This is a genomic window from Acetonema longum DSM 6540, from assembly GCF_000219125.1.
In the GTDB taxonomy this organism is placed as follows: Bacteria; Bacillota; Negativicutes; order Sporomusales; family Acetonemataceae; genus Acetonema; species Acetonema longum.
Genome location: NZ_AFGF01000269.1, coordinates 1 through 57,671 on the forward strand (window position 1 = coordinate 1; position 57,671 = coordinate 57,671).

The 57,671-nt window shown below is 50.7% G+C and carries 54 protein-coding genes, 2 pseudogenes and 10 riboswitches (1 of these 66 running past the window's edge); of the genes and pseudogenes, 50 read left to right on the forward strand and 6 right to left on the reverse strand.

Translation table 11 applies throughout. From position 1 onward, the window contains the following. Positions 1 to 91 precede the first annotated feature (91 nt). Positions 92 to 796, forward strand: coding sequence for an RNA polymerase sporulation sigma factor SigK (sigK, locus tag ALO_RS19290; protein WP_004099585.1), 705 nt, complete (start codon positions 92 to 94; stop codon positions 794 to 796). 103 nt (positions 797 to 899) lie between these two features. On the opposite strand, the gene ALO_RS19295 is transcribed toward sigK, so the two are convergent. Then, the gene (locus tag ALO_RS19295; protein ID WP_139025457.1) at positions 900 to 1,508 is read right to left on the reverse strand and encodes an acetate uptake transporter; all 609 of its coding nucleotides are present in this window, start codon (positions 1,506 to 1,508) and stop codon (positions 900 to 902) included. An 858-nt stretch (positions 1,509 to 2,366) separates the two neighbouring features. On the opposite strand from ALO_RS19295, the gene serA reads away from it, so the two are divergent. The 23 genes from serA to folE2 all read left to right on the forward strand — a co-directional run bounded on the left by serA (position 2,367) and on the right by folE2 (position 21,304). Next, positions 2,367 to 3,947: a phosphoglycerate dehydrogenase gene (gene serA, locus ALO_RS19300; RefSeq protein ID WP_004099587.1), complete on the forward strand. Its 1,581-nt coding sequence runs from the start codon at positions 2,367 to 2,369 to the stop codon at positions 3,945 to 3,947. Between the two features lie 368 nt (positions 3,948 to 4,315). Continuing rightward, positions 4,316 to 5,629 carry an ammonium transporter gene (locus tag ALO_RS19305; protein WP_004099588.1) on the forward strand — a complete coding sequence of 438 codons (1,314 nt, stop codon included), beginning with the start codon at positions 4,316 to 4,318 and terminating at the stop codon, positions 5,627 to 5,629. 123 nt (positions 5,630 to 5,752) lie between these two features. Further along, positions 5,753 to 6,121, forward strand: coding sequence for a P-II family nitrogen regulator (locus ALO_RS19310; protein ID WP_004099589.1), 369 nt, complete (start codon positions 5,753 to 5,755; stop codon positions 6,119 to 6,121). A 128-nt stretch (positions 6,122 to 6,249) separates the two neighbouring features. Then, complete coding sequence (locus ALO_RS19315; protein WP_004099592.1) at positions 6,250 to 6,753, forward strand: YqeG family HAD IIIA-type phosphatase; 504 nt, start codon at positions 6,250 to 6,252, stop codon at positions 6,751 to 6,753. An 11-nt stretch (positions 6,754 to 6,764) separates the two neighbouring features. Beyond that, positions 6,765 to 7,556: a carbon-nitrogen family hydrolase gene (locus ALO_RS19320; RefSeq protein WP_413788512.1), complete on the forward strand. Its 792-nt coding sequence runs from the start codon at positions 6,765 to 6,767 to the stop codon at positions 7,554 to 7,556. A gap of 161 nt (positions 7,557 to 7,717) precedes the next feature. Further along, on the forward strand, positions 7,718 to 8,947 hold the full coding sequence (locus tag ALO_RS19325; RefSeq protein ID WP_083821156.1) for a GspE/PulE family protein: 1,230 nt from the start codon (positions 7,718 to 7,720) through the stop codon (positions 8,945 to 8,947). Between the two features lie 40 nt (positions 8,948 to 8,987). Next, positions 8,988 to 10,211: a type II secretion system F family protein gene (locus ALO_RS19330; protein ID WP_004099595.1), complete on the forward strand. Its 1,224-nt coding sequence runs from the start codon at positions 8,988 to 8,990 to the stop codon at positions 10,209 to 10,211. Positions 10,212 to 10,213: 2 nt separating this feature from the next. Next, complete coding sequence (locus ALO_RS19335) at positions 10,214 to 11,719, forward strand: type II secretion system protein GspD (protein ID WP_004099596.1); 1,506 nt, start codon at positions 10,214 to 10,216, stop codon at positions 11,717 to 11,719. Continuing rightward, on the forward strand, positions 11,691 to 12,065 hold the full coding sequence (locus tag ALO_RS21135; protein ID WP_004099597.1) for a type II secretion system protein: 375 nt from the start codon (positions 11,691 to 11,693) through the stop codon (positions 12,063 to 12,065). The genes ALO_RS19335 and ALO_RS21135 overlap by 29 nt, the downstream gene beginning before the upstream one ends. Positions 12,066 to 12,089: 24 nt before the next feature. Next, on the forward strand, positions 12,090 to 12,563 hold the full coding sequence (locus tag ALO_RS19345) for a prepilin peptidase (protein WP_004099601.1): 474 nt from the start codon (positions 12,090 to 12,092) through the stop codon (positions 12,561 to 12,563). A 22-nt stretch (positions 12,564 to 12,585) separates the two neighbouring features. Next, entirely contained in the window at positions 12,586 to 13,047 is a 462-nt protein-coding gene (locus ALO_RS19350) for a pilus assembly FimT family protein (protein ID WP_004099603.1), read from the forward strand. Further along, a complete protein-coding gene (locus ALO_RS19355) occupies positions 13,022 to 13,405 on the forward strand; it encodes a PulJ/GspJ family protein (RefSeq protein WP_004099605.1) in 384 nt (127 codons plus the stop codon). The genes ALO_RS19350 and ALO_RS19355 overlap by 26 nt, the downstream gene beginning before the upstream one ends. 20 nt (positions 13,406 to 13,425) lie before the next feature. Then, positions 13,426 to 13,917 (forward strand): PilW family protein, encoded by a 492-nt coding sequence (locus ALO_RS19360; RefSeq protein WP_004099607.1) that lies wholly within the window; start codon positions 13,426 to 13,428, stop codon positions 13,915 to 13,917. Positions 13,918 to 13,937: 20 nt separating this feature from the next. After that, a complete protein-coding gene (locus tag ALO_RS19365; RefSeq protein ID WP_004099609.1) occupies positions 13,938 to 14,345 on the forward strand; it encodes a hypothetical protein in 408 nt (135 codons plus the stop codon). 29 nt (positions 14,346 to 14,374) lie between these two features. After that, positions 14,375 to 14,647: a late competence development ComFB family protein gene (locus ALO_RS19370; RefSeq protein WP_004099611.1), complete on the forward strand. Its 273-nt coding sequence runs from the start codon at positions 14,375 to 14,377 to the stop codon at positions 14,645 to 14,647. 64 nt (positions 14,648 to 14,711) lie between these two features. After that, entirely contained in the window at positions 14,712 to 15,578 is an 867-nt protein-coding gene (pilM, locus tag ALO_RS19375; RefSeq protein ID WP_040293990.1) for a type IV pilus biogenesis protein PilM, read from the forward strand. 111 nt (positions 15,579 to 15,689) lie between these two features. Then, positions 15,690 to 16,142, forward strand: a complete 453-nt coding sequence (locus ALO_RS19380; protein WP_169313160.1) for a PilN domain-containing protein — start codon at positions 15,690 to 15,692, stop codon at positions 16,140 to 16,142. 2 nt (positions 16,143 to 16,144) lie between these two features. After that, a complete protein-coding gene (locus ALO_RS19385) occupies positions 16,145 to 16,678 on the forward strand; it encodes a type IV pilus inner membrane component PilO (protein WP_004099617.1) in 534 nt (177 codons plus the stop codon). 154 nt (positions 16,679 to 16,832) lie between these two features. Then, complete coding sequence (locus ALO_RS19390; protein ID WP_004099618.1) at positions 16,833 to 17,315, forward strand: hypothetical protein; 483 nt, start codon at positions 16,833 to 16,835, stop codon at positions 17,313 to 17,315. Positions 17,316 to 17,499: 184 nt separating this feature from the next. Next, positions 17,500 to 18,252: a nickel pincer cofactor biosynthesis protein LarB gene (gene larB / locus ALO_RS19395; protein ID WP_004099619.1), complete on the forward strand. Its 753-nt coding sequence runs from the start codon at positions 17,500 to 17,502 to the stop codon at positions 18,250 to 18,252. Positions 18,253 to 18,256: 4 nt separating this feature from the next. Further along, on the forward strand, positions 18,257 to 19,441 hold the full coding sequence (larC, locus tag ALO_RS19400; protein WP_004099620.1) for a nickel pincer cofactor biosynthesis protein LarC: 1,185 nt from the start codon (positions 18,257 to 18,259) through the stop codon (positions 19,439 to 19,441). Positions 19,442 to 19,475: 34 nt separating this feature from the next. Then, the gene (gene rnhC, locus ALO_RS19405; protein WP_004099621.1) at positions 19,476 to 20,435 is read left to right on the forward strand and encodes a ribonuclease HIII; all 960 of its coding nucleotides are present in this window, start codon (positions 19,476 to 19,478) and stop codon (positions 20,433 to 20,435) included. Between the two features lie 83 nt (positions 20,436 to 20,518). Then, positions 20,519 to 21,304 (forward strand): GTP cyclohydrolase FolE2, encoded by a 786-nt coding sequence (folE2, locus tag ALO_RS19410; protein WP_004099622.1) that lies wholly within the window; start codon positions 20,519 to 20,521, stop codon positions 21,302 to 21,304. A gap of 7 nt (positions 21,305 to 21,311) precedes the next feature. On the opposite strand, the gene ALO_RS19415 is transcribed toward folE2, so the two are convergent. Beyond that, positions 21,312 to 21,683, reverse strand: a complete 372-nt coding sequence (locus tag ALO_RS19415; protein ID WP_004099624.1) for a hypothetical protein — start codon at positions 21,681 to 21,683, stop codon at positions 21,312 to 21,314. A 203-nt stretch (positions 21,684 to 21,886) separates the two neighbouring features. Next, positions 21,887 to 22,067: riboswitch (cobalamin riboswitch) on the forward strand. 276 nt (positions 22,068 to 22,343) lie between these two features. Here ALO_RS19415 and ALO_RS23645 point away from each other — a divergent pair. From ALO_RS23645 to ALO_RS19465, 9 genes and pseudogenes are all read left to right on the forward strand, one after another. Next, positions 22,344 to 22,406 (forward strand): annotated as a pseudogene (locus ALO_RS23645) (hypothetical protein); the annotation flags it as partial. A 34-nt stretch (positions 22,407 to 22,440) separates the two neighbouring features. Then, a complete protein-coding gene (gene cobI / locus ALO_RS19420) occupies positions 22,441 to 23,052 on the forward strand; it encodes a precorrin-2 C(20)-methyltransferase (protein ID WP_274428314.1) in 612 nt (203 codons plus the stop codon). 48 nt (positions 23,053 to 23,100) lie between these two features. After that, a complete protein-coding gene (locus ALO_RS19425; RefSeq protein ID WP_413788513.1) occupies positions 23,101 to 23,991 on the forward strand; it encodes a sirohydrochlorin cobaltochelatase in 891 nt (296 codons plus the stop codon). A 203-nt stretch (positions 23,992 to 24,194) separates the two neighbouring features. Then, entirely contained in the window at positions 24,195 to 25,175 is a 981-nt protein-coding gene (locus tag ALO_RS19430) for an ABC transporter substrate-binding protein (protein ID WP_040293994.1), read from the forward strand. Continuing rightward, complete coding sequence (locus ALO_RS19435) at positions 25,165 to 26,190, forward strand: FecCD family ABC transporter permease (protein ID WP_004099630.1); 1,026 nt, start codon at positions 25,165 to 25,167, stop codon at positions 26,188 to 26,190. Before ALO_RS19430 ends, ALO_RS19435 begins: the two co-directional genes overlap by 11 nt. A 1-nt stretch (position 26,191) precedes the next feature. Then, positions 26,192 to 27,103 carry an ABC transporter ATP-binding protein gene (locus ALO_RS19440; RefSeq protein ID WP_004099632.1) on the forward strand — a complete coding sequence of 304 codons (912 nt, stop codon included), beginning with the start codon at positions 26,192 to 26,194 and terminating at the stop codon, positions 27,101 to 27,103. Between the two features lie 46 nt (positions 27,104 to 27,149). Continuing rightward, a riboswitch (cobalamin riboswitch) is annotated at positions 27,150 to 27,332 on the forward strand. Between the two features lie 418 nt (positions 27,333 to 27,750). Next, positions 27,751 to 27,929, forward strand: a riboswitch (cobalamin riboswitch). 579 nt (positions 27,930 to 28,508) lie between these two features. Then, positions 28,509 to 28,940 carry a hypothetical protein gene (locus tag ALO_RS22235; protein ID WP_139025458.1) on the forward strand — a complete coding sequence of 144 codons (432 nt, stop codon included), beginning with the start codon at positions 28,509 to 28,511 and terminating at the stop codon, positions 28,938 to 28,940. Positions 28,941 to 28,951: 11 nt separating this feature from the next. Continuing rightward, positions 28,952 to 29,056: pseudogene (locus ALO_RS23870) on the forward strand (hypothetical protein); the annotation flags it as partial. Positions 29,057 to 29,085: 29 nt separating this feature from the next. Continuing rightward, entirely contained in the window at positions 29,086 to 29,589 is a 504-nt protein-coding gene (locus tag ALO_RS19465; protein ID WP_083821159.1) for a cobaltochelatase subunit CobN, read from the forward strand. Positions 29,590 to 29,610: 21 nt separating this feature from the next. Here the strand turns inward: ALO_RS19465 and ALO_RS19470 are convergent, their stop codons facing one another. Continuing rightward, positions 29,611 to 29,820, reverse strand: coding sequence for a hypothetical protein (locus tag ALO_RS19470; RefSeq protein WP_004099647.1), 210 nt, complete (start codon positions 29,818 to 29,820; stop codon positions 29,611 to 29,613). 197 nt (positions 29,821 to 30,017) lie between these two features. Continuing rightward, positions 30,018 to 30,200: riboswitch (cobalamin riboswitch) on the forward strand. 120 nt (positions 30,201 to 30,320) lie between these two features. On the opposite strand from ALO_RS19470, the gene ALO_RS19475 reads away from it, so the two are divergent. The 6 genes from ALO_RS19475 (at position 30,321) to ALO_RS19500 (ending at position 39,958) form a co-directional block, all read left to right on the forward strand. Further along, positions 30,321 to 31,199, forward strand: coding sequence for a LysR family transcriptional regulator (locus ALO_RS19475; protein ID WP_004099649.1), 879 nt, complete (start codon positions 30,321 to 30,323; stop codon positions 31,197 to 31,199). Positions 31,200 to 31,302: 103 nt separating this feature from the next. After that, positions 31,303 to 31,483, forward strand: a riboswitch (cobalamin riboswitch). A 139-nt stretch (positions 31,484 to 31,622) separates the two neighbouring features. Next, a riboswitch (cobalamin riboswitch) is annotated at positions 31,623 to 31,804 on the forward strand. A 259-nt stretch (positions 31,805 to 32,063) separates the two neighbouring features. Then, on the forward strand, positions 32,064 to 32,405 hold the full coding sequence (locus tag ALO_RS19480) for a hypothetical protein (RefSeq protein WP_004099651.1): 342 nt from the start codon (positions 32,064 to 32,066) through the stop codon (positions 32,403 to 32,405). A gap of 11 nt (positions 32,406 to 32,416) precedes the next feature. Further along, positions 32,417 to 34,594 (forward strand): methylmalonyl-CoA mutase family protein, encoded by a 2,178-nt coding sequence (locus ALO_RS19485; protein WP_004099652.1) that lies wholly within the window; start codon positions 32,417 to 32,419, stop codon positions 34,592 to 34,594. Beyond that, positions 34,578 to 36,764 (forward strand): methylmalonyl-CoA mutase, encoded by a 2,187-nt coding sequence (gene scpA, locus ALO_RS19490; RefSeq protein WP_004099654.1) that lies wholly within the window; start codon positions 34,578 to 34,580, stop codon positions 36,762 to 36,764. The genes ALO_RS19485 and scpA overlap by 17 nt, the downstream gene beginning before the upstream one ends. Further along, the gene (gene meaB, locus ALO_RS19495; protein ID WP_004099656.1) at positions 36,764 to 37,903 is read left to right on the forward strand and encodes a methylmalonyl Co-A mutase-associated GTPase MeaB; all 1,140 of its coding nucleotides are present in this window, start codon (positions 36,764 to 36,766) and stop codon (positions 37,901 to 37,903) included. Before scpA ends, meaB begins: the two co-directional genes overlap by 1 nt. 198 nt (positions 37,904 to 38,101) lie before the next feature. After that, on the forward strand, positions 38,102 to 39,958 hold the full coding sequence (locus tag ALO_RS19500; RefSeq protein ID WP_004099658.1) for a TonB-dependent receptor plug domain-containing protein: 1,857 nt from the start codon (positions 38,102 to 38,104) through the stop codon (positions 39,956 to 39,958). A 123-nt stretch (positions 39,959 to 40,081) separates the two neighbouring features. Here the strand turns inward: ALO_RS19500 and ALO_RS19505 are convergent, their stop codons facing one another. After that, entirely contained in the window at positions 40,082 to 40,888 is an 807-nt protein-coding gene (locus tag ALO_RS19505) for a TIGR03943 family putative permease subunit (protein ID WP_004099660.1), read from the reverse strand. Next, positions 40,881 to 41,936 (reverse strand): permease, encoded by a 1,056-nt coding sequence (locus ALO_RS19510; RefSeq protein ID WP_004099662.1) that lies wholly within the window; start codon positions 41,934 to 41,936, stop codon positions 40,881 to 40,883. The genes ALO_RS19505 and ALO_RS19510 overlap by 8 nt, the downstream gene beginning before the upstream one ends. Positions 41,937 to 42,132: 196 nt before the next feature. On the opposite strand from ALO_RS19510, the gene ALO_RS19515 reads away from it, so the two are divergent. From ALO_RS19515 to ALO_RS19545, 7 genes are all read left to right on the forward strand, one after another. Continuing rightward, positions 42,133 to 43,119 (forward strand): sugar phosphate isomerase/epimerase family protein, encoded by a 987-nt coding sequence (locus ALO_RS19515; protein WP_238528344.1) that lies wholly within the window; start codon positions 42,133 to 42,135, stop codon positions 43,117 to 43,119. After that, on the forward strand, positions 43,112 to 43,918 hold the full coding sequence (locus ALO_RS19520; RefSeq protein WP_004099664.1) for a hypothetical protein: 807 nt from the start codon (positions 43,112 to 43,114) through the stop codon (positions 43,916 to 43,918). The genes ALO_RS19515 and ALO_RS19520 overlap by 8 nt, the downstream gene beginning before the upstream one ends. 53 nt (positions 43,919 to 43,971) lie before the next feature. Beyond that, positions 43,972 to 44,153, forward strand: a riboswitch (cobalamin riboswitch). Positions 44,154 to 44,251: 98 nt separating this feature from the next. Next, entirely contained in the window at positions 44,252 to 45,190 is a 939-nt protein-coding gene (locus ALO_RS19525) for an ABC transporter substrate-binding protein (RefSeq protein WP_004099665.1), read from the forward strand. After that, positions 45,187 to 46,197, forward strand: a complete 1,011-nt coding sequence (locus ALO_RS19530; RefSeq protein WP_004099667.1) for a FecCD family ABC transporter permease — start codon at positions 45,187 to 45,189, stop codon at positions 46,195 to 46,197. Before ALO_RS19525 ends, ALO_RS19530 begins: the two co-directional genes overlap by 4 nt. Before the next feature lie 5 nt (positions 46,198 to 46,202). After that, positions 46,203 to 47,003, forward strand: coding sequence for an ABC transporter ATP-binding protein (locus ALO_RS19535; RefSeq protein WP_004099670.1), 801 nt, complete (start codon positions 46,203 to 46,205; stop codon positions 47,001 to 47,003). Beyond that, complete coding sequence (locus ALO_RS19540; protein ID WP_004099672.1) at positions 47,000 to 47,758, forward strand: MotA/TolQ/ExbB proton channel family protein; 759 nt, start codon at positions 47,000 to 47,002, stop codon at positions 47,756 to 47,758. Before ALO_RS19535 ends, ALO_RS19540 begins: the two co-directional genes overlap by 4 nt. Then, a complete protein-coding gene (locus tag ALO_RS19545; protein ID WP_004099674.1) occupies positions 47,755 to 48,192 on the forward strand; it encodes an ExbD/TolR family protein in 438 nt (145 codons plus the stop codon). Before ALO_RS19540 ends, ALO_RS19545 begins: the two co-directional genes overlap by 4 nt. Before the next feature lie 22 nt (positions 48,193 to 48,214). Here the strand turns inward: ALO_RS19545 and ALO_RS19550 are convergent, their stop codons facing one another. Beyond that, positions 48,215 to 50,011 carry an ABC transporter ATP-binding protein/permease gene (locus ALO_RS19550; RefSeq protein WP_004099676.1) on the reverse strand — a complete coding sequence of 599 codons (1,797 nt, stop codon included), beginning with the start codon at positions 50,009 to 50,011 and terminating at the stop codon, positions 48,215 to 48,217. Between the two features lie 199 nt (positions 50,012 to 50,210). Next, positions 50,211 to 50,394, forward strand: a riboswitch (cobalamin riboswitch). 134 nt (positions 50,395 to 50,528) lie between these two features. On the opposite strand from ALO_RS19550, the gene ALO_RS19555 reads away from it, so the two are divergent. The 4 genes from ALO_RS19555 to ALO_RS19575 form a co-directional block, all read left to right on the forward strand. Then, a complete protein-coding gene (locus ALO_RS19555) occupies positions 50,529 to 51,425 on the forward strand; it encodes a C1 family peptidase (protein WP_004099678.1) in 897 nt (298 codons plus the stop codon). Between the two features lie 107 nt (positions 51,426 to 51,532). Beyond that, positions 51,533 to 52,654: a hypothetical protein gene (locus ALO_RS19560; RefSeq protein WP_004099680.1), complete on the forward strand. Its 1,122-nt coding sequence runs from the start codon at positions 51,533 to 51,535 to the stop codon at positions 52,652 to 52,654. A gap of 90 nt (positions 52,655 to 52,744) precedes the next feature. Further along, positions 52,745 to 52,913: riboswitch (cobalamin riboswitch) on the forward strand. Between the two features lie 249 nt (positions 52,914 to 53,162). After that, a riboswitch (cobalamin riboswitch) is annotated at positions 53,163 to 53,345 on the forward strand. A gap of 394 nt (positions 53,346 to 53,739) precedes the next feature. Beyond that, a complete protein-coding gene (locus tag ALO_RS19570; protein ID WP_004099687.1) occupies positions 53,740 to 55,137 on the forward strand; it encodes a hypothetical protein in 1,398 nt (465 codons plus the stop codon). A gap of 60 nt (positions 55,138 to 55,197) precedes the next feature. Beyond that, positions 55,198 to 57,671: the 5' portion of a TonB-dependent receptor domain-containing protein gene (locus ALO_RS19575; RefSeq protein WP_004099689.1), read on the forward strand. It continues 1,804 nt past the right edge of the window; 2,474 of the gene's 4,278 nt are visible here — the first part of the coding sequence; it begins with the start codon at positions 55,198 to 55,200; its stop codon lies beyond the right edge, outside the window.

Genomic DNA, 57,671 nt, shown 5'->3' on the forward strand with positions numbered 1-57,671 from the left:
GCGAAAAAAACTTTTTGTCGATTCATAGGCAACCGGACAAATTTGCCGTCATATACTGAATCGACAGGAGTTGTGTCGCGGGGGTGATGACTTGTTTTCTTTTTTTGCCATAGTATCCACTTTTATCATTAAAATGATATCGGTACTGGTCGCCTATATATCCAATAACACCTTCCCCTTGCCGTTATCGGAGAAGGAAGAACAGGTGTATTTGGAACGGTTAAAAAATGGTGACGAAATGGCAAAAAATATTCTGGTGGAAAGAAATTTACGATTAGTGGCCCATATTGTCAAAAAATTTGATAACTCAGGAGAAGAAATTGATGATTTGATTTCTATTGGAACGATCGGATTAATTAAAGCGATTAACACCTATGACCAAGGGAAAAAAACCAGATTGGCCACTTATGCCGCCCGGTGCATCGAGAATGAAATTCTGATGCATTTTCGCAGCACCCGGCGCATCCGTTCGGAAGTAAGTCTCTATGATCCGATCGGGGTTGATAAGGAAGGCAACGAGATTACCTTGATCGATGTCTTAGGAACGGCGCCTGATGTGGTAGTGGAAGCTGTTGAGAGCCAATGTGAGCAGGAAAGATTATCAAAGCAGATCAGTCAACTGAGCGACCGGGAAAAATGGGTGTTGGAAATGCGTTTTGGCTGGCCGGACAGCAGTAAAAAGACCCAAAGGGATATTGCGAAACTGCTGGGGATTTCCCGGTCCTATGTGTCGCGTATTGAGAAAAAGGCTGTGGCTAAGTTATCCAAAAGTTTTTCCCAGGAAGACTGCAACTAACAGGAGCCCTTTTCGATCCGAATACAGTGGCAAAGGCCCGCCTTCCGGTTTGATGCCGGGAAGCGGGCCTCGCCCTGCAATCAGGGAGTCCTGACTAAAGACTTTACTTGAAAATACCGAAAGGCTTACCCATTGGCAGGAACGGTTTACCGAAAAAGGTATTCAACACTGCGGCAGAGCATGCATAGAAAGAAAGCAAGGCAGTGATGAGTTCCGCCCAGGCGGCGACAGCATGGGAAGCATGGGGGGCGATGTTCAGCGCGTTCAATGCCAGACCGGCTAAAAGAATGTCGATCATTACCATGATGATAAATATCATCTTGCTGACTTCCATAGCGCCAATTGTCATGAACACAGAAAAAATCAGGTAGCCAAGAAAAGCAAAACCAAGCTGTCTTGTATCGGCGGCGGCAGCCAGCTCGGGACCGAAAACTCCCATTTTCATCAACCAGCAGACGGCTATTGCATACCAGAAAAACGCATAGGCGCCAAATACAGTACCGCCCCAAACGTTTTCATGAATAAAATCCAGAATGGAGGCTACTAACTGAGCGGTTGCTCCCAGAAATATGGCATAAACAATGACATAAGACAAGCCGGTAGTAATTCCTAATTTTTGCGAGGCTGCTACAAAGGTAACCATAGCCAGTCCGAAAAGCCCTAACCCTGTAGGATTGGCCACTGTCAGTTTCATTTTTTGCGTTTCCATGATGAATACCTCCTCAATGAATAGTGAATGATCGCGATATTGCCGGGAAAATACCTGCCTGAGCGTATGATTTTATTGACTCATCTCCTTTCCTAAAAGAAAGCTACTGTCGTAAACAGACTATTGCGAAAAATACACCAGGATTGATTTACTCAACGCAAAACAATCCTGGTGTAGCCTACTAACTATTTGCGGCGGTAAAGGCCGCAAACCGTAAACCTCAGCAGGTCAATGCCGTACTTCCAGCCTGGCGGGATTTGCCTCCCTGTCCATACTTTGTTTTGGCATATACACATGTGATATAAATAATATAAATGACATATCTATTTAAGTCAATATATTCTCTATATCTATAATAAATCCTTTTTTCTAATGAAGAAAAACCGCTTGACTTATGATAAGCGATGCAGTAATATTTATATCAACTTCACATTTAACACGAGGAACAGGAAACCGAATAAAAGGTATTCAGAGAGACGGCGGTTGGTGCGAGCCGTACACCGGACAGAAAGGTTCCGCCTGGGAGTGGCTGATGAAGAATCAGAACGGGATTCGCCCGCTACAGCGACTAAAAGTTGGCCGGAAGGCAACATGGGTGGCAACGCGGGAATAAGTTCTCGTCCCTATAGGGGACAAGAGCTTTTTTTATTTCCCGGAAGAAAATCCATTGGTCCTTCGGTCTAAGCTGGGTGGCAACGCGGCTTAATAGCTCGCCCCAATATGGAGGCGAGTTTTTGCTTTTTTAGAATGACTTGTGAAAGTAGGGGATAAAGTAATTGTTGTTTATCGTTAAATTTTTACACTGGCAGGGCTAAAGAACTCACAATTTTGATCGCCGAAAAAGAGCGGGAGGAAAGATTTATGCATGTATTAATTACTGAGCCGATAGCCCAGAAGGGGTTGGAAAAACTGGTCCAAGAAGGGGCTAAAGTAGATGTAAAGACTGATCTGAGCCGTAAAGAGCTGCTGGAAGTGATCCGAGACTACGACGCGCTGATTGTCCGCAGCAATACTAAAGTTAATGAAGAATTGTATCAAAAAGCCACCCGGCTAAAAGTGGTTGGGCGGGCCGGCAATGGCGTAGATAATATTGACATGGATGGAGCGACTAATCGCGGCATTATTGTAGTCAATACCCCTGAATCTAATGTGGTGTCGGCGGCGGAACTTACTATCGGCCTTTTAATCGCATCTTGCCGCAACATTCCCCAGCTTCATACTCGGCTGAAAGGCAAGGTGTGGGACCGCTCCGGCTTAAAAGGGATGGAACTGCAGGGAAAAACAGTAGGTATCGTAGGATTGGGGCGCATTGGATCTTTAGTGGCAACCCGATTGAAATCCTTTGGTATGAAAATCGTTGCCTATGATCCTTATGTCAATGAAACCCGGTTTAAGAACCTGGGAGTGGAAAGAAGGGAGAAATTGGAGGACCTGATGGCAGAGGCCGATATCCTTACCATCCACACCCCAAAAACCAAGGAAACATACGGCATGATCGGCAAGGAACAATTCAAGGGGGCGAAAAAGGGTATCAGGGTCATCAATTGCGCCCGGGCCGGCCTTATCAACGAAGAGGCGCTCATTGAGGCCATCAAGGAGAAGATTGTCGCCAGTGTCGGAATTGATGTCCCCGACGGAGAACCGCAAGCCACTTCACCGCTGCTGGAACTTGATAATGTGGTGGTAACGCCCCATGCCGGCGCTGATACGGTAGAAGCCCAGGACAACGTTGGAGTTACGATAGCTCAGGAAGTGGCGGCGGCGCTGCGAGGGGAAATGGCGCCCAACTCTGTGAATCTTCCCACACTGCAGGCACAGGAACTGAGCTCGGTCAAAATCTATTTGAAATTAGGCGAAACCCTAGGCAAAATATATTATCAGCTGGAAAAAGAGGCTGTGGAAAAAGTGGAGATCATCTACCGGGGCGAGGTAGCGGAATTGGAGACATCCATGATCTCCCTGGCAATTTTGAAAGGCTTGTTTGAGCCTGTTCTCAAGGAACGGGTGAATTATGTCAATGCCAGTCTTATCGCCAAAAACAGAGGGGTGGTTGTAACCGAGAGCAAAGAGTCCACGGTGGATAATTACCTTACTTTGGTCACTGTCAAGATCATCTCCAAAAATAAAACCTTTAGCATCAGCGGCACTATTTTTGGCAAAGCCGAAGTACGAATAGTGGAAATCAACGGTTATGAATTTGACGTTCATCCGGCGCCTTATATGCTGATAGGGGAGAATATCGATAAACCGGGCGTTATTGGTCAAATGGGAACCTTATTGGGTGTAGGCAAAGTAAATATTGCCACCATGCAGGTTGGCCGGAAAATTAGTGATAAACGGGCCATGATGGTTTTAACAGCAGACTCGGAAGTATCTCAGGAAACTTTGGAATTCCTGGGGGGCATCGAGGGGATTTTACGAGTTCATTTTGTGAAGCTATGATGAAGCCACCATCTTTCGCCGGCATTTCATGGCGTTAGCAAAAATCATGCAGGAAATGAAAAAAGAAGATTGACAGCGACATTACATCCTGATATAGTATATTCATAGTTTGACATTCATCCTTACACAGGTGATTTTAATAAGAGGACATAGGCGTCCTGAGATGCAACATCTCAGGACCTTTCTGTTTTCTGCCGGACTTTGCCTGATTTGTTAGAGCCAACTCAAAAAGCACAGGCATGCAATTATTTTTGGACAAAGACGTCCTGAGAGAATTTCTCAGGGCGTCTTTCTGCCTTTAAAAGGCGTTGCCGGAAAATGCGTCTGTGCAAGGGATGAATTCATTCGTATTGGAAAGGATGATGAACATGAAAAAAAGACTTGGAAAAATTCTGTGCCTGTCACTCCTGTTTGTCGCCATGGCTTTGCCGGCATTAGCCGCGGGCGAACCGCCTGCCATTGATACGGGTGATACCGCTTTTGTATTGATCAGCGCGGCTCTCGTCATGTTGATGACTCCTGGACTGGCTTTATTTTACGGTGGCATGGTACGTAGCAAGAATGTATTGAGCACGATTATGCAAAGTTTCTTTATTCTCGGCCTGATTTCGGTGCAATGGGCGCTGTTTGGCTATTCACTGGCATTCGGTCCGGATATTGGCAGTTTAATTGGCGATCTTTCCTGGTTTGGCTTAAACGGCGTCGGGCAAGAGCCTAACGCTGACTATGCCGGAACGATTCCACAATTCGCCTTTATGATTTTCCAGGGTATGTTTGCTGTTATCACACCTGCTCTGCTTACCGGTTCCTTTGCTGAAAGAATGAGATTTCCGGCTTTGGTCGTCTTCACTCTGCTTTGGGCCACTCTCGTGTATGATCCCCTGGCTCACTGGGTGTGGGGTGTAGGCGGCTGGCTGCGTAATTTAGGCGCACTTGATTTTGCCGGCGGCACCGTAGTCCATATCAGCTCCGGTGTATCCGGACTGGTCATAGCCCTGCTGCTTGGCAAGCGTAAAGGTTATGGATCAGAGGTTATACTGCCTCATCATTTGCCCATGACTGTACTAGGCGCCGCCTTGCTCTGGTTCGGATGGTTTGGATTTAACGCCGGCAGCGCTCTGGGGGCTAATGGCCTTGCTGCCAGCGCCTTCGTGACAACTCATATTGCCGCTGCTGCGGCAACTGTATCCTGGGTGCTTACCGAATGGCTCGATCATGGCAAACCTACCCTTTTGGGCGCTGCCAGCGGCTGCGTAGCAGGGTTGGTCGCAATTACCCCGGGCGCCGGTTTTGTTAATGTTCCCTCAGCCCTGATCATCGGTCTCCTTGGCGGCGTTGTGTGCTACCTGGCGGTAAGCAAGCTTAAGGCAAAGCTGGGCTATGACGATTCCCTGGATGTCTTTGGCGTACATGGCATCGGCGGTACCTGGGGCGCCCTGGCTACTGGCCTGTTTGCTTCTAAAGCGGTTAATTCTGCCGGTGCAGACGGATTGTTCTTCGGTAATCCGGAACAGTTACTCTTGCAGGCTTATGGCGTCTTGGCCGGATGGATTTTTGCGGCAGTGATGACCTTTATCATCATCAAGGTTGTGGGATTATTTATGAAGCTCCGCGCTAAGGAGGACCAGGAAGTTCAAGGTCTTGATATTTCGGACCATGGCGAGAGAGGGTACATGTCCTAATCGATGCGATGCGCTACCCGGTTGGGACAGTGCTTTAAAAGCTGTTCTGTCTGATACAGGAAAATCCAAAGGAAAGCCTGAAGATTTAACCATGGAGAGATCATAAGATTGGGGGGGACATTTATGAGAAAAATGACTAAAATTGATATTATCACCCGGCCGGCTAAACTGGAGGAACTGAAGGAAGCCATGAACGTTATCGGGGTAACCGGCATGACGGTTACCCAGGTTTATGGCTGCGGCCTGCAAAAAGGTCATACTGAGGTATACAGAGGAAAAGAATATACGATCAATCTTTTGCCTAAAGTCAAAGTGGAAATTGTGGTCTGTGAAGTGCCGGTGGAAAAAGTTTTGGAGGCCGCTAAAAAAGCCTGTCACACCGGACAGATCGGCGATGGCAAAATCTTTGTCTATCCCATTGAGAATGCCATCCGGATCCGGACCGGCGAAGAAGGCGATATCGCCATTATGGATCCATCCGATATTAAGTAGTTTCTCTTAATGACAGAACCCGCACTGGTTTTCCGGTAGCGGGTTTTGTCTCGCTTTGCCGTCGGAATATCAAAACCGCTGAATTGTGATATAATAGACTTGACAGAACACTAAAAAGGGGAGGTCATATGCTAAAGTATCTGTGTCCTGGAACCATTGTTAATTCATTATATGAAATTGATATACAGGCATTGCGGAAAAACGGTATTAAGGGAATGATTCTTGATCTGGACAATACGATTATTCCCTGGGACAGTTCCATATTAGGGCCGGAAGTGCTTCTATGGCTGGAGAGCGTGTTGGCTTTTGGGATGGGTATCGGTTTGGTATCCAACAATCGCCAAAAAAGAGTGGGTGAAATTGCCCGGATATTGAATGTACCCTATGTGGCACGAGCTTTTAAACCAGCCAAAAAGGGATTTTTAAGCATCATGGGCACCATGAGCTTATTGCCCCATGAAGTGGCAGTGGTAGGCGATCAATTGTACACTGATGTGTTGGGGGGCAACCGCTTGGGTTCTTACACTATTTGGGTTAAACCGCTAAGTACCCAGGAATTTATTGGTACCAAAGTTACCAGGTTCATCGAAAAAATGACGATTGAACTTTTGCAGGCAAAAAAATTATTGTAGGATTTTAAGGAGTGACCAATTTGCAGATTGCGATGGTTCAGATGGAAGTAGTGTCCGGGAATATTCAAGCTAACCGGGAGCGCGGTATCCGCATGGCGGAGGAAGCGGCGGATAAGGCCCGGACAGTGGTATTGCCGGAAATATGGACAACAGGCTATGGGCTGAAAAATGTAGAGCAATGGGCGGAAGACCCGGAAGGTCCCGTTATCCAAGAGATGCGCCGGATTGCCAAAACCAAGGGCGTATACATTGTGGCGGGCTCTATGCCGGTTAAGCGGGATGACCGGATATTTAACGAAACCATTGTTTTTGACCCTCAAGGACAAATCGTGACTACGTATCAAAAGGTTCATATGTTTAGCCTGTATGGCGAGGAGAAATTCTTTTCACCGGGGAACCGCCGCGCCAGCTTTCAACTGGGGGAAATTACCGCCGGTTTGACTATCTGCTACGATTTAAGATTTCCGGAGCTGTACCGGTCACTGGCCTTAGACGGCGCCCAAATGATCTTTGTGGTTGCAGAATGGCCCCGGGAACGGCTTCAACACTGGATTACCCTTAACCAGGCCAGAGCTATTGAAAATCAGGTCTACCTTTGCTCCGTAAATTGCGTCGGCGAACATCGCGGCATTCGGTTTCCCGGACATTCCTTGTTTATTGATCCTAATGGCCGGATAACAACTGAAGGAACTGATGCAGAATCAATCATTTATGCCCAATATGATGCAAGCATGGTGCCCCACAGCCGTGAAGGGCTCACGGTCTGGCAAGACAGAAAGTGCGGGGTATATCGAATGGAGTAGATTATAAAACACCTGCGGGTAGGTTGCGGGTGTTTTTTTCATTTTCTTGATTTATTTAACAAAAAATTTCGGAAGATTCTAGCGTAATAGTGCGAATTATAATATAATAATGGTAATACTGTAAAATTTTTCTGTATAAAGCGATTGTTGGATGTGAGCAGATGCATAGAGAGTTTGGTGGGCAAGCAGTTTCTGAGGACAAGACTCAAGGGTTTCCTCAGTCTTTGGGTGAAGAATCCTCAGTGGTTCACTTTGTCAATAGCATAGTAAGTCATGCCATCAGGAAGCGGGCCAGCGATATACACTTCGAGCCCGGCGGGGCAAAATTCAGAGTGCGCTGCCGGATTGACGGATTCTTGCTGGAAGTGGGCACTTATGTTCAGCCCAATTATCCTGCCGTAGCAGCGAGAATCAAAGTGATGGCGGATATGGACATTGCTGAGAAACGATTGCCTCAGGACGGGAGAATTCATATTGCTGAATTTGATGGCAGAAGGATTGATATTCGGGTCGCCACCCTGCCAACTATCTTTGGCGAAAAAGTGGTTATGAGGATTCTGGATAAAAAGGCCATCATGACCAATATTCATCAATTAGGATTTTCCGCCGAATGCCTCGCCGGCTTTCGACGTTTATATTCTCAGGCATACGGTATGGTGCTGGTGACAGGTCCCACTGGATCAGGGAAAACGACCACCCTCTATTCGGTTTTGACTGAGATTAACAGCGTCACGAAAAATATTATTACGATTGAGGACCCGGTTGAGTATCGTATAGACGGTACCAATCAGATCCAGGTCAATACTAAATCCGGCATGACCTTCGCCAACGGACTCCGTTCGATTTTGCGCCAGGATCCCGATGTGATCATGGTCGGAGAAATACGGGACAAAGATACGGCAGACATTGCGGTACGCGCTGCGTTGACTGGGCATTTGGTTTTGACAACCCTGCATACCAATGATGCTGCCGGCGCGATTACCCGCTTGATTGATATGGGCATTGAGCCGTACTTGGTTGCCTCATCGGTACTGGGAGTTTTAGCGCAGCGTCTGGTTAGGCTGGTCTGCCCGGAGTGTCGTACGGTTTATCAACCGGCTCAGACTGAAAGAGAACTTCTACAACTGGCTGACACAGAGGTGCGGTACCGGGCAACCGGGTGTAATTTCTGCGGTCAGACCGGCTATTACAACCGGACGGCGATCTATGAAGTCCTGCCGTTAACGGCTGAATTACGCGAAACGGTGAAAAACCGGGTATCCAGCGAGGCAATACGTCGCGCCGCCATCAGGCAGGGAATGACTACCATGCAGCAGGACGGCATGGCAAAAGTAGGCGGCGGACAAACCACGCTGGAAGAAGTAATGCGGGTTGTTCACTGTTTTGAATAGGATTTGCCGACGGGAAAATGATGGCTGTGGCAGAGGAGTTATGAATAAGACTTTTTCTTATCAAGCAAAAAGTTATAGCGGAGAAACCCACCGAGGCCTGCTGTTGGCTTCAAGCCCTGCCGAAGCAGTCTATGCGCTGAAAAACCAGGGATTATACGCACTGGATATAAAAGAAGCGCCTCCTGGGCTATTGGACGGAATACTAGCCAGAGTGCTGCATCCCATTGGAATGAAAGATATCGCCTTATTATGCCGGATGTTGTCTGTTACCTTACGGTCCGGCTTACCTCTGGTACAATGTTTGGCGATCATCGCCAATCAGGCTGGTAATGAACGGTTTCAATTGATTCTGCTTGAGATACGGCGCAAGGTGGAGCAGGGGGAGATGCTGTCCCGGGCATTACAAAGTTTCCCGCAGGTTTTCCCATTGATGATGATCGGACTCATCGAAACAGGAGAACTAGGCGCTGATCTTGACCATATTTTGGACAGGCTGGCTGTCTATTTTGAAAAGGGCTACAAGCTGAAAGAAAAGATGAAATCGGCTATGACCTATCCTTTGATTGTTTTGTGCTTTGCCCTGGGGTCTCTTGCCTTTCTCTTTGTCTATGTATTACCGGTTTTTGATAGTTTATTTACTGATTTAAAGATAGAATTGCCCCTCCTGACCCAATGGATATTCCAGAGCAGCCGAATCGTTGCTCAATATTTTGTTTATTTGCTATTTGCTGCTGCACTGATTATTTTGGCATTTGTTTTCCTTGCCAGGTGTCATCACCGTTTCCGGTCTATCCTGGATCACATCAGCCTTCATATACCGGTATACGGCCCTTTGCTTGCCAAAAGCGGGGTGGGCAGGTTCTGCCGCACGCTGGGCATGCTGCTTCGGGGCGGAGTTCCCTTATTGACCGCTGTGAACATCCTAAAAGGAACTATTGACAGCTATCAGATGGCTCAAATTCTCATGGTGGTTGTAACTGATTTGCGCAATGGCATCAGTTTATCGGCATCTCTGGGGAAAAGCCGCATTTTCCCTCCTATGGCGCTCCAAATGATGTCGGTAGGGGAAGAGACCGGCAAGCTGGGGGATATCCTGGAAACGGTGGCGGATTTTATCGAGACCGAACTTGATGAGACCATGGCTCGAATCAGCACCGGCGTCGAACCGTTCATGATTGCCCTGATGGGTTTGATTGTCGGAGCTATTGTAAGTGCCACTATGTTGCCGCTATTTGAAATGATCGGCAGTGTGGGGAGCAGGTGAGTATGACCTTTAAGAGACAATACATCGTTTTTATTCTGGTTGTTCCTGTGCTGTTCCTGTATTTCTTCGACCGAACGGCCTTCAATGATCCTTTGCACCCGGGAGCACCTGTAGCAGCTAATGCCGGGAAACCGGCAGGATCCTCGCCTAAACCGAGCAGTGAGATGCCGCGAGGTTACAGTCAAAATTATGGTATCCGCAACCCTTTTTTGCCGGGGAAATCAACTGAACCGGATATAGCGGCGCAGCATCGGTCTGAATCTGCCGGAGGCCTTATCCGGCAAGGCAATCTAACACTGAAGGGCATCGCTACAGTGACGATACATGCCGCTAATGCCGATATACGTGAAGTATTGGCTGGGATTGCCGGCGCCGTCGGGGCTAATGCCATTATCGACGGTTCTGTCAGCGGCAAAATCACCGTTCATTTGGTGGATATCCCTTATGACCAAGCGTTGGAACAGGTTTCTTTGGCAAAAGGCCTGCGATGCGTGAAAAAACAAGGGGTTTTTATTATTACTGCCGATAGTAAGTCAGGCAAAAATTTAGAAACGATCCGGGTTATTAAACTGCATTATATAAGAGCCGAACAGGTAAAAAGTTCTCTGACGGCGATGATTCCGGAAGAGAACCTTAAAATCGACGAAAGCGGCAATTCCATCGCTTTCTTTGGATCGGACAGGGACGCCGAACTGATGCAGCGCGCGATAGCCATGCTGGATGTCAGGCCGCAGCAGATCACCCTGGAGGCGCAGATTCTGTCGGTCAATAAAAATAATACGCGGCAGCTGGGGGTTGAGTGGCAATGGGCTACTACGCCGGCGGTCCCCACTAGTGGGGACGGTGATGTTGTGAGCCGCGAATTTGCCGGCGCTATTCAATATGGGCGAAATCCGGAGAACCGCCCCTATGAGTTTCAGTTTCAAAGCCGAATTAATGCCCTTTTGACCCGGGGGGAGGCTAAACTTTTGTCCCGCCCCAACGTGACCACCTTAGACGGACAACAGGCAAAAATTATGATTGGCGACCGAATCCCCGTCCCGGTTGAACGAGACGACAGCGGCGGCAGAACGACGATAACGACCGAATACGTGGATGCCGGTATCAAATTGATCTATACCCCCAGGGTCAGCAAGGACGGATTTATTACCGCTGTGGTGAAAACCGAAGTGAGTACGCCGTTTTATGTTGCCGAGATGAAGGCTTTTCGTATTACAACCCGGGAAGCGGAAACTCAAGTCATTATGCGGGACGGGGAGACCATTGTAATTGGCGGCTTAATTGGTAGTGAGCATATTTCAAACCGCAGTCGGATTCCCTTTGTCAGCGATCTTCCCCTTGTCGGACATTTGTTTCGTAATTCCCAGCGAGATGGAAGCGATACCGAGATTCTGATCTTTATTACGGCGCGGATCGTTCCGGTAAAGAAAGGTGAGCAGAGTCATGGGACTGAAGACAAAAAGACGGATAGAACAAACGATGAGCCAGTCAGCCTTTACCCTGATTGAACTGATTGTCGTCATTTCCATTATTGGCATATTAGCTGCCATTGCGGTTCCCAGATTTACTTCGGCGATTAATACATCAAAAATCGTTAAAATTCAGGCGGATTTGAAAGCCATTGAGGGAGCGGTGATCTTGTATAACGCAGATGTAGGAGGATATCCGTCCTCTGTGGCAGCGCTAAGTTCCCAGGTTAACGGCAAAGGCCCCTGGCTCAACGCCGAACCTATACCGCCTTTGGATGTCAAGTTGACAGCCACCACGTTGGAGAATACTTCCGACATCAAATATGAAATTAACAGCGCCGGGCAGGCCACCTATCGGGGGCTTACGGCTGAGCAAATCAAGTGAAAAAATTACGGGTGTGGTGGTAGCATGACAGAATATATACCCTTTTGCCGAACAGCGTTATTTGTATATTTCGGTCTGATCATCAGTTATACGGACTATAAACAGCAGCTCATTTTCAATAAAACCTTGCTGTGGATGTTTGTCGCGGGTATTATCTTTAATTTTTCTGCAGTTGGCCTAAAAGATTGCCTGCTATCGGTTCTGACAGGAGGAGGGATTTTAATGGCAGTTTTTTTGGCCAGTCACGGTAAAATGGGAATGGGGGACATCAAGCTGGCAATGGCACTGGGAGTCTGGCTGGACTGGCAGGCACAAATCGTTGGCTTGTTTATGGCCTTTGTTTTCGGCGGATTAGCCGGGATGACGTTGTACATGGCCGGGAAAAAATCCCTTACCGACGCGATACCCTTTGGACCATTTATGATGCTGGGGGCATTCATCAGTCATTTATACGGAAAATTGATTTTGCAGTGGTATCTCAGCCTCTGGTATCTTTAGAAAGGAGATTAGTCATGAGACCATGAAAATCGGCAACGGATTTACTTTTATCGAAATGATGGTTGTGATCAGTATCTTGAGTATTGTCTCTCTTTTTGCTCTGCCGGCCATCCATCACTCGCTGCGGCAGGCGGAATTGGATCATGCGGCGCTGAATTTGCAGGCGGACCTGCGTTGGATTCAGCAAATGGCCCTGGATGAACCGGCAATATCGGACAATTTTCAGTTAATCTTTGATGCGGCTGCTTTAAATCAATATTGGGTCATGAAGGGTACCCAAGTTTTAAAAAAAGTGCGATTCCCGGAGGGGGTCCGTTTGTCTTATCAGCCTGTCCCTGCTGCTGTTTACTTTCAGGTCAGCGGGGCGCCGGGTAAGGGTGGGCAGACCCTTTCACTTACCAATCGCCGCAGCATACTGTATGTGATCATTGAAGGAGCCGTGGGGCGGGTGAGGATTAGTGATACCAGACCAGAACGAAAATAAAGGATATTTACTGCTGGAAATGCTGGTGGCAGTAGCAATGATGTGCGGTATGCTGGCCGCCATTGGAGGGGCATTAAACCAAGCCGCACAGGATGTTCGGCTGGCCGGTGAATATACGGCAGCCACCGGCCTGGTGCAAAAAACGCTGCAAACACTGGAAATTAAACAGCATCCTTGGGCGACCAACCCCTTTTCCTATGAAATGAACCATATTCTCTATCATATCTCTTGGAACGGCCGCACAGTCCTACCCGGCCTGCAGGCAAATCAGGCTTTTGTTTCCTGGCGCAGCCGCGGCAGAGAATATTCCGTGCAGGCTGAAACTTATCACTTTGTCAGTCCTGATCCATACGAATAGCGGATGACGGAGGTGAACTCATGTCTTTGAATGCCGGAAGACAGGCCGGGAAATCGCAGCAAGGCTTTACCTTGGTAGAACTAATGGTTGCCGTTATGCTGGCGATTATGATGATCACTGTCATGGCAGGGATTATGAGGGTCAGTGTCAAACTCTATAACAGTTCGGTGCATCAATTGCAAATACAGCAGAATGCGCGGCTGGCCGCGGAATATATGGTGCGGGATTTTCGTTATGCCCGACAGATTGGGGCGGTGGATACGGGGTCCGCCCGGCTGCAGGACAAGACTGGCGCCGAAGTGATGTATCGCTTGGGAACAAACCATGTGTTATACAGGGTAAGAAATGGGGGGATCAATGCCCTTACCGATGAAAAATACGCAGTGTCAGATCTGATTTTTCAGTGGAGAGATTCCGGAATCATGCACATTTCCTTTGCTGTTCAAAACCCTGCTACCGGTGATTCTTTTAGGATTGACACCGGCGTTGCTCCATTGAACCTCTCCGATTAAATCAAAATGGGGGATAGGGGATGGTTAAGCTCTTTGCCAAACAAGGCGGCAGCTTTTCGATCATCAGTATCTGGACGGTCCTGGCTGTTAGCTTGTTAACGCTGATGCTGTACTCCTTGGCTCAGTCCGAAGTTCGCATGGCAGTGAGTTTCCGTGATGGCGTCCAGGCCCGGTTTACCGCCGAAGCAGGAACCAGATACGCCATATACAAATTGGCGGAAAACCCGAACTGGCAGCCAGCAACCGGAGGATATCTCCAAACCATAGACTTGCCTGCGGTAACCGGAAAGTATACCATCACTGTCAAAAGTTTGCCGGATCGAACGATTGAGATCCAAACCATCGGGCAGGTAAATCAATCAAAGCGTAAAGTGTCGGCCACGTTCAATATGGATGATAAGACCGTCGCGATATGGGATAGTAACTGACTTTCCAAATAAAAAGAGAGGTTGATACTATGCAACTGCGTAATTATATGGAAGATTTGGTTTGGCAAAGACTGGATGAATTGTTGGAAGCCAATCCGAAGTTTTGTCAATGTGAACAGTGCCGTTATGACGTAGCTTCTCTGGCGTTGAACTCTCTGCCGCCCCAATATGTGGTGACAAATCAGGGAGAAGCCTATGCAAAGGTGAAATCATTAGAGCAGCAGTTTACCGTCGATGTTATTGCGGCTATTGTCAACGGCATTAAGATCGTAAGCGCCAAACCCCATCATGGTAAGGCGTAATAAACCGTAAAAGATGTGGAATCTGGCTAACGTTTTCAGGTACCCTGACCCTGGGATGCTGGGAGTGGATTTTGCGTCGGATGCGATTCACATTGCTGAAATTTGCCGGGGCCAAAAAGAACCCGTATTACGTTTTGCCGCGGGTATTGACATAGTTCAAAAACAGAGTGACCCCAGTCAGGTTGCGGCGGAACTGAAGCGCCTGACCACCGGTGTCGCCGGCGGCAAAAAAACGGTCATTGCCGCTGAAGCAAGCGGCGTTGCGATTCGCAGCGCACTGTATCCGGTTATGTCTATGAAGGAATTACGTCGGGCTATAGCTTGGGATATAACATCGTTGGTCCCCTATGAACAGGGGACTTATTACTATGATTTTGCCGTCGCGGGCAACCAGATTCCGGGACTGAAAGTTTTGGTGGTGGCAGTTCGCAAAGAGTCGGTGGACGCCCGGATCCGGATTCTCCGGCAGGCGGGATTGACGCCGGCAGCGGTTGATATTGAACCTCTGGCAGTGTATCGTACACTGAACATGCCGGGCAACCTGCTGATCATGGCCATTGGGTCCTGCAGTTCCTGGATTGCGATATTCGAAAAGCATGTACCGGTTATTTACCGGCATATAGCCCATCAGCAGGGCTTCTGCCGCTCCTCGTCTATGCCGGATTTATATGAGGCTGTTTTATTGCCGGAAATTCATCGAACGCTTGAATCTTATCATACTTTGAGTCCCGGAACCCCCATCAGCTTGGTATGCCTGGAAAAACAGCCTGATCCGGTTTCATTCGCGGCATTTATGGCGAATAAGACCGGAATGACTGCCAAACGGCATGATTCGTTGCATGGTCTTCACATTAACCGGAAAATTCCTCCTGTGAACAACCTCTCGAGTCTGGACATTGCGGTTGGCTTGGCACTTTATGACGGAGAATGATAGGACATGATGAATAGAATTCGGATCAACTTACTGCCGGAGACAGATAAACCTAGCCGGTTTCATTATCCCTCATGGTTTGGTTGCCTACTGGGGGGATGTTTTTTTGCTTTGCTGTGGTTTTATCTGGCAGCGGCATACCGGATTCATACCCTGGAGACCGGAATCATGGAACTAAGGGTTCATAAAACATTGCTGCAGCCAACAGAACTCAATTATCAGCTCTATCATCAGAAACAACAGGCGGTACGGCAAAAGGAAGACCTGCTCATTAAGCTGACCCGGGAACGGACTTTGTTTTATACGCCGATTGCTCAGTTGAGCCACCTTATCCCCAAGGGGGTTTGGCTGAATTCGGTTTCCGTCGCCGGCACCGGCACCGGTCAGGATCCGGCAACATTTCGGATCCTGGGGATTACTGAATCCTATATCCAGTTAAATCTTTTCCTACAGAATCTGCATAGTGATCCTATGTTTGAAAGTACCTTAAATAAGGTTGACTTAGATGACCAATCGACATACTATCGATTTGAAATAATCGGAAAAATCAAGGAAATACAATAAATATGCTGTTATCTGACAAATTTAGAGGAAAAAATGCCGCTATTCTAGTTGGCTTCATAATCTTTATCCTGCCGCTGCTTTACTGTTTTCTGATTCAGCCGCAGCAATGGCAAATAGAAACGTTACTGCGTGAATATGACACAGAGGAACACAATGTCCGCATTCTGGAGCAGTTTGGCCGGGATTATCCTGATATTGATCAGCGGCTGTCTCTGTTAGATAAAAAAACAAAGGAACTGAATCGGATTCTGCCTAATGAGCCGGACCTGGAGAACCTGCTGCTGTATATCGAGGAAAATATGGCAAAGCACCGGCTGAAGCTGCTTTCTTTAATCCCCGGCAAAACAATCGGTAAGACGTCATACCGGGAAATTAAAATAGAAATCCTGTTACAGGGAGAATATTTTGACGTCATGAACTTTATTAAAAATTTGGAGGACGGCCCTCGTCTTATTTCGATGCAGGGAATTTCTTTAATCGAACGGGAAGGACAGACGGAGGTAAAACTGGAAATAACAGTGTTCAGTCTGAAATAAAAAAAGGCATGACCAAAAACTAAACATAATGTGTTAAAACGGAATATGATGTATTAGAAATAGAAAGATAGGAAGCAGCTTGGGTAAAGAGGAAGATCAGTTACTTTTCGGGGATGATTCTCCGAGTCTACAGAGCCAGTATGGGGGTGTATAGATGGCGGAAGTTTCATACATGCCAATTGCTGCCGCAAACGATCCGGGTATACAGGATATTTTATCATTGCTGCAGGTGCAGAATGCATATATAAACCAGCTGCATAAGATGATTATTGTGTCATCCTTGGATTCACAGGTGTATGATCACGATGAATTTCAAGAATTTGTAAACCATTTTTTTGTATTTATGCAGCATCATTTTAGCAGCATTGGGTTCAGTAAAGCCATTGGAGTGATCCAGGTATATTGTGCTACCTTATTTGAATTCTTGTTGGATGATCAGGTGGTAGCGGCAGCGGAACAGTTAGAGATTGCAATCAGCCATCTGGAGATATTGTCCAGTTATTCGGAAATGCGTATCAATCCCAAAATGGTATTGTTAAATTATGGGTTGGGACTTCTGGAAGAAACTCAGCTGAAAATCATCGAAGTGCTGGAGGAGCTGATCCAGGACTCGCGGAAGAATCAGCTGCCCAATTAATTGTCCCGCGCAGGGAGTGCCTGTCTTGAGGTATCTGTGAATACGTGGTAATATATATATGACTCAAATGTCATGAAGACATTGATTCTTTGGGAATCCTTGTCTTCATTGCTTTTTACGGTTCAGTTTTGCACATTTCGCATGCGATCATCTTGTTTACGATATAAGGAGACGATGGAGATTTATGAATACCAAGACAATCAGCGACGTTCTGCAGGCCTTTCGTCAGGAAGAAATATCTTTAGATGAAGCTTTGGAAAAACTTAAATTTCTGCCTTATGAAGACTTGTCTTTTGCCAAGTTAGATCATCACCGGGCCATCCGGCAAGGCTTTCCGGAAGTGGTGTTTTGTCAGGGTAAAACAGTGGAGCAGGTAGCAACGATTGTAGAACGGTTAGCCGAGCGGAATAAGAGTGTTCTAGCCACCCGCGCTTCGAAAGAAATGTATGAAGCGGTTCGCCGCCTGGTACCGGACTCCATCTATTATGAACTGCCCCGCCTTATTGTGGTGAACCGGGAAGAAGCCAGGCAAGACGACGACAGGTACATCCTGGTCATGACTGCCGGCACCAGCGATATCCCGGTGGCGGAAGAAGCGGCTATTACGGCTGAATTGATGGGGAATAGGGTAACACGGGTGTTTGATGTGGGCGTTGCCGGCATTCATCGGCTGCTTGCCCAGCATGAGATCATCCAGCAGGCCAATGTATTGATTGTTGTAGCCGGAATGGAAGGAGCCCTGGCCAGTGTGGTAGGGGGAATGGTAGATAAACCGGTCATCGCCGTTCCTACCAGTGTCGGTTATGGCGCCAATTTCGGCGGCCTGGCAGCTTTGCTGGCCATGCTGAACAGCTGTGCCGCCGGTATTGCCGTGGTGAATATTGACAATGGTTTTGGCGCCGGCAGGATGGCCAGTATTATAAATCATATGAGGTGAACCGATGAGTGCAATCTATTTAGACTGTTTTTCCGGCATTAGCGGCAATATGATCCTGGGAGCACTGCTGGACGCAGGGTTGCCGGAGGACAAACTGCGCGGCGCGATTGCAAAACTGTCGCTGTCAGGCTTTGAAATAAGCATCAAATCGGTTGAGAAAAAAGGAATTCATGCTGTTTATGTGGACGTGCGGCTGGGAAGATTCCAACGCCAGCACAGACATTTGCCGGATATCATCGAGATTATTCACCGGGCCGATTTGCCGGAACCTGTGAAGGCTGACAGCGTCAAAGTTTTTCAACGCCTGGCCGAGGCGGAAGCGAAAGTGCACAGCGCTCCGGTGGACCATATTCACTTTCATGAGGTGGGAGCTGCCGATGCGATCATTGATATTGTCGGTTCTGTTTACGGCTTTCATTTTTTAGGAATCAGCGAAATTTATTGCTCCAGGTTGCACGTAGGTTCCGGTTTCGTGAAATGCAGCCATGGTGTGATGCCTGTGCCTGCTCCGGCTACTGCCGAACTGCTGCATGGCATACCTTACTATAGCGGCGATGTGGCTAAAGAATTGGTAACTCCAACCGGCGCGGCGATTGTCGCCACGCTGGGAACCGGATTCGGCGGCATGCCGGCTGATTTTATCAGTCGCAGCACCGGCTACGGCGCCGGGACATGGGACCTGGAGATCCCCAATGTTTTGCGTCTGCATCTGGGAGAACGAAATGTCCGGACCCATATAGGGACGGAAGGGCTGTACGTGCTGGAAACCAATATTGACGATATGAATCCGCAATACTATAACTATGTCATGGACAAAGTGTTTGCCCTTGGCGCTTTGGATGTGTGGCTTACGCCCATCATAATGAAGAAGGGACGACCGGCCAATACACTGTCGATGCTGATTTCCGCTGATTTGCTTGAGACAGTTTCCGCTTTGGTGCTGCAAGAAACTTCATCCATCGGGATGCGATATTATCCTGTCCGGAGATCTATTGCCTCCCGGACGATTCATGACGTACCCACACCCTGGGGCAGGGTAAGACTCAAAGTCAGCCGGCATGAAGGCAGGATCTGCAATATTTCTCCCGAATATGAAGACTGCCGTCAACTGGCTCTGCAGCAGAATGTGCCCCTTAAGGCAGTCGCTCAGGCTGCGCTGCAGGCAGCCTATGATTCAGATTCAGTATAGAATCTCCCGGGGACAGTGAGGAGAAGGTATCGCTATGATTGAAAATCAACTGGTAAAAGCAAAAGTAGATCTTTTATCCGTTCAGTTTAGAAACATGGGTCTTACTGTTAAGGAAATAAGGCCGATTGATTACGGGGCGCAGATAAGAGTGACCGATGAAACGGCGGTAGTCACCGTAAATGTTTATCACGGCAAAAAAGGGATTTCCCTTACGGTCGGCGGCAGTTCCGGTCAGCCATTGACCGCCAGGGTCCGGTCCGCTGTTTTAGGACAGCCGGAATCTGCTGCCTGCCCGCTCCCTGTCCCCGGCCAGACTGCACGGCCAACCGGATTTGAAACTGTGCCGGATTTTGATTTCCGCTGGATCGGCAGTGATGAGTCGGGTAAGGGAGATTTCTTCGGTCCGTTGGTGGTCGCTGCGGTTATGGTGGATGAAACTACCGCGGCTCAATTGACCGAATGCGGCATAAAGGATTGCAAACTGCTGTCGGATGACAAAGTTCGGGCATTTGCTGTCCGAATCCGGGCAATTTGCCGCGAGAGGTTTGTTGAGCTTGAATTGGCGCCGGAGAGATATAACGCTCTGTATCAGGAATTTCAGGCCGTAGGCAAAAATTTAAACCAGCTTTTAGCCTGGGGCCATGCCCGGGTGCTGGAGGAGCTGCTAGGGAAAGTTCCCTGCCGTTTTGCCATTGCCGACCAATTTGCCGCGGAACATCAGCTGATCACTCAGTTGATGGAAAAGGGCAGGCAAGTGACGCTGGTGCAAATACCGCGGGCCGAACGGAATATTGCTGTTGCCGCGGCTTCAGTTTTGGCCAGAGACCGGTTTTTAGCCTGCCTCGCAGCTTTAGAGGAACAGTTTGATATGAAGTTCCCCAAGGGAGCTTCGTCATTAGTTGTGACGGCCGGGCGACAGTTTGCGGACAGGTATGACAGGGCCTCTTTGCCTGAAGTGTGCAAACTGCATTTCAGGACTGTATCCCAAATATAGCATGAGGCAGGAAAACTCCTGCCTCATGCCAAAACATCATAAATAAATGAGTCGTATACATTACAAATAAAGGGCGTGGATCCATGAAAGACGTACAGAATACTTCCGACCAGAGGGGCATTGCGATTCAAAAAGTCGGAGTCAATGATGTCCATCTTCCATTGATGATTAAAACAAAATACGGATCGTATCAGTCGGTTTTAGCGAAAATACGCCTGACGGTAGATTTGCCTCAGGAATATAAAGGAACCCATATGAGCCGGTTTATCGAGGTATTAAGCGAATGGCGGCAAAAACCCATCTCCAATAAAGAAATGGAACAAATCTTGATTGATATCCTCCATCGCTTACAGGCTCAAAAGGCTCATATTGATATCCAGTTTAAATATTTCATTGAAAAAACCGCTCCGGTCAGCGGTCTGCCCAGCATGTTGGATTATGACTGCATCTTCAGCGGTGATATGGTAACAGGCGGCCGGTTGAATTTTGTCATGGGGGTCTCGGTCCCGTTTACTTCTCTTTGTCCCTGCAGCAAGGAAATATCCTGCTATGGCGCCCATAATCAGCGGGGCGTCATGCGGGTTCAGGTCAGGCACCGGCCAGGCAGTTATTTATGGATTGAGGATCTGGTGACATTGATGGAAGAGCAGGGAAGCTGCCCGGTCTATCCTCTGTTAAAGCGGGAAGACGAAAAATATGTAACCGAGAAAGCCTATGAAAATCCCAAATTTGTGGAAGACGTTTTACGGGACTTGGTACTGGTGTTACGCCGGACTCAGGGAATAAGCTGGTTCAAAATTGAATGCGAAAATTTCGAGAGCATTCATAATCACAGCGCTTATGCGTATCATATGGAACAATTGGATTAACCCCGGTTCACTGGGGCATTGTCATATCAGAGTCTAAGGTTTCCGTTAAGTGGGGATAAAAGAACTGACAATACTCGGGGGTTAGGTTCAGCTTGGTTAGTTCGGCCAGTAAAGCTTGGGATACGGCGGTTTCAAACTCAATGATGGTATCGTTGGTCAGAGAGACGGCATCTTCAACCAAGATGATTACATAGGATTTTACCTCCGGAGCATTGTCCGGGACTTCGCTCCGGGCCAGAGGAATTTCAGGGATGATCCGGATGGTGCCAAAATAGTCGCCGGCTGCATCCAAAACCAGGCCGCGGTAGGTATTAAACCAAAGGGTACGAGTCAATTTTACGCTGACAGTTACAGATATTTGTTCAGATGTTTCTTCCATGTTGTTTTCGTCCTTTCCATCATTCATTGTATCTTTGCCATTATATCATTCTTTTGCTCTGTTACAAAATAGTTCAGGCCTATATTTAAGCATAATTTATGAAAAAGAGACGGCTTTTTTATCGATATTCCCGATTAATGGAGTTGACAAAAAGTCTGACTTCTGATAAGTTACAAACAGTACTTCACAATGATGTATCGAGAATTTCATATGGATGGACAGGCGCCCTACGGGGCTTAATAGGGAAGACCGGTGTAAGGCCGGCGCGGTCCCGCCACTGTAATGGGGAGCGAATCCAAATAACGCCACTGAGATATATGCTTGGGAAGGCTTGGATGAGCGAGGAACCAGAGCCAGGAGAACTGCCTGTTTTAAAATCACCGTTTTACCTACGAGCGATAGGGAGGGGATTTCGCGCATCAAGCGCTTAATCTATCCCGACTGTGGTCGGGATATTTAACAAAAGCCCGTCTGTCTGGTTGCGGACGGACTTTTGTTTTTGGCACTCAATTCAGGGAGAAAGGAGAAGGTGGTAATCGATGATACTTTATCCTTAACTATTGAGGCGGCGTATCAGCTTTAAGGCGACTGCGAGGCCGGTCAGCCCTGGAAGAGGACATGAGGAAATATAGAAATTTTATACATAGGAGAGATCATTACATGACAGGAACATTTTACGGTGTGGGTGTCGGTCCAGGAGACCCGGATTTGTTGACCTTAAAAGCAGTGGAAGTCATCCGCAGCGCTGATGTGCTCATTGCCCCGAAAACGGAAAAAACGGGAAAGTCTGGCTTTTTCCATTGTGAAACGCCATATTCAGCCCCATACGCAGGTTGTGGACATGGTATTCCCGATGATCAAAGATACCCAAGCCTTAGGCGGGAGCTGGGCAGATAACAAGAAGAAAATTCTGGAGTTTCTGCAGGAAGGTAAAAAGGTAGTTTTTATCACTCTGGGCGATCCCATGCTGTACAGCACTTATATCTATGTGTTTAAACTCTTGCAGGATTTAGGGCATCAGGTAGTCAACATACCGGGCATCCCGGCGTTTTGCGCCATTACCAGTCATACCGGCTTCCCCATAGCCGAGTGGACGGATGTAGTGGCAATTGTACCTGCTACCGCTGCCCCGGATAAAATAGAGAAGGTGCTGGACATCTGCGATGCGGCCGTCTTGATGAAGGTGTATAAAAACAGCAGCCAGATCATTGGAATGCTCCAGGAAAAAGGTTTTGCGGCTAATGCCGTATTGGCAAGTGATGTAGGGACTGAACGCGAAATGATCGTCCGCAATATCAGCGAGGCCAAAGACCAGCCTTGCAGCTATCTGTCCACTATTGTTGCCAGGCGTGCTGCGCAGAACAGATAGGGTCAAAAATACAAAAAAATACAAGATGAAGGGATGACTAAGATGACCATGCAAAAACTAATGAGCTTAGGAGTTGTGATGATTTTGGCGGTAATGATGGTTGCCGGCGCTTTCCAGGGCGTTGACGCCGCCCCTGCAAAAAAAGCCATTTTGGTTGTAAGCTTCGGGACTACCTTTGCCGAAACTCGTCAAAATACCATTGAGGCCATTGAAAAGAAAGTTCAGCAAACCTTCCCCGACTATGAAGTCCGCCGGGTATTTACCTCTAATATTGTCAGAAAGAACCTGGCTGCAAACGATAACCTGCATGTGGATGATCTGGTGACTGCCCTGAATAAATTGAAGAATGAAGGCTTTACCCATGTAGTTGTGCAGTCCACCCATATCATTCCCGGTGAAGAATTCGAGCACAAAATAGTGGATACCGTTGCTAAATATAAAAATAGTTTCCAAGAGATCGTGATTGGGCGTCCGATGCTCTACTTCGAAGGACAGAACCCTGATGACTATCAGCTGGCGGTGAAAGCATTGCAACAGCAACTGCCGAAACTCAAAAAAGGTGAAGCTGTTGTTTTAATGGGCCATGGAACTCCCGAGCACAAGGCTAATGCCAACTACCAGGCCTTCCAGGATAAACTGAAAGCGAACAAATTACCGGTATATATCGGAACGGTAGAGGCAGCACCTACTCTGGAAGATGTGGAAGAAGCACTGCGCGCCAATAAGATTAAGAAAGTAATCCTCATGCCGTTTATGATCGTTGCCGGCGACCATGCCAACAATGATATGGCGGGTGATGAGTCTGATTCCTGGAAATCGATTTTGACTGAAAAAGGCTACAAAGTGGAAGTATACTTGACTGGGCTGGGTGCTAATCCGGCTGTTCAGGATATTTATGTCCAGCACGTTAAGGATGCTATCGCCGGCATGAAGCTCTAAGAGCGGCGAGGTAAGCCCGTCAATGGCGTTGGGCGCCATGACGGGCGGCCGAAAATGCCCTTCAGTAATCCTGAAGGGCATTTTCGACGAGATCATAAACCTCTGCATTATCCGGAAAAATCGATTTGTCCCATACCCGTATAGAAAAAGCTAATGGGCGATTGAACAGGAGTCTGGTCAAGCCTGATACAGCAAAAAGGGGAATGACTGTGAAAATACATAGAATAGGGGCGGGCGTCTGCCTGGCAGTATTGCTTATCTTACATCTGACCGGCTGCTCCTTCCGGTCTGCCGGACCTTTGCCCTCAGCTGCACCTGACAATGCCTATCTAACAGTGGTTGATGATGCCGGCCGCACAGTTATTTTAGCCAAAAAACCGGAACGGGTTGTCATATTGTCGGCCAGTCTGGTGGATTTATATTACGCAGTAGGAGGCAGGGCTGTGGGCCGGCTGGATTCCAAAACCCTGGCCTTGTCACCGGAAGCTCAGGCATTGCCGTTAGTGGGAATGGTCGGCAATGTGAACCTGGAAGCCTTAATCTCTCTGCAGCCGGATCTGGTGATTGGCCTACAGGGCGCCGGCGAGCAGTTGATCCCGGTTATGGAGAGCAGCAGGATACCCTATTTGCTGCTGCGCATGAAAACTTATGAAGATGTGCGGCAGAAAATGAAACTGTTTGGCGATATCGCCGGAACCGGGCCGCAGGCCGGTGAAAAAGCGGCGGATTTGGACAGCCGGGTTCAGGCCACGATTCAACAGCTTCCCGTTGCGTCAAAAAAAGTCGTTATTCTGCACGCCACCGCCAAAACCGTTACGGTGGAGCTGGAGAATACCATTGCCGGCGATGTGGCCAAGATGCTGCGGCTGAACAACATTGCCGCCGGCAGCAGAGCCCTTGACGGAAATCCGGATATGACTCCCTACAGCATGGAAAAATTGATCGAAGCCGATCCGGACTTGGTCATGATTACCCTGATGGGTAACCATGAATCGATTGAACGCCGGCTGCGGGCTGATGTGGAGAGCAATCCGGCCTGGACCAGCCTTCGGGCGGTAAAAAGCAAACAGATCTTTTTTCTGCCCACCGGCCTTTATTGGCTGAATCCGGGGATTCGCTATGATGAGGCAGTGCTCCAGATGGCCCGGATTGTATATCCGGAGGTATTTAAACATGGAAAATAACAGGAAACCTTGGCGGCAGGAATGGCAGCGCGGACGGGAAAAACGTCTTTGGCGGCTGCTGTGCCTTATCCTGCTGCTGTTCCTGGCAGCGGCAGGGCTGATCATCAGCCTGGCTAGAGGCGCTATGGATATCTCCGCCGGTGAGATTATCGCCATTCTCTCATCCGGACTGATTGAGGACGCTAAGGCGCAGGTCATCTGGAACATCCGCCTGCCCCGCACCTTGGTCGGAGCCTTGGTGGGCATGAATTTGGCCCTGGCCGGAGGTGTTTTGCAGGGTGTCATGAAAAATCCTTTGGCAGACCCGCATATCATCGGCATATCGGCAGGAGCGGGTTTGGCAGGGGTGTCTGTTCTGATTCTGTTCCCCCATATGGAATATTTGGTTGTGCCGGTGGCTTTTCTGGGCGCTATGGGAGCCGCAGCTCTGATCTATATCCTAGCCTGGAAAGGCGGCATCCAGCCTATGAGGATTGTTCTGGCCGGCGTTGCCGTGTCGGCATTTTTGGGAGCCGGCATTTCCGCTTTGCTGGTTTTCTACAGCGACCGGGTCCATGGGGCTCTCATGTGGATGGTAGGCGGGCTGTCGGCCCGCAGCTGGCCTCATGTCAGCATTATTTCCCCCTATACCCTGCTGGCTGGCAGCCTGGCTCTTTTAGGCGCCCGCAGGTTGAATCTCCTGGTATTGGGTGATGATGTGGCCAGGGGACTCGGCCTGCCGGTAGAACAGACCCGTTTGTTTCTGACGGCCGTTGCCGCTCTGCTGGCTGCCAGCGCTGTAAGCGTGGTAGGGCTGCTGGGCTTTGTTGGTCTGATTGTGCCCCACACGGCGCGGCTTCTGATCGGCTCCGACTTTCGCTATCTGCTGCCGGCTTCGGCTTTGCTGGGAGCATCTGTGGTTACCCTGAGCGACACGGTGGCCAGGACCCTGTTTGCTCCGGTGGAAATACCGGTGGGCATTATCATGGCTTTTTTAGGCGCGCCGTTTTTCCTGTATTTACTGAGGAGGGGATAGGATGTCTGTTTTGGCGGCAGAGCGGCTGCAACTTGGTTTTGGCAGCCGCGTCGTTTTAGACAATCTACATTTACAAATCAGCCAAGGCGATGTCCTCAGTATTCTCGGCCCCAACGGTTCAGGCAAAAGCACCCTGCTGAAAGGACTCTCCCGGCTGCTGCCACCGCTTGGCGGCATAATTTACCTGAATGGGAGGGACATCCAGCAGCAATCTTCCCGGCTGGTTGCCCGGCAGCTGGCGGTTTTGCCCCAAACCCATCAGGCGCCCGGCGATGTAACCGTGCGGGAACTGGTGGAATATGGCCGCTTTCCCCACCAAAAATGGTGGCGTGGGCCCAGCCGGGAAGACGATGCGATTATTACCTTGGCTATGGCACAAACTGGTGTAGCCGAGTTTGCCGACCGTCCGGTGCTTACCTTGTCCGGCGGTGAACTGCAGCGGGCCTGGATGGCCATGGCCATTGCCCAGAAACCGGCTACCCTCTTGCTGGATGAGCCGACCACTTATCTGGATATCGCCCATCAGCTGGAGATTATGGAACTGGTGTCGGCATTGAACCGGGAACAAGGCATCACCGTTGTTATGGTACTGCATGATATTAACCATGCGGCCAGGTATTCCAAGCGCATTCTTGTCCTAAACCGGGGAGCTCTGTTTGCTCTGGGCACGCCGGCGGAAGTGATTAACCGGGAAATGCTGGATGAGGTCTTTGGCGTGGATGCCGCCATATTGTCCGATCCGGATGGCGTACCCGTCTTTATAACCCGCGGCTTATACCCAAAAGCGAAAGCCGGCGGGCTAAGACCGTCAAAATTGAGACATTTTTCAGCCAATAATTGTATAAAGCGAGACAGGTGCCGCAAGGGCTTAATAGGATGGGCTTCTGATCTGTCAGCCTTAGCGGCTGATTGACAAGTGTCAACCAGCCGTGATAAAATAAACGTAGAAATTTTATATGCCTGATGAAGGCGAAGCAGGTGCCCTACGGGGCTTAATAGGGAAGACCGGTGAAAGACCGGCGCGGTCCCGCCACTGTAACGGGGAGTAAACCCAAGAGATGCCACTGGGAGGAATAATCCTGGGAAGGTTTGGGCGAACGAGGAACCGGAGTCAGGAGAACTGCCTGTTTGACGATCACCGTTTTTACCCACGAGTGATGGGAAGGGGATTATGGACGCCAACTGATCTGAAGCGGCTTGCTTTTGGCTGTATTAGGTTGGGTTTAAATCATTTACTCTCTTCGCATCATGGGAAGAGAGTTTTTTTATTCATCCCTCCCTGCACTTGTTCATTGTGCTGCAGCAGGAGCGCACTTGCAAACAGCCGGCGACCTAACGGATAGGGTCCGGATGTTGAGGCGCTTACTGTATTTTTTATCCGTTAGGCTTGAGAAGTGGTTAGACATAGAACCAATGAGGAGGAAGAACAACGCGCTGCAGGCCGTCTTCCTCCAGGCTCAGGTCGGACGGCGAATCCATAAAAGCGTTCTTCTATCTTCATTTCTCCGTGAATTGACAGAATGATCGGCGTTTGTTAAAATAAAACAGGCAATTTATATAATTACATAAAATGAGACAGGTGCCCTAGAGGCTTAATAGGGAAGCCGGTGAAAAACCGGTGCGGTCCCGCCACTGTAATGGGGAGCAAACCCAAGGAATACCACTGAGACTCCGTCTTGGGAAGGTTTGGGCGAGTGATGAGCCAGAGCCAGGAGAACTGCCTGTTTGACAGTCACCGTTTTACCCACGAGCGATGGGGAGGGGATTTCAGCACAGGCTATCCTTCTCGGCTATTTTTTTGCCGGGATTTTTTATTAGCTGACTGCCAAAAAACCCTTCTGATTTTTTCAGAAGGGTTTTATATATACCTGGCACGGACATCATTGCAAGCGGCTCCGGACAAGCCGGCAGATTCAGCCGACTGGGAAGGGATACTGCCCGCAGGGCGAATCTGATGCAGCGGGATGAGATGAATGGAGGATGTTATAAATGGGAATCCGGAAGCAACGGGAGAAAAGACTGGCCGCCGCTTTGCTGACCGCATGCTGTACGCTCAGTCCGCTTACGGCTATGGCGGAGGAGACCGATGAGACGGGCAGTGTCGACTGGAGCATCAGCGCCGGCCGACATGAACCGCAACCTCATAGAGTTTTAGACAAAAACGGTAAATTAATAACCGACAACTATTATGGCGAGGAAACCCCTATTGCCTTGAGCGCCGCCTGGAGAACGGAAAACGGCAACCAGTGGAAAGTGGACTACAGCAAGCTATGGGAAGAAACCGCTATGGATTCCATTTTTTTCTATGAGGTGCCGCTATGCAGTTACCGCAAATCACCCAGAACGACAATACCCGCACTGACTGGTCAGTGGAATATAGCGGCAAAGATGAACAGCAGGATTGGCAGATTCGTGCCTATCGGTCAGAATATTACAAGGATTACCACTCAGCTTATCTTTCCTCTACTGGATGGAAACTAAACTCATTTGACGTGGTAGAGAGAACTCTGTCGGTAGTGGAAGGCAAAAGTTCTTGGCAGGCCGGCGATAATCAGAGACTAACCGCCGGTTGGGAATGGCGCAAGGATGAATCCTGGGGAACGCGTATCCGCAAGCCGGGCAGCGAAGGCACGCCGGTGACCTACTACTGGGAGAACGGCTATGATGACACCAAAAAAGCCGAGAAGCCTCGTTGGAATACCGCGCCGTATATCTGCAGGATGCATGGAAGGCTGGTAACAAGCTGCTAGTGATTCCCTCGATGCGGTACGACTGGAGCGATCAGTTTAGTTCCGAAGTCACGCCGCGTCTCGGCCTGACTTATAAAGCTCAGGAAGATTTACGCATCAAGGCTGTGGTTGGCGCAGGATACAAAACACCAACGGTAAATGAGTTATATCATTATTTCCACATGTTCAAAACCACTATGAATACTTCGGCGGGCTGGCTAAAGCGGTGGAAACCGCCAAAGGAGAGCAAGCCGCCGTCTATATCACGGATACTACTGGGGAAAAGGTCGAAACCGAGTCCGTGGACCGCTCCATTGCCCGCGGCGTTCGAACCCGCCTCTTAAACCCCAAATGGATTCAGGCCATGCTGATTCACCCCTATCACGGGACACAAAAGATTCGGGACCGGTTTGAAAACATCCTGGGGCTGGCGGCCACCACCAACCGGGTGGATAACTGGATCTTCAGCGGCCTTTTCCAGACCTATGTGGCGGATGAAATACTGCGCCAGAAGCTGGCGGAAAACAACCGCTGGGCATACTTCAGCATACTGGAACACCTGCTGGAATGCAACCAGCGGGGATATTGGCAGGCCACGAAAGAAGATCTGGAGCAATTGCGCCGGACCTATTTGGAGATGGAAGGCGATATTGAGGAAGGTACGGACTAATACTCTAATTAAAACACCGCCTTATTGCAGGCGGTGTTGGTAGCATACCGGGTATTGGACGGATTTTCCTTCACAATAATAACCGAATAACTTTTTAAGCTTGCCGCAATTCAGGTCATCGGCAATTTCGTATACAATGGCTGGATTAGCTTGTTGCACGGCTTGCCGATTCATTTTCAGCAACTTTTTCTGGACAAAACGCTCCCAACTTCTACTGAGTGATATAAACATTTTTCTACCTCCTATGATATGGGTAAGCTTTACTATGCGGTTTACAGCTAGATTATATAAAAATACTGGCTCCTTTGTGAAATACCGGTATTTTATGCGGAGATAGTCCTGCTCTATGGCAAAGTTGTCCCCGGAATATACCACGACGAAAGAGGAAATAAATACTGGAAGCTAGAATAACACTAAAATAACAGTAAAATATAAATATAGGAATAGGTGCCCTACAGGGCTTAATAGGGAAGTCCGGTGCGATGCCGGCGCGGTCCCGCCACTGTAACGGGGAGTAAATTCGCAATATGTCACTGGAGCGTTTCGCTTTGGGAAGGCGCGAAGAAGCAATGATCCGGAGCCAGGAGAACTGCCTGTTCAGCAATCACTGCTTGACCCACGAGCGATGGGGAGGGGATTATACGGACGCACTTTCGCAGCGTCATATTTTGTATTCTCACTCCCGAAAACCGGGAGTTTTTTCATTGTTATTAATATAAAAGAGGGATACTGTGGAATTACGACAATTAAAATATTTCCAGACAATCGGCAGGTTAAACAGTATTACCAAAGCGGCGGTACAATTAAATGTTTCACAGCCTTCACTGACGGTGGCCATGCAAAACCTGGAAGAAGAACTCGGGGTGCTTTTGTTTGAGCGAAGTTATCGAAATATCAGCCTGACATCGGCAGGCGCCATGTTTCTGAAGCATGTGGATGATATTTTGCTGCGTGTTGATGATTCGGTCAGGGAAATAACCGATTACCGAACCAAGCGGGCCGGTACGATAAAAATTGGCATTCCGCCCATGATCGGGGTGTTTGTGTTTTCTTATATCCTTGGCCAATTCCGTAAGTTACACCCGGAGTTTGAGCTCACCATTGTAGAACGAGGAAGTCTCTCTGTTTTGCGGTTATTGGAGAAAGGAAAACTGGATGTTGGCTTCGTGGTGCTTGGGGATGCATTAGACGGTGTCGAGGTGATGCCTGTTACCTGCAGCGAAATCAAAGTGTGCATGAGAAGGGAGCATCCTTTGAGCGGGTTATCAGCCGTACCTATTGCAGCGCTTCGGGAGGAGGCTTTTATTTTATTGAAAGAGGATACCTATAACCGTCGACTCATCATTGAAGAATGCAAAAAGAATCAATACTCGCCAAATATCATTTTCTCCACCCGGCAAGTTCAAACGATTATAAACATGGTCGAACAGGGTGTCGGTATTTCATTTCTCATTGATGCTGTCTCAGACAAACAGCAAAATATTATCAGCCGTCCCCTCTGCCGCCCGCTTGTGATTGAGGCAGGGCTTGCCTGGCGTAAAGACAGATATATAACAAATGCTTTGCGTATTTTTATCAACTTTATAGAAAAGGCTTTTAACAATTTATAAATAGGCGGAATGGAAAGACCGATTTGAGAAGGTATTTGACATTTCACCGCAAATGATGGTAGTATGAATACGAATTAGTATGAACTTATAGATTTCATTGAAAATAAATATTATTGAGACAGGTGCCCATAGGGCTTAATAGGGAAGTCCGGTGCAATGCCGGCGCGGTCCCGCCACTGTAACGGGGAGCAAACCCAAACGATGTCACTGGGATGGAATGTCCTGGGAAGGCTGGGGGAGCGAGGAACCGGAGTCAGGAGAACTGCCTGTCTGACAGTCACCGCTATACCCACGAGTGATGGGGAGGGGATTTTACGTGCTACAGTTTCCGGATGGCAACATCGACGGGAAACTTGTTTGACGGTTGTTAGCATAGCCCTCCCTGCCATTGCGGGGAGGGCATTTATATTTAATAAAAACAACATAAACGGAAACGGAACAGGTGCCCCATGGGGCTTAATAGGGAAGTCCGGTACAATGCCGGCGCGGTCCCGCCACTGTAACGGGGAGCAAACCCAAACGATGTCACTGGGATAAAATGTCCTGGGAAGACTGGGGGAGCGAGGAACCGGAGCCAGGAGAACTGCCTGTTTAACGGTCACCGCTATACCCACGAGCGATGGGGAGGAGATCTGCGCAGCCGATGGCAAAGTGTCCGTTGCGTAAGATCATAAACTCCTGACTGAGTCAGGAGTTTTTTTTAAGAAAAAAGCTCTGCCAAGCAGACTTTTTTCTTGCCATACATGGGTTTGCCGAAAGGCCGAGGCAGAGACTCACTCATGGGACACAGGCTTTTAACCGGGCCGGTGGGGAGTCGGTTCAAGCCCTATATAATAAACAATGTACACAAGGAGGAACATGAGAATGTTTATGAACCGGAGTACGAATGTTCCGGAAGACCGGGAAGAACCCATCATGATGCCGGCTTCCGATTCACTCCAAGTCGAACCATTCACACCGCTGTCCGCCAGAGTAGCCTCGGATCAGCCGGAGTTGGTTCAGGGATTAAAAGCATTGCAGCAGGGACTGGGACAGGAACATTTTGACCGGTATATCGAAAATCTGGTTTCTCTGCAGCTGCGGGAAGGGATCCTATGGATGGTTACCCGCCGGGCCATGCACCGTTCTCTGCTGGAACGCGACTTTCTGCCGCAGATTAAGCAGGCCTTCGGAGTCGGCAGTATACGAATCATCAGTCAGGGATAGGGGGAAAAGGAATGAAAGAAGAACAGGCAGAACCGATGGCCGCCGAAGAAAAACTATTCGCCGAGTTCGCGGCGCCGACATATGAGTCCTGGCAAAGCGAGGCTGAGAAAGCTCTCAAAGGCGCTCCCTTTGAAAGCAGGCTGATCACCAAAACCTATGAGGAAATTGATTTGAAACCAATTTACCGGCAGAACGACTTGGAGTCAGAGGGCGTTCACCTCAGTTTGCCGGGCAGCGAGCCCTTTGTCAGGGGAATCCATGCCGGCGGCTATCTGACAAAATCCTGGCTGGTTGCCCAGGAATGCGACCAGCCGCTGGCCGCTGAACTTAACCAAACATTAAAGAACGAACTCAGCCGCGGCCTACAGAGCCTCCATATCCGCCTGGATACCGCGACCTGCTTGGGGCTTGATCCGGACATTGCCGATGCCGGCCAGGTAGGGGACCGGGGTTTTTCGCTGGCCTGCCTGCAGGACCTGACGAAAGCCCTGGACGATATTTCCCTGCAGCAATGGTCTGTAATGGTGCCCGCCGGCGCCCGCTCGCTGCCGGTGGTGGCCCTGTTTGCGGCTCTGGCCCGGTCCAGGGGAATGGATCCCGGTGAGCTTTCCGGCTCGATTGTAGCCGATCCCCTGGGCGCTTTGGCGTTGCAGGGACAATTGACGGCATCCCTGCCGTCCGTTTATGACGAATTGGCTGCTGTGACCGCCTGGGCGGAAACCCGTACCCCTTATCTGAAAACCATCCGGGCCGACGGTTGCCCCTATCATGACGCCGGCGCCAATGCCGTGCAGGAACTGGCTTACGCCCTGGCGACCGCTGTGGAATACGTGCGGGAGCTGCAGCAGCGCGGCCTGGAATTCCCGGTGATTTCCCGTCATATGCAGTTTTCTTTTGCCCTGGGCGCCAATATGTTCATGGAACTGGCCAAAATCCGCGCCGCGAGACTGCTGTGGAGTCAGGCGGCGCGGGCTTTCGGCGGTAAGGGGGAAGAATGCGCTGCAGTTATTCACGGTCGGACATCCCGCTTTACAAAAACCGGTTATGATCCCTATGTCAATATGCTGCGGACGACAACCGAAGCCTTCGCCGGTGTGGTGGCCGGCCTGGACAGCCTGCACGTCGGTCCTTTCGACGAGGCGGTTCGGCCGGGGGATGAGTTTTCCCGCCGGATTGCCCGCAACACGCAGATCATCCTGCAGCAGGAATGCGGCCTGATGCAGCCGGCGGATCCAGCCGGCGGGTCCTGGTATGTGGAGACGCTTACCGCCGACCTGGCCCGCCGGGCCTGGGAAATCTTTCAACAAGTGGAAATGAAGGGAGGAATGTTTCTGGCCCTGCAGGCCGGCCTGCCGCAAAGCCAAAGCGCAAAAACGGCGCAAAACCGGTTTGCCAATTTGGCCAAACGGCGGGATGTGATCGTGGGAACCAATATGTATGCCAACTTGGCGGAACATCCCCTGGCGGCGTCAGAAATTGACTGCCAGGCGATACAGGCCCGGCGGGCAGAACAACTGACGGCTTACCGCCAAAACAGGGCGACGCAGGAGCAGCAGCGGCTGCTGACCAGCCTGGCAGCCAGTCGCCAGCGCACGGGGGCGGAGCTGGTGGAGGCTGCCATCGACGCGGCCATTGCCGGCGGTTCCGTGGGTGAAATTTTCCTTGCCCTGCGCCGGGAAGAAACAGAGCCCTTAAGCATCACTCCTCTTCAGCCGAGCCGGTTGTCCGAACCCTATGAGGCCCTGCGGCGGAACACCGAAAAGTTCAAAGCGGAAACCGGCGGCAATGTGCGCATTTTTTCGGCCGATATAGGGCCGATCCCCCAGCACAAGCCCAGAGCCGATTTCAGCCGGGGCTTTTTTGAGGTTGGTGCATTTGAAGTACTGTCCAACAACGGCTTTGCATCTGTGGACGAGGCTGCCGATACAGCCGCGGCTTCCGGCGCCGATGCGGTGGTGATCTGCTCTACTGATGCCACCTATCCCGAAATCGTGCCGCCGCTGGCCCGGCTGATCAAGGAAAAGATGCCGGGAGTGTGGCTGGTTCTGGCCGGCCTGCCGCCGGAAGACCTGCAGGCCGTATACCGGGAAGCCGGCGTGGATGAGTTCATTCATGTCCGGGCCGACTGCTATGAAAGTTTATCCAGGCTGCAGCGCAGAAAGGGGATGCATGATGATTCTCAAGCCTGATTTCACGACCTTGGCCTTTCAGGCCTCTCACGGCAGCGCCGGCTATAAGGATTGGCGGCGCAACCTGGAGCGGGAAACGGGGGAACCGATGGAAGATCTCGTCCACCGCACCATGGAGCAGATAGATATTCAGCCTCTGTACAGTGAGGCCGACATGGCCGAGGTGGAACATCTCGCCTTTCTGGCGGGAATTCCGCCGTTTTTACGCGGACCTTATCCCAATATGTACGTGACCCAGCCCTGGACAGTCCGCCAATATGCCGGCTTTTCCACCGCCGAGGAAAGCAACGCCTTTTACAAACGAAACCTGGCCATGGGCCAGAAGGGATTGTCCATTGCCTTTGACCTGGCGACCCACCGGGGCTATGACTCCGACCATCCCCGGGTGGTAGGCGACGTGGGCAAGGCCGGCGTGGCTGTCGACTCGATTTTGGATATGAAGATTCTGTTTGACGGAATTCCTCTGGACAAAATGTCGGTATCCATGACGATGAACGGCGCAGTGCTGCCGATCATGGCCTTCTACATCGTAGCGGCCGAAGAACAGGGCGTACCGGCCGAAGTTCTGACTGGCACGATCCAGAACGATATTTTAAAGGAATTCATGGTTCGCAACACCTATATTTATCCCCCGGAACCGTCCATGCGGATCATCGGCGATATTTTCGCCTATACCTCTAAAAACATGCCCAAATTCAACAGCATCAGTATTTCCGGCTATCATATGCAGGAAGCGGGCGCCACGGCCGATATCGAGCTGGGTTATACCCTGGCCGACGGTCTGGAATACGTCAAGACCGGCTTGAAGGCCGGCCTGGACATCGACGCTTTTGCTCCTCGCTTTGCTTTTTTCTGGGCCATCGGCAAGAACTACTTCATGGAAGTGGCAAAAATGCGGGCCGGGCGCCTGCTGTGGGCCAAACTGATCAAACAGTTCAACCCGAAGAATCCTAAATCCATGGCATTGCGGACTCATTCCCAGACTTCAGGCTGGAGTCTGACCGAGCAGGATCCGTTCAACAATGTGGTTCGCACCTGCATCGAAGCCCTGGCAGCCTCATTGGGGCATACCCAGTCGCTTCATACTAACGCCCTGGATGAAGCCATCGCCCTGCCAACGGACTTTTCCGCCCGGATTGCCCGCAACACTCAGTTATATCTACAGGATGAGACCTATATTTGCAAGGTTATTGATCCATGGGGCGGCTCATACTATGTGGAAGCCCTGACCCGGGAATTGGCCCGCAAAGCCTGGCAGCACATCCAGGAGGTGGAACAGCTGGGAGGCATGGCCAAGGCCATTGATACCGGCCTGCCCAAGATGAGAATCGAGGAAGCCGCCGCCCGGCGTCAGGCTCAAATCGACTCGGCAAAAGAGACCATCGTCGGCGTCAACCGTTTCCGCCTCGTCAAAGAAGATCCTTTGGAAATCCTGGAGGTCGACAACACGGCTGTGCGGCAGGCGCAGCTCCGCCGCCTGGAGCAATTAAAAGCCAACCGCAACGAGGACGAGGTGCAATCGTCCTTAGAAGCCATTACCAAGGCTATGGAAAGCGGCGCAGGCAACGTGCTGGACCTGGCGGTAAAAGCTGCCAGACTCAGAGCCAGCCTGGGTGAAATATCCTATGCCGTGGAAAAAGTGGCCGGCCGGCACAAAGCTGTCATCCGTTCCATTTCCGGCGTCTACAGCAGCGAGTTTAACGATGAGCAGGAAATCGGAACCGTGCGGAAAATGGCCGATGAATTTGAAAAACTGGAAGGCCGCCGGCCTCGTATCCTTATGGCTAAAATGGGTCAGGACGGACATGACCGGGGAGCAAAGGTCGTATCCACCGCCTTTGCCGACATGGGCTTCGACGTGGATATCGGGCCGTTGTTCCAAACGCCGGAGGAAACCGCCCAACAGGCCGTGGACAATGACGTGCACGTGGTCGGGATGAGTTCGCTGGCAGCCGGACATAAGACGCTGCTGCCGCAGCTGGTAGAGGAACTGGCCAAGCGGGGCCGGAGCGATATTCTCGTGGTCGCCGGCGGCGTCATTCCTGCTCAGGACTATGACTTTTTGCGGGCCCATGGCGCAGCGGCCATCTTTGGGCCGGGAACGGTAATTCCGGTGGCGGCGCAGCGGATTCTGGAAGTATTATTACGCCGGGGCCAGGTGGCAGGCTGATGGAGCGGCGGGGAGAGAGACTGCCGGAGTGGGCCTGCGGCAGCGATGACGGTTTTGCCAGCCGCGTAATGGAGGGGGTGGCCACCACCCACGACGGCATGCCCGGAGTCGCCGGAAAAATGGCGGCTCCGGCCGCCCGGCCGCGCCAACTGGAAGTAGCGGACTACTATCAGGGGATCATGCAGGGAGACCGGGGGATTTTGGCCCGGGCTATCACCCTAGTGGAAAGCAACCATCCCAAACATGCCGTCATGGCGCAGGCCCTACTGCAGGAACTGCTGCCTCATACCGGCGGCGCTATGCGGGTTGGCATCACAGGCGTTCCCGGAGCGGGGAAAAGCACCTTTATCGAATCGCTTGGCTGCCGGCTGTGCGAACGGGGACATAAAGTCGCCGTGCTGGCAGTAGACCCCAGCAGCACGGTCACCCGCGGCAGCATCCTTGGCGACAAAACCAGGATGGAACAGCTTACCCGCCAACCCAACGCCTTCATTCGTCCCTCACCCTCCGGCGGCACCCTGGGCGGCGTGGCCCGCAAAAGCCGGGAAACCATGCTGCTGTGTGAAGCAGCCGGTTATGATATCATTCTGGTAGAGACCGTCGGTGTCGGCCAAAGCGAAGTAACTGTGCGGTCTATGGTGGACTTCTTTTTGCTCGTCGTCCTGACCGGCGCCGGCGATGAGCTGCAAGGCATGAAAAAAGGCGTTATGGAGCTGGCTGATCTCATCGCGGTCAATAAGGCCGACGGGGATAACCGGCTCCGGGCCCTGGCTGCCAGGGCCGATTACGAGCGCATTCTGCATTATATCCGTCCGGCCACCGAAGGCTGGCGTACCCAGTCAGTGACCTGCTCGGCCATGACCGGCGATGGTATTGACGCCCTCTGGGCCACGGTGGAGTCCTTCTTTGCTCAGGTCAGGGCATCCGGCGCTTTTGCCACCCGGCGCCAAAACCAGGTATTGGCCTGGATGCGATCCATGGTGGAAGAACACCTGTACCGGAGCTTTTTCGACCATCCCGCCGTGACAGCCTGCCTGCCCCGTATCGAGCAGGAAGTGGCCAGCGGCACGCTGGTCACCACCCGGGCTGTCCAGGAACTGCTGTCTGCCTATGAAGGGGCAAACAGCAGCAAAGCGTAGATAAAGGGCCATGAAGCAGGGCTGTTAAAGCGCGAACCAGCGCTTTAACAGCCCTGCTGTGCATAAAAATCCCACAGACTTGCTACCCCGGAATTTGTATGATTCTCTAATTGCAGGAAAAATGACGTTTTTGGTGGGGGCAAGATGTATATATTTGTTTAATCTTCTTGATTTAATAATTGAATGGGAGGACTATCCATGAGAAAAGAATCGGTTTTGACACGGAAAATTCTAGCTGCTACAGCGGCTGCCGGCATGCTTTTAGGCGGACAGGCTGCCGGATTGGCGGCCGAAGGCGAGGCGCAGGACTTTGAATTGGACCAGGTCATTGTTACCGCCCAGCGCTATGAAAAGCGCGAAGTTGACGTCGCGGCCTCTACCGAGATTCTGACGCAGCAGGATCTTTTGAATACCGGCGCCAGTAATTTGTATAACGCCCTGAGTTTTTCCACCGGCATTGCACTGCATCAGTACGGTACGGGAGGCTCTTCCATGGGCAATATGACCAGTAAGATCGTCATGCGGGGAAACTCCGGCGGTACGCTGGTCCTGATCAACGGCATGCCGCTGAATATCCGCGGCACCTATGATTTGAACGACATTCCGGTGGAAAATATAGAACGGGTCGAGATCGTCCGCGGCGGCGGCTCCGTACTGTACGGCAGCGAGGCCACCGGCGGCGTCATCAATATCATTACCAAGAAGCAGCGGGAGAATTACTTTAAGACCGGCTGGGGCAATTACGGACAGCAAGAGTATACTGTCGGCCTGCAGGCCGACAGGCTGGGCCTCAGCTATCAATACTCCGACTGGGGCACCCGGGAAAACGTCGCCAGCGACGGGAAAAAATGGAAAGGTCCGGACAATAATAATTTGAGCTTGAACTATGCGTTCAATGATAACTGGAGCCTTTCACTCAATCATGTGGAGTCGAATTATCATTATATTACCAGCAAAGCAGACACTGAGCAGAATATCAACAGAAACAATATTCAATTGACTTATCGCGATAATCATCTTCAATCCACATTTTATTATGTTGACAGGACGCGGGAGAAGGATGCGTTGACCTTTTCTAAAGGAACCTATGAAATTGACGAAGAAAAGAACCGCAATTACGGATTGGACATGCAGAAAGATTGGGAGATAAAGGATACCAGGCTGTTGTTCGGCGGATCGTTTCAGCGTGAAGAGTTTACGAAGAATGCTAAAATCAGCACTAGCGATAGCGTTAAGCATTCCAGAAACGATTTTTCTGCCTATGGGCAGTATGAAAAGCCTATCAGCAAACGGGACACGCTGATACTGAGTGCCCGTGAGTCCTGGACAACCGGTGCGCCCAACGATTATGACGAAACGAACTTCAGCGGCCAAGCACAGATGATCCACAAGTTGCAAGAGAATGAGAATTTGTACATCAGTGCGGGACAGTCCTTTAAAATGCCGGAGTTGCATCAAATCTATAATACGGCTCCCGGCGCAGATTTGAAGGCGCAAGTTGGTGCCCATTACGAGGCGGGCTGGAAAAAGGATATCGGTGGTCATAAGTGGCGGGTTGCCTTATTTCATTATGATATTGATGACAACATAACCGCTAAATATGTTGCCCCAGACTTTATCTATGAGAATGAGAATTTAAAAAATAGCGGCATTGAATTGGAATGCAAGATTAAAACCGCTGCCAGCCCGTTCGGCTTTCATTATGCTGTCAGCTATGGTAATCCCAAAACTGAAACCATAGATGAAGGCGGCTCCTCGGGCTGGCAGCGCGATTATTCCCGGTGGCAGCTTAATGGCGGCGTGACCTATCAGCAGGATAAATGGAGTGCCGCCCTGAATGCGTCTTACATGGCGGAACGGGTACTGAACAACGTCGACACCAAACCGTATCTGCTTACTAACTTGAACGTGAATTATGCCATGACGCAGAACAGCAGCCTGTTTTTGACCATCAACAACCTGCTGGATAGGGATGATATTACCTATCGAGCAACATCTGCAGACTATTATTTCACGCCCTGTAATTACATGATGGGATATAAGATGAATTTCTAAAAGAAAAATAGAGGAAAGAGCAGCGGGAGCCCAGGCCGCAGAGCCGTTAAAACGCGAACCGGCGCTTTAACGGCTCTTGTTCTTGTTATTAGTGTGCAGGCATGTCAATATGATTTTTACGACTCAATTATATACATAAGGATTAGGCAGAGGTTCTATGCGGGAAACCGCAGTTGCTTTCAGCAAGGGAATGACAACTCCGTTATAGTCTCCCTGCTGAATTTTTCCGTGTACTTCTACCCATGTGTCGTTTTTATACAGAGAGCTGTCAGGCCATTCTATGATTAAGCCACTGGGCATTGCATCAGCGGCACAGCAGGCAATTTCAAATCGTACCACCATGCACTGATTATCCTTGAGACCCGCTGGCCTATAGACAAAGCCTTTTAAATTGACTTCCCGGTTGATAAAATTCGCAGTAGCTTCGTACATGATGGTAATCCAGCGGATATGGTTTGTATCGTCAATATAAATAACCGGAGTTTGTTTTGGATTAACTGGTTGAATCTGCTGCATTGCGTCGAACGGAATGGCGGGTGTGTTGTTTTCAGACATGGAGGATGCGGCGATACCGGGATTGTTGGAAAGATACTTCATGCTCCTGTTGTCAGCGGTTATGGAGCCCAGTGATTTGGCAGGGATGAGAAAACAGATGGCAATGGTCCCGATGAAAACATAATAAAAATAGCTGGAGAACGTATGATCTCGTTTTGTCGGATTGACTGACAGCATATCACTCACTAGCCGTATGGTTTGCACGATAACCAGCAGGAAAAGGATGGTCAAGCCAACTTGGGCATTAAGAGTGAATTGCGGGTGTATTAATTGCAGCAGATTGCCCTGGGTTATCACCCGGTAAAATAAAAGAGTAAAACAAATAAGAATCAAGAGCTGCAGTAGATTCTCGACTGCCTGTGAAAATCTATACAAACCCGAACACCTCCCTGAAATAAGGAAGACAATTGATCAGCAGTGACAGCAGAAATACGCTGATCGTAATCAGGAGAACAAGCTTCATTACGTATGATACTCTAAATGCATTGAGCATCATAATTACATTTTTAATATCCAGCATAGGCCCATAGATCAGGAACGAGGCAATTGCGCCCGGGGTAAAAGAGGCGGCGAACGGCGCAGCAATAAACGCGTCTGCCTGTGAGCAGACGGAAAGAATGAAAGCAAAACCCATCATGCCCCAGATGGAAACAACAGGCTCCTGGCCTACGCTTAACAGCAGAGTCCGTGGTACGGTTATCTGAATGACTGCGGCGAGAAATGAGCCGATTAGCAGGAAGCGTCCCATATCAAAGAACTCGTCGCAAGTGTGGTACAGCATCTCGCGCAATCGCATCAGAAGTCCCGGATGATGATGCTCGTGTCCGCAGCCGCACCCCTGGTGACAGCCGCAGCCAGGGTCTGCCGTGTAGGGATTGAGTATCTTAGAGTTTACGTTGCTGCTATATAACAGAATTCCGATAAGATTGGCGCAGATAAAAACGCCGGCAAACCGATAAACCAGCATAGAGGGAGACGAGTTAAAAGCAAGGTATGTGGAAAAGCCGACTAAGGGGTTAATAACCGGAGCCGATAACATGAAGGGGACGGCGATATACGCAGGGACCCCCTTTTGAATGAGCCGGCGTACGATAGGGATAATGCCGCACTCACATAAGGGGAAGAAGATTCCCAGCAAGCTGCCGCAGACGATGCCAATCATGCTGTTTCTCGGCAACAGACGATGAATTGTTGTATCGGAAATAAAGACGTGAATAAACGAGGAAATAATCACTCCCAGCAATACTAAGGGAAAGGCTTCGATGATAATACTGAGAAAGATAGAAGTCAATTCCTGCAAAAAATCTGTTTGATTTCCGGGCAGTGCTTCAAGAAACCAAATATCAGGATGCAACACACTCATGATGAGCAGAATGGATAGAATTGAAAGCTTTCCCAGGTTGGATTTTGCGCCTGTCTCCATGACAACCTCCATTTGGATATTCATACCATTACTATAACGTGTTGAAAAAGTTTTGGCAATTATTGTTTTCCCTTTACTATTTTACCGCGCCACGGCAATTACGGAGAGGCTTTTCTTTACGAAAAAAGATCGAAATTAGGGAGGGTTATGGCATCATTTTCGAGAATTCTGTGCATAGATAATAAAATGGAGACGTATGATGCTGCAACTGGTAAACCTATCGAACTACAGCACTGACCTGGTCCTGATCCGCAACGACGCGGCTGAACTTCAAGCATTCTTACAGCGGAACGGTCTGGACGGCCTGGAAATGATGTTTTGTGATTCCTGGGACCCTTCTATTCATCGCCTGGAGTGGATCCACGGGGTGCATCTGCAGTTTTGGCCCAGTTGGCTGGATTTTTGGCGGGGGGATTATCAGGAGTTGCTGCGCCAGTTTGGCAGCCGGGCGAATATCATTGCCAGTTACGGCGGGCTGAAACGTGAGGACTGGCTGAACCGGCAGCGGGCCAATATCCGCCAGGCCAGAGAAGCTCAGGCTAAGTATCTGGTATGGCATGTCTGCCACAATCGTTTGGAAGAAATCTTTGACTGGCGGTTCAGCGCCTCGGACCGGGAGGTGGTGGATGGGGCCATTGAGGTAATCAATGAAGTGGCTGATGAAATTCCCGCTGACATGACCCTTCTGCTGGAAAATTTGTGGTGGCCTGGCATGACACTGCGGGACCCTGGCATAATTGCCCGTCTCCTTGAGAAGATCAGGCATCCCCGGCTAGGGATTATGCTGGACACCGGACACTTGATGAATACGAATCAAGACTTGAGAAGCCAAGCGGAAGGAATTGAGTATGTCCTGCATACCATTGACAGCCTTGGCGAATATAGCCGCTCTATCCACGGTATTCACCTGCACTACTCCTTGTCGGGACCCTATATCCGGCAAACCAGGGGCTGGAACCGTCAGTCTTGCAGCTTGGAAGAAAGCATCAGCCATGTGCTGAAAATCGACCAGCATCTTCCCTTCACCGACTCTCAAGTCTGCCGGATCTTGGACCGGGTTCGCCCCGAATGGCTGGTGCACGAATTTGTCCAGAAATCGGCCGGGGACTGGGAAGAAAAAGTGGTCAGGCAGCAGCGGGCTTTGGGCCTGCGACACCTGAAAGGAGATGAGACCCATGAATAAAAAATGGATGATTCGTTCGTTGATCTGCATAATCATCGGGCTGTCCTGCTTTGCTGGCACCGCAGCGGAGGTCCGGGCGGAAAGCAGGACTTTGACAAAAGATACGAAATTTCAGCCACAGGGCTGGAGCGTCGGTAACTTCATCAAGTTCCGGAAAGATACTGCCGTTCGCCTGAATGAACGGGAAGAAGTCGTTGCCGGGACTCTTGCCGAGGATACGCTGCTTCCGTTCCGGGGCTGGGACCGGGCGGCGGATGAAACGTATTATGTGGATGTTTACAGTGATGTAGGCTTTTACCGCTTTCACCGTTATCCGTTTGCTAACCGGAATTATACCGTAACCATCTCCGGCAGCAGTTATTTACTGTATAAAGGCGGTGCGGAGGTAATCTTCAGCGAGCAGGGAGATGTTATTGCCGGAACAATCGCTGAACGGGCAGCCATTCGTCTGGCCGCCGGCAAGTACGGTTTTGTTACACTCAAGAGCAATACTGAACTTGTATTTTATCCGTCGGGTGCGGTTTTAACCGGCACCTTGGATGAAGATACCTATCTTCGTCCGGTTGGCTGGGAAAAGCTTCTGTCAGGCGACGGTACCGCCGGATATGTCAAATTCAGCAAGGGCAAAACCGTGAAATTTAATGAAGCCGGCGAAGTAACCGCCGGCACGCTGAAAGAGGCTGCCGCCTTAATCGTTGAAACGGGAAGCCGCAAAACGTTTTCGCCCGGAACAAAGGTGGAATTCAGCCCTGCAGGCGCGGCGGCCAAAAGCGACAAACTTGAGATGACGATGCCTTGACGGGCTCACGTCAGGATGATACTATAAATCCAAAGAGTCGTTTCATTAACCGCAACCGCATAGGAAGAACAGGTGCCCTTGGGGCTTAATAGGGAAGACCGGTGTGATGCCGGCGCGGTCCCGCCACTGTAATGGGGAGCGAGTCCAGACGATGCCACTGGGATGCAAAGTCCTGGGAAGGCCTGGAGGAGCGAGGAACCAGAGCCAGGAGAACTGCCTGTTTGAAAATCACCGTTTTACCTACGAGCGATAGGGAGGGGATTGAACAGGATGTCTGTTTCATCCCGTCCGGATTGCCGGTCGGGATGTTTATTTTTCTTCGGAGGTTATGGGTTGAAGAAATACCTGTGGCTTGTTTCCCTGACACTAAGCTGCCTGTTTACTGCATATATGCTGATACAGCCGCCGGAGGCAATCCGCCTCCGGCAGACTGGTGGCGAAAGAAAGATCCGTGACTTTCTCGGACGTGAGGTATGGCTGCCGGTCAAAGCGCCCCAGCGGATTATTTCCCTGTCCCCCAGCAATACGGAAATTCTCTATGCCATTCAGGCCGCTGCGGCCCTGACCGCAGTAACCGAATACAGCGATTATCCGCCGGAAGCTCAAAGCAAGCCGCGAATCGGCAGCTATCACAGTCCCGATGTGGAGCGGATCATTGCCTTGCAGCCGGATGTGGTGCTGTCGGGAGGAAATTTTCATTACCGGACGATTCAGCAGCTGGAGCAGGCTGGCATTCCGGTGGTGGCGGTGGAACCCGGTACGATGCAGGAAGTGCTGGAGGCCATTCGATTAATCGGCGATGTGGCCGGCCGGTCCGGCGAGGCTGAGCGCGTAGTAGCGGCTTTGACCGGGAAAATGACCGGGATCCATCAGCTGATCCGTAGAGAACCGGCGAAAACCGTTTTCGTGGAGGTTTGGGATGAGCCGTTTATGACCATCGGGGGTAAATCCTATTTAAGCGATATTATCTCACAGGCAGGCGGCCTCAACGTGACCCGCAACAAACCTTACGATTATATGGCTTGCGATTTTGAAATGCTTTATGGCTTTAACCCTGACATCTATATCGCCGTCAGCCATGGCGGGCTGGGCAGAAAACTCAGGATGAGCCGGCATCCCTGGGTGCAGCGGTTGAATGCCATACAGGAACAGCGGATGTACTATATTTCCGACGACATCTTATCCCGGCCCGGCCCCCGCAGCTTTGACGGCTTGGAAGAGTTGGCTTTCATATTGCATCCGGACCTCATGAAGGATTGGAAACGTAAATGATGACAGCGGCAAAAAATTATTGGATTCTGGCCGGATCTTTCCTGGCCCTCGCAATGGTAGTCCTGCTGGTCTTGATGATCGGCTCCGCCCGGATTCCGGCGGGTGAGGTATATGCCGTAGTGATGCACCGGATATTCGGATTGGTAACCGCAACCGTGGACCCCTCCCTGGAAGTGATTGTCTGTGATATCCGCTGGCCCCGTCTGGCCCTGGCCATAGTGGCCGGCAGCGCTTTGGCGGCTTCCGGCGCCGTATATCAGACCTTATTCCGCAATCCTTTGGCCGATCCGTATATACTCGGCGTTTCTTCCGGCGCCGCCTTGGGGGCTGCTTTGTCCATTGCCTTTTTTCAGTCGGCCTTTCTGACGGTGTTCGCGTTTATGGGCGGCTGCGGGGCGGTGGCGGTGGTATATGCCCTGGGACAGCGCTGGCATAGCCGGGATTCCCGGCAGCTTCTGCTGGCGGGGATTGCCCTAGGAGCCATGCTGAACGCTTTTCTCAGCTGTATTATGGCGGTGTTTACCCAGCAGCTCCATGCCATCGTTTTCTGGCTGATGGGCAGTCTGGCCAATCCGGTGGACAACCTGGCAGCCCTGGCAGGTTTGGTGCTGTGCGGCATACTGGTTTTAATGATTTTTGCCGGTGATCTGGACGTGCTGTTGACCGGGGAAGAATCAGCCAAGCTCCTGGGTGTGAATGTAACTCAGGTACGGGCTGTATCTCTGGCGGCCACTACTCTTTTAACCAGCATTGTGGTGGCGGTCATCGGTATCATCGGCTTTGTGGGACTGATCGTGCCGCATCTGGCCCGCAGCTTTGTCGGGCCGGGGCATAAACTGCTGCTGCCGGTCAGTGCTGTCTGGGGCGCTATTCTTCTGCTGACAGCCGATGCCATAACCCGGTACTTTACCAGCTTGGTGACGATTCCGGTAGGAGTGGTGACCGCCATGCTGGGCGGACCCTTCTTTTTATATGTACTATTATCCCTGGGCGATAGCAAGAGGTGATGAACATGACGGATAAGCTGCTGACAGTTGATGACTTGAGCGCCGGCTATGGCAATCAGCCGCTGCTGCACAATATCTCCTTTTCCTTGGAACCGGGGGAGACTTTAAGCATCATTGCGCCTAACGGCGCCGGCAAGTCCACCCTGTTAAAATGTATCACCGGCCTGCTGCCGCTCATGGCGGGCGGCATCCAGCTAAAGGGGAAGCCTATGACTGCCTGGTCCCGGCGAGAGCTGGCCCGGATGATAGCCATGGTGCGGACCGAAGAAACTGAAAATCCCTTTCCAGCGGAGCAAGTGGTGCTTATGGGCCGCTACGCCCATATTCCCCGCTTTTCACCGCCATCATCCGATGACTGGGCGATTGTCCGGACGGCCATGGAACAAACCGGCATCTGGCACAAGCGTCAGGCTGTCATGGCTGAACTGAGCCAGGGTGAAAAACAGAAAGTTCTGATCGCCCGGGCCATTGCCCAGTGCCCGGACATCCTGCTCCTGGATGAACCTACGTCCCACCTGGACGTGGCCAATCAGTACATTATCCTGTCCATGATCAAAAAGCTGGCCCAAGAGAGGCGGACGGCCATCCTGGCTGTAATCCACGATATCAACCTGGCCTTGCAGTTCAGCACACGGCTGATGATCATCCATAACGGACAAATCGCAGCTATAGGCAGCGGTGATGAGATATTGGCCAGCAATGTGCTGGAGTCTGTTTACGGCATTCCGTTTCAAATTTTGCGGCATAACCGGGTGGCTTATGTCCACGCCTATAGTGAAATGAATTATGGGGGAATAGGCTCATGAGAAAATTAAACCTGGGAAGTTTATATCTGGGAAAACTAAACTGGAAAAAACTCAATTGGAGAGAGCTAAACCGCCTACAACGCTGCGGAATTCTGGCTTTTGCCGCTCTAATAGTCACGGGCATCGTTTTTACTGACTTTTTTATACAGATATTTACCGTATTTCACAAAGGCGGCCTGGTGATGTATCCGCTCTTGCTATGTTCCATCCTGACGGTGGCCATTGCGGTAGAACGTTATTACCCTTATAAGCGAGCATCTGACGACGGGGCGGTTTTTCGCAAGGCACTGGCGACGCTGGTGATGGCAGAACAGTGGGAACAGGCGGCAGAGCTTTGTCGGTCTGACTCAAGCGCCGGCGCTTACATCGCCAAAACCGCGATTTCCCTCCGTCACAGCCGGCATCTGGTGGAAGGCAGCCTGGAAAAGGTTGCGGCTCAGCAAGCCGCTAAACTGCGGGAGAGATTAAGCTATCTGGAGACCATTGTAACCATGTCGCCGTTGTTGGGGCTTTTAGGCACAGTTGTGGGTATGATCCAGTCCTTTAGCGTAATGAATATCCGGGAGGGACAACCCTATGCCATTACCGGCGGCGTAGGGGAAGCTCTGATCGCCACGGCCACCGGCCTGTGCGTGGCCATCCTGGCCCTGGTGGTGCATACAGTCTACCAGCAGTGGCTGGACCAGGTGATTACCGACATGGAAGAAACCGGCTGGCTGGTCCTTGAGGCTCTCCAACGGGAGGGATCAGAGTGAGATTACGCTCTCAGCGCCAGGAAGGACAGCCAAAGCTGATGATCATTCCCATGATTGACATCATGTTTTTTCTGTTGGTATTTTTCATGCTCAGCACCCTCTACATGGTAGAACAGCGTATTTTTCCGGTGTCATTGCCTCAGGCCACCACGGCCAAACTGGATATGCAGAAGCAAATACCCATTACCGTTGCCGCTGACGGCAGAATTTGGCTGGAGCAGGAAGAGATTCCCCGGTCTCTTTTGGGTGAGCGTGTTAAAGTGGAAATAGGCCGCAACCCGGAGACTCTGTTTATTCTGCGGGCCGACAAAAAAGCGGAATACGGCGAGGTTGTCAGTGTCCTGGATGAATTAAAGCATCATGGCGTCAGACGGGTCAGTGTGGCTACCGAAGCCAAGCCGGGGACCGCTGAAACGGCCCCTGACCGGACGTAAATATTCGATCTCTGATCCAACGTCAAGTGCGTGAAAGTGAACAGTTCCTGCGGCAATCATTGTTTAACGCCGGACGCAGCCCAAATTCGGACCGAGTTTCTGTACTCGATCCGAATTTGTCTATGGGAGCGAGCCGCCAGCCGCCGGCGCTGTCGACAGTCAGGTTAAGGGTATGATAAGAGCGCAGCGCCTCCCGGTGGCCGACACTGACTACTGTAAGGCCGGCAATGTTTTCTTCCAGCGATAGGTAGAGATGCCGCTCGGTTTGCAGGTCCAGGCTTGCCGTGGCTTCATCCAGAAACAGCCAGGCTGGGCGGCGGAGCAGTGCCCGGGCAAAGGACAGGCATTGCTGCTCACCTAAAGACATGATTTTACCCCAATCATCCGCCTTGTCCAAATGACCAATCAACCGTGACAGGCGACAGATATCCAATATTTCATACAGCCTGGCATCAGACGCCGCTAACGCCGGCGCGGGATAGAGCAGCGCCGCCCGCAGGGAACCCGGCGGGATGTAAGGCTTTTGCGGCAAAAACAGCATGGTATGATTCTCCGGTTTAATGATGGCGCCTGTGAGATAGGGCCAGACACCGGCTATCGCCCGAATTAGAGTGGTTTTGCCGCAGCCGGCCGGCCCGCTGATCAAAAGGCGGTCCTGAGGCTGCAAGTCCAGAGTTAAATTTTTCAATACAGCTTGATTCGATTGAGACCATATTGTGAGGTTTTTCAGTTTTAGATGATTCTTCGGCGTATAGGTGATAACGCCGCAAGGCCTGGTTGAATGACGCACCTCAGACATTTTCCGACTGAATGTTTCCAGGCGGGAAGCAACCGCCTTCCAGCGGGCGAATGTCCCGAAACTGTCGATCAGATAGGACAAGGCAGAGTGGACGTACCAGTAGGCCCCCGATATTTCAAACAACTGGCCGAGCTGGATTTCATGGTTAAAATAGCGGGGAGAGGCTGCCAAAAAGGCAAAGACCACAGAGATTTGCATATATGCCGCCGATACCAGGGTCACTGACCGGGTAGAATCTGTGATACGGCGATAATTTCGCATAATCTCCTGAAAATGGAAGATGAGACTCGTTCTCTCACTGACTTCTCCCTGGTATAAAGCCACACTTTCATCGTATTCCTTAATGCGGCCGAGACAAGAACGAAATTCGGCCTCATGGGTTTGCTGCCTGATATTGTAAACGAAAAGCGGCCGCCCGATGCGTACGGTCAGACAGGTGCCGGCAATGGAGTACAGCAGGGCCAGCCAAAAGAGATAACCGGATAAATGAATAGTATAATGGGCGATGGCAAGCGTCACCACCCCTGACAATTGCCAGAGAATCGCCGAAAAAACCAGCAGCGTCACCAGATGGCGCAGCAGACCCGCCGCTAAATCCAGGCTATGGGTGACAAAAAGCTGGATATCCTCGCTGATATGCTGCTCGGGATTAGGTGTGGAGCCTGCCAGATTTAACTGGTAATAAGTAAGATTGCGCAGCCACAGGTCAATATACTTGTCAGTAAGCCAGCGGCGCCAGCGGATGTTGAGCAGCATCCGCATATAACTTTGGTAACCGGAGGCCATAACCAAGACGGCCGAGAAGCCGAGAAACTGCAGTAAACTTTTTATAAATCCCGGCAAATCATATTGCTGCAGGCAGTCGTAGAAGCTGGCCTGCCATTTATTTAAGAGCATATTCAGTACGACAAGAATGATAGTACAGGCTGTAACGAGAAAAGTCAGCGCCCATGCCTGCAGTCGATTGCCGCCAAGCCAGTAGGATAAAGCTAAACGACTGATCCGCGGTTCTGCCGGCAAGCGTTGGTCCCCCCTTCGCAAATGTGGAAGCATGTAATTATATGGTGGACGACGCCGTGGTAGAACGGGCCGATGCCAGACGGTATTGCCAAGTATCGGACTGATTGGAGAAACTGTCGAGATTGACAAAATTATCCACGTGTGTTATCATTACATTTAGAAAATACAGAAAAATTTTTGGCTTTCAACAAAAACAGAATATTACTATTTTGATACAGGTGCCCGCAAGGGCCTAACAGAAAAGCCGGTTCAAAACCGGCGCGGTCCCGCCACTGTAACGGGGAGCAAAGCCATGATTGAGCCACTGAGACCGATTGTCTTGGGAAGGTATTGGCAGAGTGATGATCCGGAGCCAGGAGAACTGCCTGTATAGCAATCACCGTTTGACCTGCGAGCGACAAGGGAGGGGATTCCGATAGACTTTTGCTGCACATATGCCGGCAGCTGCCGGACAGCAAGAAACCTTCCTTTAAGCAATCAAGGGAAGGTTTCTTTTATTGAGAGGAGAGGGTATTGCATGAAACTAAAAGTCATCCTGCCTGACGGCAGAAGGGTGGGGACGGGCTGGCTGCCGTCCCTGCCGGACCTGCGGGATTATACCGAGTGCCACCCCAAGCTGGCCAAACCGCTGCACAAGTTAAGGGTGGATGATGTCACACCCCTGCCGGATAAGGCGGATCTCAGGCAGTGGTGCTCCCCGGTGCAGAATCAGGGCGAACTGGGGTCTTGCACCGCCCAGGCAGCGGCGGGTATCATCGAATATTTTCAGAAGCGGGCCTTTGGCAAATATCTTACCGCATCCCGGTTGTTTATCTATAAAAACGCCCGCAATCTTCAGGGAGTGACCGGCGACACCGGCTCCTACATCAGGGATACTATGGGCGCCCTGGCCTTGTGCGGCGTACCGCCGGAAAACTACTGGCCCTATACCGACCGGGACCCGGCCTTTGACCGGGAGCCCACCTCTTTTGTCTATGCGGTAGCCGACAACTATGAGGCTCTGCAGTACTTTTGCCATGACGCTGTAGGTACGAATGTCTCAACCGCCGATGTGCTGTGCAGCGTGAAAAAATATCTGACTGCCGGCGTGCCGGCCATGTTCGGTTTTTACGGCTTCGCCTCCTTCGACAAGACAGACCTGCCCGGCGGCATTCCCTACCCCGGTCCGGACGAGCAGGCCCAGTGGGGTCATGCTATTACTGCCGTTGGCTATGACGATGCCAAGATCATCAAAAATAACCGCTATGACCAGGAAACCCGCGGGGCGCTCCTGATCCGCAACTCCTGGGGCAGCGCCTGGGGCGAAGATGGATACGGCTGGCTGCCCTATGCCTATGTGCTGAATAAGCTGGCCACGGATTTCTGGTCGCTGTTGAATATGGAGTGGCTGGAAACCGGCCAGTTCGGCCTGTAGGGATTGGCCGGGCAGAAGCGGGAAGTAAGCTGACCAGGGAGGAAAGGCTGTAAATATGGCCGGCGAGGGAAAACAGCTTTGCTATCAGGCGGCAGGAGGGGAATTCTATGAGCTTGGTTGACTGGTTCGCCAATTTGTTTGTACAAGAAGCCAAACATTATGTTTTTACGCCGGTGGTCTCCGATGCGGAAAAGCTTGTATTCCGGGAAGGGCAGCACTATTTTCGCCTGCGCCTGGCCGAAATGTTCCTGAAAGATGACCGGAAGCTCTTTCGCAAGGCTGTGCCAGTGGTTTCCTCGGTCGTCAGCCTGCAGTTCGGCGCCAGCGCCGCTCAACAGCTGCCCAACGTGGCCGGCCCGTTGGCCTTGAATCTGAATGAAAACTCTCTGGGAAAAGGGGTGCAGCTTAATTACTCCCTGACCAACCTGGTGCCCTATCGCGGCGGCAATGTGTCGATCAGCGCCGCTTTGCTGGCCTATGTCAGCAAAGATTATTTTTCCGCCTTCCTCAACCTGGCCAACAGCATTGCCGGACAACTGACCATCGGCCAGCTGTCTGCCGCTCTCAAAGTGGTGGGCAGTGTGGCCGGCGCGCTGCAGGACCTCCTGGACAGCGGCGACAAGGAGGTCCGCCTGGTGTACCATAATGAATACGCCGGTACGGACGATTTGGGGGGAGTCTCGCTGCAAAGCGGCTACTTTGCCGTCATTGGCGCCCAGGCCGGCAAATTTAACCCGGAAAAGCTGCTGGTAAAGAATTCGCAGCTTTATATCGGCGATGACCGGCAATCGGCCAAGCCCCTCGCCGGCTATGATTATATGCTGTTCGGCGTGGAAGCGGCCCTGTACCGGGACGATTTCCGCTATTTCAGTGAATACAACAGTCTGCTTTATGCCGCCATCGAAAAGGGCATGCTCGACAAAGCCGAGGGTGATGCCGTGATTCGGGCCGGCATGTTGGCTGTATTTAAATCAGATGATCTGACCTATGTGGACAAAACGCGGGTAGCGGCCGCGCTCAAAGCCGAGTATGAGGAGCGGCTCTCCCAACTGCTCAAAGCGAAAAACCTGCTTATCCCGGATGATCAATGGCTGAACAGCCGGGCCCTGGCGATCAATCCGGAAGCGACTGAACGGAAGATTGCTCCCGTGCTGGCCAACAAGCAATTGGATGATGTCGCCATTGCCGATACTATTTTAGAGATGGTCGTGAAAGGCGAAATAAGCTGATCAACGAAATATATCGAAATCATCCCTGAAGGCAGCTCGGACCAGGATGACGCCAACTCAGGAAGAAATCGAACGAACGCGCTGGTCGCTAGTATTTACTAATTCAGGCATCCGGCGTCAGGCCGGATTAAAAGGGCAGTCCGGTGTGATTCCGGCACTGCCTTGCAGCTTTGAAGGAGAGCCATATTTCTGCAAGCCTGCCAGGGAGGAATATGGCAATGACCCTAAGTCAGAGTACTGCCTGATTTTTAGTATCCGTACAGCCTGCGATGAACAGGTCTGGGATTAAGAACACTCGCAGGCGTAAGACAGCTATGAGCTGGGATATGACTGGAGACTGGTTAAGGTGAGTTTTTCTACCCGACAGCCTAAGGGGGATTCTTGACCCGGCACTGACAGCAGGCAGCTTTAGTAAAAGATAAAGCGTCGATTGTTCCGCCGGACGGAATCGTCGACGCTTTTATTCTATCTGCGTCGTATATCGCATATCATGAGAAAGTGATGATAAATGAATATCGTTGGGATAGGCGCCCTACGGGGCTTAATAGGGAAGACCGGTGAAAAACCGGCGCGGTCCCGCCACTGTAACGGGGAGTGATTTCGCAGTATGCCACTGGAGCCTTTGGCTTTGGGAAGGCGCGGGATTGCTATGAACCGGAGCCAGGAGAACTGCCTTATCCAGCAATCGCCGTTTTACCCACGAGGTATGGGGAGGAGATTACGCAAAGACCAAGGCCGGATTCTGCTGGGCTAGCGTAACCCTACTCCCTAAAAGGGAGTTTTTTTATTACAGAACGCAATTGACGCACCACTATCATCGGCGCAGGCGTTGTAGTCTCGACGACGGTATTGACATTACCGTCCATGTGATAGCGAAAATAAAACAATAAGCAGCAACGGGGACAGCACAATTGAGCCTGTTCGTCTTGGCCGGACGTGATAAGGATGTCCGGGCAGGCTGCAATAGGAATTCGTACCAGGGAGGTGGGGGATTTTCCAATGGACAATAAGGAAAAGTCCTCAGCAGCCGACAGGCTGTTGAAGGTCGCAAGGTAAGAAAATAAAAATAGAAAGAGGTGTTTAGTGTGTCAACGGTAATCGCAACGTTTTACAATTTTGGCATAAGTCCTGCAGCCGGCCGTGTCAGATTAATTTCCTCATCCGGCTCTACGCCGGCCGTTGTCAGTGGCTCGGGTGCGAACCTTGCCACTACTGACCCTATCGCTTTTTATTTCAATGGCGGCAGCAGCATCGGTACTAGGGTATTGATAGTAGAAAGGCGCTATGATTCAAGCTTTGTGCAGATTTTCTGCTATCTGTCCGTATATGATCCCAGCAATTGGACGCAGACAGTAGCGCCTAATTTAACAACGCCCTATCAATACAGCGATAATACAGACCTACTTAATATTTACAGCATCAACTCCCCAGATGGTGCTAACGCGGGTACGCTCTTTGGTGCTGACTATTCTGCCGGCAGAGTGTTCAAACTTGTGCATGGTGTGAGCGGCGCTGCGGAAACCCTGACGCTAGCTTCCGATTATTATCAACTTACCGCAACAGGATCAGGCGCTTCAGCTTATAGCGTAGATACGGTGTTCAATACCGAATCATCGGTCGATTATATTTACGCCGTAGCTCAGCAATATGCGGTTTCGCCTCCTGGCAGTTCTGATCCCAGTGATTACACTTATTTCAATAGCATTATCGTTAAACTCAGCGCTTCTAATTTAGCTAGTGTAGTCGATGGACCGGATGCAACCCTAGCGCCGAATGTTTTCGAGCTTCAGCTTTACGGTGGCAATCTTTATGCAGCCGCTCTGGGCGGGCCGCAATGGAATAGCACCCCCATTGTATGGAATCAGGCATCCCGCATTCAAAGAGTGACTCCCGCAAACCTTGCGGTAACCAATCTTGTCCGTCCAGCCAATTCTTCGGAAACTACTGCTAATGACGACAAATTCGATATCCGTTCGCTGGCGATTCTTTCCGATGGCACTGCCTATATTTTGACTGGTTCCTATAATGGATCTTTTGCTTTTTCCGGTCGTTTGTGGGTAGCTGAAATAGGTGATTTGACCGGAGATGCACTATTGTCGAATGTTGCGCAGCTACTCACGAATAATGCTAATATTTCAAACGTTTTTGGCTATTTGTGGGCGTTGTTGCCTGCTGATGACATTAGCAAAGTTTGGGGCATGCTGGGGGACAATCTTGGCATCTATGATGTAGATGGTATTGCTTCCGGTACAAGTGCAGTTTCGGCGGGTACGGCATCTGAATGGGGTGCTGCCGGCAGTCCGACATTCAACGCGATTGCGTTGGCGATGCCAGCCATTACGCGCCGCCTAAAAGCAGGGACTGCGCCTGCTTCCATCAAATCGGTGCGGGGTTTTGTACATCCGCTGCTGGTTTCCCGCGCTGGCGTGAAACCGGAAGATTTTGAAGCATTTGTTAAAGCGTATACTGCTAAAAAATATTAAGCTCTAATGCAAGGGGCGGAAACTCCGCCCCTTCTTTACCGTTTAGGAGGAAGGATTTTTTTGAGCAGAAAGCATTGTAAAAAACGCATGGCCAACGCCCTTAAGGTATGTTCGTTCGCATTTATACTTCATCCTTTTTATACAGTGTCATGTTATGCTGCTTTAGAATTAGTTGGAGAAACGGCTAATTACACAAACTGGGGCAGCGGTGGCCCGTGGAAAGTTAAAGCTATCAGCGAAAATGAGCAGATTTATACCACCTATGCTATCGCTAATCAGGGCAAAGCTATAGGACAAGCCCAATATAATGCGAATATTACGATTGACAATGGCGGCCTTTGGCGGCCTTTGGATCGTAACGGAACGGTTAATGTGAATGCCTTAACCATGCTGTCGGGTTCGACGATTGATTTTGCTTATAAATACAGTGCCGCAAATAGTTATACTGAAGCAAACGGTTATGACCCATGGTCTGTAGCCACTGCAAGCAGCACTGCTCGCATCCTAAAAATAAACAATGGAAATTTTGAAGGCAACATTAATTTCCGTATCAATCTAGGAACCAGAACTTATGACCCGTCAACTGGCGGTTATGTTGGTGCTGGTGAAACTATCGTATTGAATAATCCGACAGTTATTAATCAGGAATCATATCCGACAGTACATATTAATATTGAATATATTATGAACAAGGATTTTGGGGCAGGTAATGACAGTACTTTCTCTTGGGCAAATCAGACGGCGGCATTGCTGGAAGGTCAAGTTACTGGTGTATTTGAAATTTCTAATTCTGATACTGCGAATATGGATAAATTTGTTGTAGCAGGAGAAGCAATCAATCAAGTAGACGGAGCATTGAACAAATATATCATTACAACTGAATTGTTAGATGATGGAAGCGGAAATGAATATAACAGAAGCTATTCCGTCTACTGGAGTGCCAAGCGCCAAGGATATTTATCCCAGGGGGCTTACTCCGCCGCCAACGCGGCCCTCTCGACGCGCAACCTGTGGCGGATTGAGGACGGCCTGTTCTGGAAGCGCGGCGACGACCGGCGGTTCGTCAACCGCAGCATAGCCAAGGACGATTTCGATCGGCGGGAAGGCGTGTGGGTCAATACCTGGCGGGGGAAATATACCTATGACGGTATTCAGGATTCCACTTTCGGCCAGACCTACAGCGGCATTCAGGTCGGCTACGACAAGCTGCGGGACCGGGAACTGCTCGGCGGCAAGCTCTATACCGGGCTGTTCTTCAGCAAGATGACCTCCGGCGCCGATTTCAGCGCTCAGAATGCCGGCGGCGCGGATTACAACAGCGGCAGAGGCGATTTGGACAGCGACGGGCTCGGCGCATACATGCTCTGGGTAGGCGACAAAGGACACTATTTGGATACCACTGTGCGCTGGAGCACCATCGATAATGCCAATACCTATACCGATTCCTTCGGTGACAGCTACAAGAAGGATTTTATCGCCCAAACCTACGGCATCGGCGCCCGTTACGGCCTGCGGATCGATAAAGGGAGCGGCTGGTTTATGGAACCGCAAGTCGGCCTTTCCTACGGTGTGATGCGCTCCTTCGACTTCCGTCTGGACAACGGTCTTCGCTATCAACAAGATAAAATGGATATGCTGCTTGGCCGCGCCGGACTGTCCATCGGTAAAAGCTATGGGCAGGGCGAGCACAAAGGTGAAGCGTATCTCAAGCTGTCGGCTAACCATGACTTCATGGACGGCGGCAACGCCATGTTCTATGCCATGCAGAACAGCGCGAATCCAGACACTGCCCAGAATGTGTTGGCCTCGCAAAAGGTGGATACCCTGGCCGGCAAGGACACCTGGTATGATGTGACACTGGGTAGCAGTTTCAAGTTGAGCGGCAGCAGTGACGGCTGGCTGGAGGTCAACAGATCCTTCGGCGGCAAGGTCGATACCGACTGGCAGATCAACGGTGGCATCGCCTGGGGCTGGGGCGGCCCGTCCAAAGCCAAAAAATCGGAAGCAGTGAATGCTGCCGATCGAAGCTTGTTTACGGACACTGTAAACACCGCGGGTATCACGGCTGCAGATGCTGCTGCCGGCAAAGAGACAACCAGCAATTTGCCTGAGGGTAATGCTCCACCGCAGCAGCCGAATGCAGCCAACCGTGCTAGTAGTAATGCTGACACCGCAAACGCTGATGAAAACCCCGCGGTAGGCGGCACGAACAGTCCAGAGGCAGCCGGTGCGCTGCAGCAGGGAGATTTTGACGGGTTTACCTGGGCCCCGCTGGTCGTTGAAGCGGATCGCCCGGACTGGGAGAAAAAGCTGTCTCCGGGTACGGTATCCGTAATTGAACTACCCCAATACGAGGGTGAGCACAAGACGCTGGGCGATCTGCTGCAGACGGTGCCGGGCATCCATATCGACAAGCTCTCCGGCGGCGCCGGCCACTACACAACGGTGCGGGTGCGCGGCTCTTCGGCCAGCCAGGTCAATATCTACGTGGATGGCGTTTTAGTGAATACCGGCAGCGAACAGGCCGTTAACCT

What these genes read in the sequence shown, in the direction of transcription:
- serA (WP_004099587.1), top strand. Translation starts at nt 2,367, where the DNA reads ATGCATGTATTAATTACTGAGCCGATAGCCCAGAAGGGGTTGGAAAAA.
- ALO_RS19305 (WP_004099588.1), top strand. Translation starts at nt 4,316, where the DNA reads ATGAAAAAAAGACTTGGAAAAATTCTGTGCCTGTCACTCCTGTTTGTC.
- ALO_RS19310 (WP_004099589.1), top strand. Translation starts at nt 5,753, where the DNA reads ATGAGAAAAATGACTAAAATTGATATTATCACCCGGCCGGCTAAACTG.
- ALO_RS19315 (WP_004099592.1), top strand. Translation starts at nt 6,250, where the DNA reads ATGCTAAAGTATCTGTGTCCTGGAACCATTGTTAATTCATTATATGAA.
- ALO_RS19325 (WP_083821156.1), top strand. Translation starts at nt 7,718, where the DNA reads ATGCATAGAGAGTTTGGTGGGCAAGCAGTTTCTGAGGACAAGACTCAA.
- ALO_RS19330 (WP_004099595.1), top strand. Translation starts at nt 8,988, where the DNA reads ATGAATAAGACTTTTTCTTATCAAGCAAAAAGTTATAGCGGAGAAACC.
- ALO_RS19335 (WP_004099596.1), top strand. Translation starts at nt 10,214, where the DNA reads ATGACCTTTAAGAGACAATACATCGTTTTTATTCTGGTTGTTCCTGTG.
- ALO_RS21135 (WP_004099597.1), top strand. Translation starts at nt 11,691, where the DNA reads ATGAGCCAGTCAGCCTTTACCCTGATTGAACTGATTGTCGTCATTTCC.
- ALO_RS19345 (WP_004099601.1), top strand. Translation starts at nt 12,090, where the DNA reads ATGACAGAATATATACCCTTTTGCCGAACAGCGTTATTTGTATATTTC.
- ALO_RS19350 (WP_004099603.1), top strand. Translation starts at nt 12,586, where the DNA reads ATGAAAATCGGCAACGGATTTACTTTTATCGAAATGATGGTTGTGATC.
- ALO_RS19360 (WP_004099607.1), top strand. Translation starts at nt 13,426, where the DNA reads ATGTCTTTGAATGCCGGAAGACAGGCCGGGAAATCGCAGCAAGGCTTT.
- ALO_RS19365 (WP_004099609.1), top strand. Translation starts at nt 13,938, where the DNA reads ATGGTTAAGCTCTTTGCCAAACAAGGCGGCAGCTTTTCGATCATCAGT.
- ALO_RS19370 (WP_004099611.1), top strand. Translation starts at nt 14,375, where the DNA reads ATGCAACTGCGTAATTATATGGAAGATTTGGTTTGGCAAAGACTGGAT.
- ALO_RS19385 (WP_004099617.1), top strand. Translation starts at nt 16,145, where the DNA reads ATGCTGTTATCTGACAAATTTAGAGGAAAAAATGCCGCTATTCTAGTT.
- ALO_RS19390 (WP_004099618.1), top strand. Translation starts at nt 16,833, where the DNA reads ATGGCGGAAGTTTCATACATGCCAATTGCTGCCGCAAACGATCCGGGT.
- larB (WP_004099619.1), top strand. Translation starts at nt 17,500, where the DNA reads ATGAATACCAAGACAATCAGCGACGTTCTGCAGGCCTTTCGTCAGGAA.
- larC (WP_004099620.1), top strand. Translation starts at nt 18,257, where the DNA reads ATGAGTGCAATCTATTTAGACTGTTTTTCCGGCATTAGCGGCAATATG.
- rnhC (WP_004099621.1), top strand. Translation starts at nt 19,476, where the DNA reads ATGATTGAAAATCAACTGGTAAAAGCAAAAGTAGATCTTTTATCCGTT.
- folE2 (WP_004099622.1), top strand. Translation starts at nt 20,519, where the DNA reads ATGAAAGACGTACAGAATACTTCCGACCAGAGGGGCATTGCGATTCAA.
- ALO_RS19415 (WP_004099624.1), bottom strand. Translation starts at nt 21,683, where the DNA reads ATGGAAGAAACATCTGAACAAATATCTGTAACTGTCAGCGTAAAATTG.
- ALO_RS19425 (WP_413788513.1), top strand. Translation starts at nt 23,101, where the DNA reads ATGCAAAAACTAATGAGCTTAGGAGTTGTGATGATTTTGGCGGTAATG.
- ALO_RS19430 (WP_040293994.1), top strand. Translation starts at nt 24,195, where the DNA reads ATGACTGTGAAAATACATAGAATAGGGGCGGGCGTCTGCCTGGCAGTA.
- ALO_RS19435 (WP_004099630.1), top strand. Translation starts at nt 25,165, where the DNA reads ATGGAAAATAACAGGAAACCTTGGCGGCAGGAATGGCAGCGCGGACGG.
- ALO_RS19440 (WP_004099632.1), top strand. Translation starts at nt 26,192, where the DNA reads ATGTCTGTTTTGGCGGCAGAGCGGCTGCAACTTGGTTTTGGCAGCCGC.
- ALO_RS22235 (WP_139025458.1), top strand. Translation starts at nt 28,509, where the DNA reads ATGCAGTTACCGCAAATCACCCAGAACGACAATACCCGCACTGACTGG.
- ALO_RS19470 (WP_004099647.1), bottom strand. Translation starts at nt 29,820, where the DNA reads ATGTTTATATCACTCAGTAGAAGTTGGGAGCGTTTTGTCCAGAAAAAG.
- ALO_RS19480 (WP_004099651.1), top strand. Translation starts at nt 32,064, where the DNA reads ATGTTTATGAACCGGAGTACGAATGTTCCGGAAGACCGGGAAGAACCC.
- ALO_RS19485 (WP_004099652.1), top strand. Translation starts at nt 32,417, where the DNA reads ATGAAAGAAGAACAGGCAGAACCGATGGCCGCCGAAGAAAAACTATTC.
- scpA (WP_004099654.1), top strand. Translation starts at nt 34,578, where the DNA reads ATGATTCTCAAGCCTGATTTCACGACCTTGGCCTTTCAGGCCTCTCAC.
- meaB (WP_004099656.1), top strand. Translation starts at nt 36,764, where the DNA reads ATGGAGCGGCGGGGAGAGAGACTGCCGGAGTGGGCCTGCGGCAGCGAT.
- ALO_RS19500 (WP_004099658.1), top strand. Translation starts at nt 38,102, where the DNA reads ATGAGAAAAGAATCGGTTTTGACACGGAAAATTCTAGCTGCTACAGCG.
- ALO_RS19510 (WP_004099662.1), bottom strand. Translation starts at nt 41,936, where the DNA reads ATGGAGACAGGCGCAAAATCCAACCTGGGAAAGCTTTCAATTCTATCC.
- ALO_RS19515 (WP_238528344.1), top strand. Translation starts at nt 42,133, where the DNA reads ATGATGCTGCAACTGGTAAACCTATCGAACTACAGCACTGACCTGGTC.
- ALO_RS19520 (WP_004099664.1), top strand. Translation starts at nt 43,112, where the DNA reads ATGAATAAAAAATGGATGATTCGTTCGTTGATCTGCATAATCATCGGG.
- ALO_RS19530 (WP_004099667.1), top strand. Translation starts at nt 45,187, where the DNA reads ATGATGACAGCGGCAAAAAATTATTGGATTCTGGCCGGATCTTTCCTG.
- ALO_RS19535 (WP_004099670.1), top strand. Translation starts at nt 46,203, where the DNA reads ATGACGGATAAGCTGCTGACAGTTGATGACTTGAGCGCCGGCTATGGC.
- ALO_RS19540 (WP_004099672.1), top strand. Translation starts at nt 47,000, where the DNA reads ATGAGAAAATTAAACCTGGGAAGTTTATATCTGGGAAAACTAAACTGG.
- ALO_RS19555 (WP_004099678.1), top strand. Translation starts at nt 50,529, where the DNA reads ATGAAACTAAAAGTCATCCTGCCTGACGGCAGAAGGGTGGGGACGGGC.
- ALO_RS19560 (WP_004099680.1), top strand. Translation starts at nt 51,533, where the DNA reads ATGAGCTTGGTTGACTGGTTCGCCAATTTGTTTGTACAAGAAGCCAAA.